The sequence below is a fragment of the Oerskovia sp. NPDC057915 genome (assembly GCF_042887685.1).
In the GTDB taxonomy this organism is placed as follows: Bacteria; Actinomycetota; Actinomycetes; order Actinomycetales; family Cellulomonadaceae; genus Oerskovia.
On record NZ_JBHVOS010000021.1, the window covers coordinates 1 to 57,671 of the forward strand.

Genomic DNA, 57,671 nt, shown 5'->3' on the forward strand with positions numbered 1-57,671 from the left:
CCCGGGCGGGGGCGCCGGGGCCCCCCGCCGGGGGGGCCCCCCGGCCCCGGGGGGGGGGCCCCCCGCACCTCCCCGTCCGGGTGGGCGAGTTCTAGCGGTCGTCGCAACACCCAAGCGATGGGCATGCGATGGGCTTCGAGATTCGTCAGGAGCGGCAGAGTGCTGGGCGGAGGCTACTTGCGCCGTCCAAGCACTGCCGCCGATTTGCGTCGATCGTTGACCTGGGACCAGGGAAACGAGATGGCCACTCACCAGCTCTTCGCTGCCGCTTCGGGCATGCCCGTCTACTTCTGCGACCCTGCTAATCCCTGGCAGCGGGGCACGAATGAGAAGACGAACGGGCTCCTGCGTCAGTACTTCCCCAAGGGCACCGACCTTCGCCGATTCACATCCGCCGACCTCATCGCCGTCGCCGCCGAACTCAACACCCGGCCCCGCAAGACGCTGGGCTGGCAGACACCAGCCCAGCGTCTCCGCGAACTCATCACATCACCGAGGTGATGCCCCCTCACATCAGACTAGGCATCGATGCCATAGCCAGGTTTAGCCACCGCCACTTTCACCGCTCGAGCGAAGACGGGTACCGAGATCTGGCCACCGTCATCGGCAGGCGCGTCCTCAAGTTCGCCAGCCAACCTCTGGAAGAACGCCTCTGCGGCGAAGGCGCTCCATACCTCAGGTGTGTCGTAGGCCGAGTCACGCAGGTCCCACAAGGCACCCACAAGCTCGTCCTTCGTGCGGGCCGCATCGAGCCTCTGCAGCGCAATCGAGAGTCCGTCCATGCGCCGATCGTAGAGCTGAGCGTCGGTCACGTGGCCTTCGATGCCTACCCCTACGATCGTGATGGGATACTGCGCTACACACACACCGTGTTGCGACGACCGCTAGAACTCGCCGTGCACCTCGGGGCGCCGCTGAGGCCGGACCGGTGCCTACCTCTTGCGACCGAACCAGCCGCGACGCTCGGGCTGCTCGGGCGCGGGCGGCGGCGCAGGCACGGGATCGGGCACGGCCGCGAGCGACGCGGACAGGTCCCGCAGGCGACCGCGCTCGTCGAACGACACGGTCACGTGGCCATCGCTCGCCCCCACGAGTGCGGTCTGCTCGTCCTGCCAACGGATGTCGAGCCCGCGCAGGACCGCGTAGGCGCGCACGGCCCGGCGGTGGTCGGCCACGGCCGTGCTGCCGATCCCCTCAGGGACCACCCGCGCGACCCGCGCGACCGTCGCGGGCGGCAGCTCGAACCGCGGGTGCGTCACGAGGAACCACGCGCACGTGCCGCCGCCCGTCGGACCCGCGAAGTGCGTGAAGTGCCCCGTCACGGCCTTGGCCGCGAGCGCGAGCCGGTACGGGACGGCGTCCGTCAGGAGGATCTCCGGCGTGCTCAGCTCGAAGATGCCCCCCGTGACCCCGCGCTGGTGCACGTGCTCGGCCGCCGCGACGACGCCCTCGGGGAAGTGGTTCACGTTGTGCCAGCCCCACAACCAGCTCTGCGTCGCCGGCGCCGCAGTGCCCAGGAAGTGCGCCCCGCACACGAGCGGGATCTCGCTGTGGAACGTGAGCGTGCCCGCCTCCAGGTCCGCGTCCCACGCCGACTCGCCGCCCAGGTCGGCGAAGTGCGCCTGGTGCTCGGCGGACAGGATCACGGCGCGGTCGACGAGGTCCTGGAGGGTGGGCGCCGGGTTCGTCTGCGACATCCTGACAGCACACCACCGACAGGCTCGCGGCGCGCGGCGAAACGGACAGATCGCCGCAGCTCGCGGAGGGATTCACCCAGGGCGGAACCGGGGTGCGCGGACCGATCAGGCCGCGAGCAGCAGGACCGTCATCGTGGGCGTGCCGCCGGTCACGGAGCGGGACGGCCGAGCGGACCGGGGTGACGCGGCGAGCACGTGGAGCTCGCGCACGCCCCGCGGCTGCGACGTGAGGCTGCGGCGCTCTGCGCCCGCCCGACGGGCCGCCTCGGCGTCGAACTCGTCCTGGCTCCGGGCCAGCAGGTCCACCACACGCAGGCCCAGGGCCCGGCAGATCGCGGCCAGGACCTCGGAGGACGCCTCCTTGCGACCGCGCTCGACCTCCGAGAGGTACGCCGTCGAGACCTGCGCCGTGAGCGCGACATCGAGCAGCGTGCGCGCCTGCTCGGTGCGCTCGGCCCGCAGGATCCCGCCCACGACGTGGCGCAGCAACGGCTCGGACGTCCGGCGCTCGAAGAGCACCACCTGGCCTGCGGCTGCCATCGCGTGCTCCCTCGTCGCGGGTCGTGGGGCGCGGGCTGCGCCGTCCCCTCAACCTAGCGCCGCGACCCGTGGCCGACGCCTGCAGAAGTGGCTCGTCTGCTGCTGGCGTAACGTGGGAACGGCTCCGAGGAGACCTTCGCGAGAGGCGGCCCACCGATGTTCCGCACGCTCTTCCCCATCCTCACCACGACCGACCTCGACCGGTCGCTCGTCTTCTACCGCGACCTCCTGCGCGGCACCGTGACGTACCAGTTCCCCGACGACGGACCACCCGTCTACGTCTCGGTCGCCGTGGGCGACGCGTCGCTGGGGATCGGGGTCGACCGCGAGAGCCCCGACGCCGGGCACGCGCACCTGTGGGTCACGGTCGACGACTGCGACCAGGCCATCTCGCACCTGGCCGCGGCCGGGGTCGTCGTGGTGTCGCCGCCCGAGGACCAGCCGTGGGGCGAACGCGTCGCCCGCGTGCTGGACCCCGACGGGAACCGGGTGTCGATCGGGCAGGAGGCCGCCGAGGGAGCTGAGCCGGACGGGCCGACCGGGTTGTCGTAGTGCCCCCACTGGGACTCGAACCCAGACTGCGCCGATTTTAAGTCGGATGCCTCTGCCGATTGGGCTATGGGGGCCGGGGGTGAGGATATCCCGGCAGAGGTCGGGCCGACAGGCGGGACCAGGACGCCGGTCACGGTCCTCGCCGCCCGGGGGCAGTGCCCCCGGGCCGCTACCGCGACCCCGCCAACGCCCAGCGGATCGCCTTCGTGACCGTCCGGCCGCCGGCCCGCACCAGCACCGACTCCCCCCGCATCGGCCACCGCACCGGGATCATGTGCCGCGACCACGGTGGCAGCGACGCGACCGACGCCGCCCCCAGCGCCGCGTACGGGCCCCGGGCGAGGAACGGGAGAGGCGGCTCGGACAGCAGGAAGCGAGCGACGTCGTCGGACTCGGTGGTCCTCGCGAGCTGCGGGCGGAACTCCTCGAACGCCCTCGCCAGCTCGGCGCGCGAGCGCGGCGGGTCCACGGCCCCGAGCCGGTCGGCGACCGTCGCGGCCTGGGCCAGGTACTCGTCGCAGCCCGCGGCGTCGAGCGGGCGCTCGCCGTAGCGCTGATGCGCGGCGAGGAAGCTGTCGGCCTCGGCGACGTGGACCCAGCGCAGCAGCCACGGGTCGTCGGCCGCGTACGGGCGCCCGTCGGAGGCCGTGCCGCGGACCCGGACGTGCACCGAGCGGACGACGTCGATCGCCTGCTGCGCGTGCTCGACCGTCCCGAAGGTCGTGACCGCGAGGAACGTGCTCGTGCGGGCCAGGCGCCCCCACGGGTCGCCCCGGTACCCCGAGTGCGCCGCGACCGCGGCCATCGCGAGCGGGTGCAACGACTGGAGCAGCAGCGCGCGCAGGCCGCCCACGAACATCGACGCGTCGCCGTGCACGCGCGCGATCGCCGAGTCGGGCGGGAACCAGCGCGGTCCCGGGGTGTCATGGATGCGGGAGCGCTCGGCCGGGCCGTCCGGTCCTGCGACGCGCTCGAACAGGGCTCGGCCCGCCCGGGACCGCAGGTCGTCGACCACACGAGTGCTCACCCGTCCATTGTGCGCCGCGGAGGATTCACGTGAAACGGGTGGTCCTGTCCGAGGTGCTCAGCCCGCAGGCCCCGGCCGCGCAGCGGAACGCCGTGAGGGCGGCCCCACCAGGGACCGCCCTCACGGCGTGTGCAGAGCTGCGAGCAGGCTCAGGCCTTGGTCGCGGCCTTCTTGGTCGTCTTCTTCGCGGGACCGTGGCCCTCACCGGCAGCGGCACTCTCGGCCGGAGCCGCAGCCTCCGCCGGGGCGGCCTTGGCGGAACCGGCCTCGGCGCCACCGTTCTCGGCCTCGGCTGCCGAGGACACGGCCTCCTGCTTGACCTTCTCGCCCGCCGCTGCCGGCGGCACGGACGCCTGGCGGAACTCCGCGCGCGGGTCGTGCAGCGAACCGAGCGAGATGATCTCGCGGCCCATGAGGAACTGACCCATCCAGCCGATCGCGATGCGGATCTTGCGGTTGCCCGTGGGCATCGCCATCACGTGGTAGCTGCGGTGCATGGCCCAGGCCAGGAAGCCCTTGAGCTTGAAGATGCCGAACAGCTCCGCGACACCCTTGTACAGGCCGAGCGAGGCGACCGTACCGACGCTCTTGTGCTTGTACTCGACGGGCTCGTCGCTGTGCAGGATCGCGACGAGGTTGTCGGCGAGGCGCGTGGCCTCACGGATCGCGTGCTGCGCGTTCGGCGGGCAGAACTTGCCGGGGTTCAGCAGGTCCGGGACGGCGGCGCAGTCGCCCGCGGCCCAGGCGTCGGGGACGACGTTGCCGTCCTCGTCCGCGACCTGGAGCGTCGGGAGCACGATCACGCGACCGAGCTTGTCGACGGGCAGGTCCGAGTTCTCCTTGAGCACCGGGTTCGCCTTGACGCCCGCGGTCCACACGATGGTGTCGGTGTCGAACTCGACGCCCGTCGAGGTCACGACGTGGCCGTCGACGCACGACGACAGGAACGTGTTGAGGTGGAACTCGATGCCGCGCTTCTTGAGCTCCTCGAGCGCGTACTGGCCCATGGGCTCGGAGACCTCGGGCAGGATGCGCCCGGAGCCCTCGATCATCACGAAGCGCAGGTCCTCGGGCTCGATCGTCGGGTAGTTGCGGGCCGCGTAGCGCGCCATGTCCTCGATCTCGGCGATCGCCTCCATGCCGGCGAAGCCGCCACCGATGAACGCGAACGTGAGCATGCGCTTGCGCAGGTCCTGGTCCCAGGTGGACGACGCGACGTCCATCCGGTTGATGACGTGGTTGCGGACCGCGATGGCCTCTTCGACGTTCTTGAAGCCGATCGCGTTCTCCGCGAGGCCCGGGATGGGCAGCGTGCGCGAGACCGAGCCGAGGCCGACGATCAGGTGGTCGTAGGAGACCGAGTAGTCGTCACCCTCCTCGGGGTGGATCGTGATGCTGCGGCCGGCGTGGTTGATCTCCACGACCTTGCCCTGCAGCACGTCGACACCCTTGAGGGCGCGGCGGTGAGGGGCGACGACGTCGCGAGCGTCGATCGAGCCCGCGGCGGCTTCCGGCAGGAAGGGCGCGTACGTCATGTACGGGCGCGGGTCGACGACCACGATGGCGGCCTCGCGCTTGCCGAGCTTCTTGCGCAGGCGGCGAGCCGAGTAGAGACCGACAGAGCCGCCACCCAGGACGATGATGCGGGGAACCTTGCGGGGACGCGGGGACGCAGCGCTGTCCGCGTTCTGGGCAGGGGCGACCGAGGTCTGGTCATTCAGAGGCATGAAACCAGAGTATTACCGTCTTCAACTTCTTGGTGAACTTCTGTCCGATTGGTGAGCGTGACAACCTTCACAAGCGCTCGCACGAGCGCCATTTTGGGGTGATGCTGCGGTTTGCGAGGTGCTGAGACCCGAGGGGGCCAGGCCTGCTGACCACCCTCGGGTCCGGCGGAGCAGGTCACGCGATCGACAGCGCGATCCCGTCGAGGATGTCGTGCTCGCTCGTCACGACCGACGTGAGCTCGCCGCCCGCGGCCGCGACGTCGTCGCGCACCCGGCGCACGACCTCGGCCCACACGAGCGCGCCCGCACCGATCACGTCGATCCGGCCAGGGTGCATGAATCCCAGCGCCTCGCGCTCGGCGCGCGTGCGGCCCAGCAGGTCCTCGCACGCGGCCAACGTCTCCTCGACCGACAGCACCGCGCCGTCGATCCGGTCGCGGTCGTACCGCTCGAGGCCCAGGGCATGCGCGGTCACGGTCGTCACGGAGCCCGCGAGCCCCACGAGCGTCGCGGCCTTGCCCAGCGGGACGGTGAGCGAGGCCGTGTCGAGCGTGGCCCGCACGTCGGCGCGCGCCGCCTCGATCTCCTCCGCCGTCGGCGGGTCCGAGCGCAGGTGGCGCTCGGTCAGGCGCACGCAGCCCACGTCCATGGACCACGCCGCTTCCGGGGCTTGCGTCCCGAGCACCAGCTCGGTCGACCCTCCCCCGAGGTCCACGACCACGAACGGGCCGGGGTGGTTCGCCGCGACCACACCCGTCGCGCCACGGAACGACAGCTCGGCCTCCTCCGTCCCCGACACGACCTCGGGCTCGACGCCTAGGCGGGCCAGGACGCCCTCGACGAACTCCCCGCGGTTCGCCGCGTCACGCGTGGCCGACGTCGCCACGAACCGGGTGCGCGTCGCACCGAGCTCCTCGATCACCCGGGCGTACTCGGCCGCCTGGTCGAGCGTGCGCGCGAGCGCCTCCGGGGCCAGCAGGCCCGTCCGGTCGACGCCCTGGCCGAGGCGCACGACCTCCATCCGGCGGTCGAGCTCGGTGAGAGCGCCCGTCGCGGGGTCGACGTCGGCGACGAGGAGTCGGATCGAGTTGGTGCCGCAGTCGATCGCGGCGACGCGAGAAGAAGTCATGACACCAAGGGTGCCACCCGTCGCGGGGGCTGCGGGGGGACGAACCGCCCGTGGACGGTCCGCGTCGCGAGCGTCACACCGCACCGGCCGCGAGCCCGCCGGCAGATCGACGGCTCAGCAGGTGCAGCGGTCCGCGCGCCACGATCCCGAGATCATCACGAGCGCCTCGTCACCCAACGGGTTCACGCCCGGCCCGGCCGCGAGCGCGTGGCCCACGAGCACGTGCAGGCACTTCACGCGCACGGGCATGCCGCCCGCCGAGATGCCCGCGATCTCCTCGACGTGCCCGAGGGACTCGCGCGCCGCGAGGTAGTGCTCGTGCGCACGGGCGTAGCCGGCGGCGAGCTCCTCGTCCTGCGTCAGGCGCTCCGACATCTCCTTCATCACGCCGTTCGCCTCGAGCGTCGAGGCGCCCGCGACCGCCCCGGGGCTCGTCAGGTAGTACGTCGTGGGGAACGGGGTCCCGTCGGGCAGGCGCGGCGCGGTGTGCACCACGAGCGGGCGCCCGCACACGCAGCGCGCCGCGATCCCGACGACGCCGCGCGCCGGACGGCCGAGCTGCTCCTGCAGGACCTCGAGATCCTCCGGGGTGACCTCGGGGCGCGAGCGGTCCGCCTCCGGGACGGCCGGTGCGTCGGCGCTGCGCACGGGTCCACGGTCGGTCGCCGGGGCCGCGTCACGGGCTGCGGCGTCGGCTCCGTGGTCCGCGGTGTCCGGGGCGGAGGAGGTCGAGTCGTTCACGAGGGTTTCCGTTCTGCGGCGTGCGGTGCTGGTCCGGCGCCGGGAGCCGACGCCCACCCATTGTCCCCGGTCGAGCGGTCGGATCGGGAATCGGTGCCCTGACGAGGCGCTCGACGGCCTCGTCGAGGACGTCGAGCGGATCGCTCGCCGACCGGTGCGGCGCGAGGCCTAGGGCGTCGGGGCGTCCGTGGCGGGGGGCGTGTCGCCGCCCTGGTCGACCGGCTCGTCGCCGGGGGCAGGCTGCTCCCCCGCGAGCTGTACAGAACGCCAGATCGAGGTGTACCAAGGAGCGCCGTCGTTCCCCTCGACGCCGACCGGCCCGTCCGTGACCTTCCGGCCCGTCTCGGGGTCGAGGTCGTCGACGACGACCTCCGGGTCGATGACCCGCCAGGCGCGTTCGCCCGGCATCACGTAGCTCAACCGGTCGCGCGCCTGCGCGATCACGTACGCGTCGTCGTCCCAGCGGCCGAGCTGGACCTGGAGGTCGTCACGCTCGGCCTCGGCGGCCGCGACCTCGGCGCGCAGCGCGCGCAGCTCGCCCGTCTGGTTCACGTAGGCGCGCAGGGTCGGCAGGAGCAGGATGACCGCCAGGAGCACGACGACGGCGATCACCAGCGAACGGACCGTCACGACCTCGGGCAGCAGGAGACCGTTGCGGCTGCGTCGGCGGTCCGCGAGCGCCGGGGCCCGCGTCGAGGTGGTCGGCCGCGGGGTCCGTGGTGTCCTAGCCGACGAGGACGTCTTGGAGGTCGAGGCAGTGGAGCGCCCGCCCGTGCCCGACCCCGCCGCCGTCGTCGACGGCTTGCGCGGGGCCGCCGGCTTGCGCCCCGCACCGGTCGCGGGTCCCGGCGCCTTGGCCGCGCTCGCGTCCTTCGCCGCCCCCTTCGCGGGGCCGGCCTTCGACGCTCCCGAGCCCGCCCCGGACCTGCCGGACGTGCCTGCGTCGGAGCGCGACGTCGTCGGGCCCGAGGTACCCCGTGCGCGGCCGGTCGACGAACGACCGTCCCCGCGCGCGCCTCCCCCGCTGCGACCGCCCCCGGGGCGCGGCGAGGCGCCAGGCGTGGACGGGCGACGGTTCGTGGGCATGGAGCCGATTGTGCCGCCCCGCGCGGCCGCTCGGGCGCAGGGTCCACGGCGTGCCGGGGCAACGTGGCCGGATCCACACCAAGCGTTCACAACCCCGCGCGTGTCGGGGTGCCGACGCCGGACGCACGGACGCCCGGTGGTTCCGAGGAACCACCGGGCGTCCGGGTGCTGCGCCGACCTGACCGGGGTCAGGCCGTGCTCAGCGGGAGAGCGTCAGCTCACGCCTTCCAGCGCGGGAACGCCGAGGCACCGGCGTAGCGGGCCGCGTCGTCCAGGGCCTCCTCGATGCGCAGGAGCTGGTTGTACTTGTTGATGCGCTCGCCACGGGCGGGAGCACCCGTCTTGATCTGGCCGGCGTTGACCGCGACGGACAGGTCCGCGATCGTCGTGTCCTCGGTCTCGCCCGAACGGTGCGAGACCATCGCGGTGAAGCCGTTGCGCTGGGCGAGCTCGACGGCGTCGAGCGTCTCCGTGAGCGTGCCGATCTGGTTGAGCTTCACGAGCAGCGAGTTCGCCGACTTGAGCTCGATGCCCTTGGCGAGACGCTCCGGGTTGGTGACGAACAGGTCGTCACCGACGATCTGCACCTTGTCGCCGACCTCGGCCACGAGCTGCGACCAGGCGCTCCACTCGTCCTCGGACAGCGGGTCCTCGATCGAGACCAGCGGGTAGTCCGCCACGAGCTGCTTGTAGTAGGCGATGATGTCGTCCGAGCTCGTCGCCTTGCCCTCGAACTGGTACGCGCCGTCCTTGAAGAACTCGGTCGCGGCGACGTCGAGCGCGAGGCCCACGTCCTTGCCCGGCGTGAAGCCGGCCTGCTCGATCGCGACGAGGATCAGGTCGAGCGCGTCACGGTTGCTCGGCAGGTTGGGGGCGAAGCCGCCCTCGTCGCCGAGGCCCGTCGCGAGGCCCTTGCTCTTGAGCACGGACTTCAGGGAGTGGTAGACCTCTGCACCGGTGCGCAGCGCCTCACGGAAGGACGTGGCGCCGATCGGGGCGACCATGAACTCCTGGATGTCGACGTTGGAGTCGGCGTGCGACCCACCGTTGAGGATGTTCATCATCGGGACGGGCAGGACGTGCGCGTTCGGGCCACCGACGTAGCGGTACAGGTCCAGGCCCGAGCTCTTCGCGGCAGCCTTCGCGACCGCGAGCGAGACACCGAGGATGGCGTTCGCGCCGAGCTTGCCCTTGTTCGGCGTGCCGTCGAGCTCGATCAGCGCCTGGTCGATGAGGCGCTGGTCCTCGGCCTCGAAGCCGAGCAGCTCGGGGGCGATCTCGTCGATGACGGCGTTGACCGCACCCTCGACACCCTTGCCCAGGTAGCGGGACTTGTCGCCGTCACGACGCTCGACGGCCTCGAAAGCGCCGGTCGAGGCGCCCGAGGGGACGCCTGCGCGGGCAAAGGTACCGTCGTCGAGCACGACCTCGACCTCGACGGTGGGGTTTCCGCGCGAGTCGAGAATCTCGCGTGCTCCAACGGCTTCGATGCTTGCCACGGTTGCTCCTTCAGCTGCTTCCAGGTCCGGAGCGCAGGGCAGGCGACGATGGCGGTCGGGCGCGTCCGGGGTTGTCGCAACCCAGCCTAGTGGTCGGGAACACATAGTGCTTCGGGCGTCGCCTCGTGGACACGATCGCCCGCATGTCGGCCGTGGGTGGGCGCCGGGCGCGCCGAGGGCGACGTGCTGGGGCGCCGAGGGTGACGCGCTGGGGCGCCGACGGTGACGCCCACGTCGCCGTCGGCGGGCGAGTCAGTCACCCTCGGCGCACGCGGACGTCACCCTCGGCGGGCGAGTCGGTCACCCTCAGCGCACGCGGACGTCACCCTCGGCGGGGGTTCCCGTCACCCTCGGCGCACGCCGGCGTCACCCTCGGCAGGGGTTCCCGTCACCCTCGGCGGGCGAGTCTGTCACCCTCGGCGGTCACGATCGCCTGCTCGACCTCGCGCAGCGCGACCCGCAGCGCCGTCTCGGCGTCGACCCCGTCGGCCTGGGCCCGGCGCACGACGTCGAGCAGCTCGTGCCCGTACGCACGTTCCGCCTCGTCCGGCGTGCCCGACGGCGCCGCTCCCCTCCCGTCCCTCGCCTCACCGGGGGCGACGGGAGGGACCGACGCGACGACCGCCGTCGGGCCTGCGACGACCTCCCCCAGCCCTGCGCGCTGCGCGCGGGACAGGACCTTCTGGGCCCGGGCGAGCGCGCCCTGCGCGAGCGGGATCCCCTCGAGGACCGACTCGCGCTGCTTCTCCTGCTGCTTGATCTCGTCCCACTGCGTGTACAGGGCCGCGTGGCCGTCGCCCGTGGTGACCGCGGTGTCGGCGAACACGTGCGGGTGACGCCTGACGAGCTTGGCGACGAGGTCGGCCGCGACGTCGTCGACCGTGAACGGGTCCTCCTCGTCCTCGCTCGCGATGCGCGCGTGGAACAGGACCTGGAGCAGCAGGTCGCCCAGCTCCTCGCGCATTCCCGCGCGGTCGCCCGTCTCGATGGCCTCGGCGAGCTCGTGCGCCTCCTCGAGCAGGTAGCGGACGAGGGTCTCGTGCGTCTGCTCGCGGTCCCACGGGCACCCGCCGGGCGAGTAGAGCCGGTCCATGACGGCGACGGACTCGCGCAGGGGGTCGACGGGACCGGGATGGTTCGGCGCGCTCGTGGTCATGCGCCCATCGTAGGGAGACGGACCGGAGGACCCCCGCACGGGGGCCCTCCGGTCCGCTTCCTGGCGGTGCCGGGAGCCGGCTACCTCCAGGTGTCGGTGAGCGTCACGGCCCCGTTCGCCCCGACCGTCGCGGTGCGGTTGGCGCCGCTCTCCCAGACCACGTTGCCCGCACCGTCCTTCTTGACGTACTTGTACTCGAAGGTGGTGCCGGCGGGCAGGTCGAGCACGACCTTCCACACGGGGTACGTCGCGGAGGACAGGGGCTTGGCCGCGGCGGGCGCCCACGAGCCGAGGGCGGGGATGCTGCCCACGACGTAGACGTTCTGCCCCAGGACGGTGGTGGCGGTGACGGAGAAGGTGGCGTCGCCGTCGGTCTCCCCACCGGTACCCCCGCCGTTCCCCGCGCACGGGTTGCCCGCGGTCACGACGCCTCCGGACACCTGGGCATGTTGCCCGGTCAGGGCGTAGTCCTTGCCGCCGTTGTTGTCCCAGGTGCCCGAGCCGTTGGTGAACGCGGCGGTGACGGCCGCCCCGTTCGCGGGGATCTCGCGCGAGACCCAGCCCGTGCAGGCCGCGGTCATGTCGACCCCGGGGGCCGTGGTCCAGGCACCCGCACCGACCTTGTAGTGGATCTTGTACGCGTTCCATCCCTTCGTGGTCGAGTAGTAGACCGTGGTGGACGAGGTGGTCGGGCAGTCGACCGTGCACGGGGTGCCGCCCGTCTTCCCGACGTGCAGCGCGAGCGCCCCGTAGGCCGGGACGGTCGCGGTGAACGTCCCGGAGGCGCTCACGGTCCGCGTCACGGAGCAGTCCTTGGCGGCCACGACGTCGCAGTACGTGCCTGCGGGCAGCGAGGACTGGTAGGTGCGCGTCACGGCGGAGGCCGTGTTGTTGATCGCCACGTAGCCCTTGGCCCCGCGGCCGAACGCGATGTTGTTGCTGCCGTCGTCCCACCAGTTGGTGACGGACGTTCCTTCGACGGTGTTGTGGAAGCCGACCATGCCGGCGATCTCGGTCCAGCGCTGCGTGCAGGTCCAGGCGCTGTTCGCGCAGCTCGCGTCGGGGACGGACGTGGTGGTGGCGCCGGGGGCGCCCGCGTCCTTGTCGGTCCACGTGTAGCCGGTGTAGACCGACGGCGAGCCGTAGGGCCACGAGAGCATGAACGCGTTGGCGAGCTTGTACTTGGCGCCCCACTTGTAGTTCATGGTCTCGCCGTTGCGCTCGGTGTCGTGGTTGTCGACGAAGACCCCGGCGCGGTCGGACGTGAGCAGCCCGTTGCCGATCTCGTCGAGGCTCGCGATGCTGCCGTCGAAGCGGCTCTTGAGGGTGCGTGCGTAGTTGAACTCGTGCGAGTCCCCGCTGCCCAGGTACTCGGAGGGCTGGACGGGCTCTCCGCCGGCCCCGATGACCTCGTGGACCCAGTAGACGTTCGGGTTGGTCAGCTTCGCCTTGATGGCCTCGAGGTCGGCGGCCGGGATGTGCTTGGCCGCGTCGATGCGGAAGCCGGCGACACCCAGGCCGAGCAGGTCGTTCATGTAGCCCGCGATCTTGCCGCGCACGTAGTCGGAGCCGGTGCGCAGGTCCTGGAGCGAGACGAGGCGGCAGTTCTGGACGTTGTACCGGTCGCCGTAGTTGGTGATGTTGGCGCGACAGTCGTTGAAGTCGTCGTACCCGTAGGGCACGCCGGGGAAGCTGTCGACCGAGTAGCCGGTCCCGCCCGTGCCCGTGCCCGACCCGGTGTCGGCTCCTGCCATGTGGTTGACGACCGCGTCGACCACGATGCCGACGCCGGCGGTCCGACACGTGCTGACCATGTTCTGGAACTCGGCACGGTTGCCGAGCTTGGACTCGATCTTGTAGCTCACGGGCTGGTAGGAGGTCCACCACGCGGTGCCCTGGATGTGCTCCTGGGGCGGGGAGACCTGGACGTAGCCGAACCCGGCGGGCCCGATCGTGCTGGTGCACTCGGCGGCGACCGCGTCCCACGTCCACTGGAACATGTTGAGGACGACGTTGCCGCGACCGTTGTCGGACGCGACCACGGGCGAGGGGGTCGGTGCCTTGGCCGAGGCGGGCACCGCGCCGGCGACGACTCCCGACGTGACCACGGCGAGCGCCGTGAGCCCGGCGAGGAGTCTGTGGCGTGCTGTCCTGCGGGCGCTTCCTCTGGTTGTTCGGCTGAGCGTCATCGCTGCGTTCTCCGTTCGGTGCTGCGCACAGCCCCGCGTCGGCGCGTGGCTGCCCGTCCCGCGCCCCGGCATCGGTGCCGGAGCGTTACCGCGTCCCTGCTCCCCCTGTCCGGCCCGTTCGACCGGCGAACCCACCGCTGCCACCTTGCAGAATGTTGCGGGTTCTTGCTGAAAGATTACACAGACACAGCGGGCGTGTCAGCCTTTCCGGACACGCAAGAAAGTTGCAGGTCACCCCGGGACGTCCCGCGCGCCGCCCCAGCGTGGGGACACGACCACGGCCCGACGGCGGAGCGCGCCCAGGCGGGCAGGGTGCGGCTCAGGGAAGCGTCGGCACCGCCGCGAGCAGCTCGCGCGTGTACACAGCCGTGGGCCGGGTCAGCACCTCGCGCGTGGGACCGGACTCGACGACCTCTCCCCCGCGCAGCACCACGGTCTCCTCGCACAGCTGCCCGACGATCGCCATGTCGTGGCTGACCAGGACGAGCGTGAGCCCCAGCTCGCTCTGGAGCCGCCGCAGCAGGTCCATGACCTGCTCGCGCACCGACACGTCGAGCGCGCTCACGGGCTCGTCGCCCACCAGGACCGACGGCGAGGGCGCGAGGGCCCGGGCGATCGCGATGCGCTGGCGCTGGCCGCCCGAGAACTGGGCCGGGTACTTGGTCCGCGCGTCGGGGTCGAGCCCGACCCAGCCGAGTACCTCGTCCACGCGCGCCGAGACGTCGCCGCCGATCTTGAGCGAGCGCAGCGGCTCGGCGACGATCCGTGCGACCGTCATGCGCGGGTCGAGCGACGTGCGCGGGTCCTGGAGCACGACCTGGACCTCGCGGCGATACCGCCGCATGAGCGCTCGGTCCCGGCGGTCCAGGGGAGCGCCGCGGTAGGAGACGGTGCCGCGGGTGGGGCTGTCGAGGCCCAGCAGCAGGCGCAGGAGCGTCGACTTCCCCGCGCCCGACTCCCCCACGATCCCCAGGCTGCGCCCCGCGCGGACCGCGAGGTCGACACCCGCGAGCGCCGCCGTCGGGGGCGTGCGGCGGGATCCGCCGAACTCGCGCCACACCCCGTCGAGCGCGACGAACGGTGGGGCGTCACCGTCGGCGATGTTCGGGTCACCCTCGGCGGGCAGGGCGTCACCCTCGGCGATGTTCCGGTCACCCTCGGCACACAGGGCGTCACCCTCGGCGGGGTGCCGGTCGCCCTCGGCGCGCAGGGCGTCACCCTCGGCAGGCTGGTCGCTCATCGGTCCTCCAGGGTGGTCGGGTGCAGCGTGGTCGGGTGCGGGGTGGGCGAGCTCGGGTGCAGCGTCGGCAGGTGGGTCACGGCGCGCGCGGCGGCGAGCAGCGACCGGGTGTACGGGTCCTCGGGCGCCGTGAGCGCACGGTCGACGCTCGTGGCCTCGACGACCTTCCCGTGCCGCATGACCACGAGGTCGCGCGTGACGCGGGCGACGACCGGCAGGTCGTGCGACACGAACACCAGCGCGGTCCCGGTGCGCTCGATGAGGTCGTCGAGCAGGTCGAGGATCTCGGCCTGGACGGTCACGTCGAGGGCGGTGGTGGGCTCGTCGGCGATGAGCACGTCGGGCTCGCACGCGAGCGCCATGGCGAGGCACGCGCGCTGGCGCTGCCCGCCCGAGAGCTGCCAGGGGTAGGACCCGAGGATGCGGTCGGTGTCGTCGAGGCGCACGAGGCGGCACAGGTCTGCGGCGAGCTCGGCGGCCCGCGCGCGCGAGACCTTGCGGTGCAGCCGCAGCGGTCCGGCGATCTGCCGGCCGATCGTCATGAGCGGGTCGAGCGCGGTGAGGGGCTCCTGGAAGACCATCGCGATGCGCGCCCCTCGCACGCGGCGCAGCGCGCGCTCGCCGAGCGTGAGCAGGTCCGTCCCGTCGAGCAGGACCTGCCCGGTCGCGGTCATGCCGTCGGGCAGCAGCCCGAGGATCGCGGCCGCGGTGAGCGACTTGCCCGAGCCGGACTCGCCGATCACGCCCAGGCGCTCGCCGGGCGCGACGTGCCAGCTCACGTGGTCGAGCAGCACCCGGCCCGACGACGTCCGCACCGTCAGGTCGCGCACCTCGAGCCCGGTGGTGGTCGTCGTGGGGGTCGCGGTCATCGGATCCCTCGCGGTCATCGGTCGCCTCGCAGGCTCGGGTCGGTCCGTTCACGGATGCCGTCGCCCAGGAGGTTCAGGCCGAGCACGGTCCAGGCGATGAGCAGCCCGGGCAGGATCGCACCGAGCGGCTGGACAGCGACGGACTTCTGGGCGGCGCTGAGCAGCCGGCCCCACGACAGGGCGGTCGGCGAGCCGAGCCCCAGGTAGGACAGCGACGCCTCGGCGAGGATGGCGCCACCTGCGAGCAGCATGAGCTGGACCAGCAGGGTGGGGGCCACGTTGGGCAGGACGTGGCGCAGGATCGTCCCCCACCATCCCGTGCCCGACGCCGTCGCGGCCGTCACGTAGTCCTCGCGCAGCACGCGCGCGGCGTTGACCCGCGTGACGCGCGCGACGACCGCCGCACCGGAGATGCCGATCGCGACGATCGCCGAGGTCAGCGACGCACCGCGGACGGTCACGATGAGCATGGCCAGCAGCAGGGTCGGGAACGCGATCATCAGGTCGATCACGTTGAGGAGCGCGACGTCGGCCCACCGCGTGGTGGCCGCGGCGACGACACCGACCGTGATGCCCAGGACTCCCGCGATGACGACCGAGGAGATCGCCACGGTCATCGCGACCGTGGCCCCGCCCATGAGCTGGCTCAGCAGGTCGCGCCCCAGGCGGTCGGTGCCGGCCCAGAACTCGGCGCTCGGTCCCTCGAGCCGCCCGCCCGTGCCGGCCGCGCCCGCGCTCACGTCGTAGGGCGTCCAGAAGATCGCGACGACACCGACGAGCGCGACCAGCCCGACCATGACCAGACCGGCGACGAAGGACGGGCTGACGCTCCGCCGTCGGGCACGAGGGGCCTCCCCCGCGGGCGACGGTGCGAGCACGCCCTCCTCGCGCGCCGGGACGAGCCGCCCAGATCCTTCGGCGACGGGGATCTCCCCGCCCAGGTCGATGCTCATCGTGCGCCTCCGAGGGCAGAACCGGCACGCAGCCGGGGGTCGATGCCGCGCTGGGCGAGGTCGACCAGGAAGTTCGTGACGAGGACCAGGGCCGTCAGACCCAGGACGAGGGCCTGCACGACGGGCAGGTCGCGCCCCGCGACCGACGACACCAGGAGCGTGCCGAGGCCGGGCAGCGCGAAGACGTTCTCGACGACCACGGCCCCCAGGAGCGACGTCGCGAGCTCGATGCCGAGGATCGCGACGACCGGGACCGCGCCGTTGCGCAGCCCGTGGCGCGCCAGGGCGTGCCACCGGCCGTAGCCGAGCGAGCGGGCCGTGCGGACGTAGTCCTGGTCCAGGACGTCGAGCGTCGCCGACCGCACGTAGCGGACCATCACCGACGACATGGCGATGGCCACGGTCGCGACGGGCAGGACGAGCGACCGGACGGCCGCCGCCGGGTCCTCCCAGCCCTGGCGCGGGAACCCGCCCGGAGGCAGGACACCCGCCTCGAGCGCGAACACCCACACCAGGATCACGCCGACCCAGAAGACCGGCACCGCGACGCCGAGCTGGGACACGGCCGAGACCGTGACCCCCACGACGCCGCGGCGCCGGACGGCCGCGACCACGCCGAGCGGCACCGACACGAGCACCGAGACCGCGAACGCCGCGAGGCTCAGCGGCAGCGTGATCGGCAGCTTGCTCGCGATCAGCTCCCCCACGGGCAGGCGCGAGACGAACGACGTCCCCGCGCTGCCCGAGAACAGTCCCGCTACCCACTGCCCGTACTGCGTCCACAGGGGCTGGTCGGTGCCGAGGTCGGCACGCAGCTGGTCGAGCTGGTCGCTCGTGGTGCCCACGCCGAGCGACGTGCCCGCGCTGTCGCCCGGAAGGAACCGGAGGACGGCGAAGACCACGACGCTCGCGAGGACCAACGACAGCAGCAGCGTGCCGACGCGCGTCAGGAGGTAGCGGGACATAGGTGCTCGGTCAGCCTTCCCGCACGATGTCGGCGACGTAGAAGCTCTCCGTCACCTGGTTGACCGGGAAGCCCGTGATCTCGGCGCGCGCGACCCGGATCTGCGGGTCGAGGTACAGCCAGGCGCTCGCCGCCTCCTGCCCGATCGTCTCGTTGACCCGGGTCAGCAGGGCCGTCTGCTCGTCGGTCGTGGCCGCCTGGTCGGCGTCCGCGACCCACTGCTGGACGTCCTTGTTGTCGTAGCCCCAGTAGAAGTCCGGGTTGGCGTACCAGACGACGTCGCGCGGGTTCACGTGCCCCATGAGCGTGGTCTGGAAGTCGTGGTCGGTGTAGATCTTCTGGTACCAGGTCGCGTCGTCGATCGGGTTGAGCGTGAGCGTGACGCCCACGGCCTTCAGGTCCGCCTGGAGGAGCTGGGCGATGGTCTCGGACGGGTCGCCCGCGACGTAGTCGACCGCGATGCTCAGGTCGCTCACGCCGGCCTGCGCGAGCAGGTCCTTCGCGGCCTGCGGGTCGTAGGAGTGGACGTCGGCCTGGTCGACGAACCACGGGTCGGTCGGCGGGACCATCGAGCCGATGACCTGGCCGCGCCCGTCCCAGACGGCGTCGAGCACCTTCTCGCGGTCGATCGCCTTGTAGAGCGCCTGACGGACGCGGACGTCGTCGAACGGCGCGACGCGGTCGTTGAAGGCCCAGATCTGCTTGGTCGTCGAGGTGCCCTCGGTGATGGTGAACTCGTCGTTCCCCTCGAACTGCAGGAGCTGGTCCGGGGAGTCCTCGGCGATGACCAGGTCGAGGTCACCGGTCAGGAGCGCGTTGTTGAGCGCGGTCGTGTCCTGGAAGAAGCGGAACGTGACCCCCGAGTTCTTGGCGGGCTCGCCCCAGTAGTCGTCGTTGCGCTCGATCGTGAGGTGGTCGCCCTGCGTCCACTCGACGAAGCGGTACGGGCCGGTGCCGTTGTCGCTCGAGAGCTCGGTGTCGCCGTCCCGCACGATCGTGACCGACGCGAGGTAGAACGGCAGCGACTGGCTGCGGCGCGACAGGTCGAGCTGCACCGTGGCGTCGTCGGGGGCCGTGATCGCGGAGATGACCGACAGGTCGTTCTTGCGTGCGCTCTTGGACTCGGGTGCGATGGTCTGCGAGATGCTCCAGACGACGTCCTGCGCGCTCAGCGGGGAACCGTCGTGGAACTGGACGCCCGGCTGCAGGTGGAACGTGTAGACGAGGCCGTCCTCGGAGACGTCCCAGTCCTTCGCGAGCGTCGGGATCACCTCGCCGTCGACGTCCACCGAGGTCAGGCCCTCGAACACGTTGCGCGTCATGGTCTGCGAGACGCCCGAGCTGCCGCCGACGTTGCGGACCAGGCCGGTGGGCTCGTTGGTCGAGCCGATGACGATCTCGGCGTCCGCGCCTGCCGCGGCGCTGCTGCTCGCGCTGCCGGACCCGCCCGAGCCGCACGCGGCGAGCAGGAGGGTCGTCGCCAGGACCGCGGCGGCTGCCTTGAGGGTTCTCATGGGGGTTCTTCCGTTCCAGAAGGTGCAGCGGGGCTGCACGGGGACCACCCCGCTCCCGCGACCTGGGTCGCGGGACGAGGTGGTGAGGGGTTCGTGGAGCGCGGTCGTCCGACGGGTGGCGGGGGCCGGGTGGCGGAGACCGGGAGGGGCTCGGGCGTCACGAGCGCGGCCGACGGTGCGGGGCGCTGCGATCCGTGCAGGGCACGACGACGCGTGCGACGGGAGAGCCGGGGGATCAGACCTGTGCGTCAGGGGCGGTCACGTCGGGGAGCACCCGCGACGGACGCCGCCTGTCAGCGGCTGTTCAGAGACAGCGACAACAGCGGGCGGCGCTCGTCGAGCCGTGCCGTCCGGTGCTGGGGGTGCGCGTGGAAGCGCTCAGGTCGAGAAACATGATGCGACAACTATCTCACCGACCAGGCGGTATGGATGCGCACCTCCGGTGTGGCGATGGTCACGTCTCCGGCTCCGCTGCTAGGGTCGGCCAGCCGAGCCTGAGCTCGCCCGGGTCGTCGATGGAGCACTCATGCTGCGTGTCACCGTGCCTGTCAGGGTCCTCGTCCGCCGCCTCGCGCTGGCGATCGCCGTCCTGGCCGTCCTGCACCTCCTCGCCAACTTCCTCGAGAAGGGCGCGGACCTCCACGGCGGCGTGATCGAGCCGCTCGTCCACTACTTCGGCATGGACGAGGAGGTCAACGTCCCCACCTGGTTCACCGTGGTCCTGCTGGCCTCGACGGGCCTCGTCACGGGCGACCTGCTCCACGTCGAGCCCGCCCCCGCTCGACGCTGGGCCTGGGGGCTCGTCGCGTTCGTGCTCCTCTACCTGTCGATCGACGAGATGACGAGCTTCCACGAGCACCTGGGCACCTCGCTCGAGGAGCACTTCCGGAGCATCGCGGACCTGCCGTTCAACGGCTGGATCGCGTTCTACGGCCCGCTCGCGCTCGTCGTGGCCGCGATCGTCGTCCCGCTCCTGTGGGGGCTGCCGAGGAGGTTCCTGCGCCCCATGGCCCTCGCCGGGGTCCTCTACGTGGCCGGCGCCGTCGGCTTCGAGGCGATCGCGGGACTGCTCGAGGACCAGGGCTTCGACCGGGCGACGTTCGTCGGGCAGCTCGCGGTGCTCGGCGAGGAGAGCCTCGAGATGGTCGCGGTGCTCGTGTTCCTCGTGGCCGTGGTGCGCTACCGGGACTTCCTCGACGGAGGCGCCCTGGCCGTCGAGGCGCCCTCGGCCTCGGCCGGGACGCCCGACGACGGGACCACACTTCATCCTTGACCCTCGTGCGCCGGGGCGCTCACGATGCAAGAGCGGCCTCTCGACGGGGCCGCGCACCAGCGGGCAGGGGACCTCGATGACGACTCCGGCGGAGACGGGCACGGCCCGGCGCCAGCTCCCCTCGCTCACGGCCGTCCGTGCGATCGCGGCTGCGGCCGTCCTGGTGTTCCACCTGGACTACTGGCAGGTGCTCGACATCCCCGGGGCCTACTACGGCAGCACCGGGGTCGCGCTGTTCTTCGTCCTCTCGGGCTTCATCCTGACGTGGACGGCCAACCCCGCGCTCCCTCGCAGCGGCTTCTACCTGCGGCGCGTCGCGCGCATCTACCCGGACCACCTCGTGACGCTCGTCGTCGCGCTGGTCGTCGCCCTGGTCGTGGGGAGCCAGCCCGTCACGGTCCGCATCGTCGGCGCCAACGTCCTGCTGCTCCAGGCCTGGTCCCTGGACCCGACGGTCGTGTACGGGCTCAACGGCGTCGCGTGGTCGCTGTCGTGCGAGCTCGCGTTCTACCTCGCCTTCCCGTTCCTCCTGCCCCTGCTGCGGCGCTGGTCGCCGCGCACCCGGCTCGTCGTGACGCTCGTGGCGCTCGCGATCCCGCTCGTCGCGACGATCGTCGCCCCCACGACCTACCAGGTGCTGTACCACTTCCCCCTCGCCCGGTTCCCCGAGTTCGTGCTGGGCGTCGTCGCCGGGCTCGCGTTCGTCGAGGGCCACCGGTCACGGATCCCGTGGGCGGGGGTGCTCGGGATCTTCGCCGTGGTGCTCGTCGTGGCCGAGCTCACGCACGCGACCGAGGCCGTGGCCCGGGTCGCGCTCGTCCTGCCGTTCGCGCTGTTCCTCATGCTCTGCGCCGATCGGGACCTGCGTGGCCGGCGGTCCGTGCTGACGCGTCGCGCCCTGATCGTCGCGGGCTCGGCCTCGTACGCGTTCTACCTGGTGCACGAGCTCGTGATCCGTCGCGTGCTCGACACCCCCCTGACGGGGGCGGCCGCCGCGGTCGTGATCACGGTCTGCGCCGCGCTCCTGGCCTACGCGCTCTACCGGTTCGTCGAGGAGCCAGCGCGTCACCTGATCGTGAACCGCTGGGCCGGGCAGCGCTCACGACGACGGGCGGCGGCTGAACCGATGGGCGCCGCCCCAGATTCCCGCTGAGTGCGGAGTAGTTGCACCGGATTCCGCCCTTGTGGTGCAAGTACTCCGCACTCAGCGGCGGGTGAAGGGGGGGTGATCGGTCAGCGGCCGGTCGTCCCGACCTTCGCCGCCGCGCTGACGTCGCCCGTGATGACCGCGTCGATGAGCTGGCGCGCCCAGGCGAGCACCTCCATGCCCCGCAGCGGACGGCCCCCGATGCGCGCCGTCGTCGGGAAGGGGACGAGGAACGCGCGGATCGCGGGCTTCAGCATGGTGCCCGGGTAGAGGCGCTTGAGGCGCAGCTCGGCGGACTCCGGGAGGTCGACGGGCGCGAAGCGCACGAACTTGCCCTGGGCCGTGACGTCCGCGAGCCCTGCGCGGCGCGCGTGGTTGCGGAAGTCCGCGACGGCGAACAGGGCCTCGACGACCTCGGGCAGCGCGCCGTAGCGGTCGACGAGCTCGGCCCGCACCTCGGCGAGCGCGGGCTCGTCCTGGGCCGCCGCGATCTTGCGGTACGCCTCGAGGCGCAGTCGCTCGTGCGCGATGTAGTCGTGCGGGATGTGGGCGTCCACGGGCAGCTCGATCGAGACCTCGGGGGCTTCCTCCTCGACCTCGCCCTTGAACGACGCCACGGCCTCCCCGACCATGCGCACGTACAGGTCGAACCCGACGCCCGCGATGTGCCCCGACTGCTCGCCGCCCAGCAGGTTGCCCGCGCCGCGGATCTCGAGGTCCTTCATGGCGATCTGCATGCCCGCACCGAGGTCGGTGTTGGCGGCCATGGTCGCGAGGCGGTCGTGCGCGGTGTCGGTCAGCGGGCGCTCGGGCGGGTACAGGAAGTACGCGTACGCGCGCTCGCGCCCACGGCCCACGCGGCCACGGAGCTGGTGGAGCTGGGACAGGCCGAGCATGTCGGCGCGCTCCAGGATGAGCGTGTTGGCGTTCGAGATGTCGAGGCCGGTCTCGATGATCGTGGTGCAGACCAGGACGTCGAGCTCCTTCTCCCAGAACGCCGTGATCGTCTGGTCGAGCTGGGCCTCGCTCATCTTGCCGTGCGCGACGCCGATGCGGGCCTCGGGGACGAGCTCGCGCAGGCGCTGGGCCGTGCGGTCGATCGTCTCGACCTTGTTGTGCACGTAGAACACCTGGCCCTCGCGCAGCAGCTCGCGGCGGATCGACGCCGAGATCTGCTTCTCCTCGTACGCGCCCACGTACGTCAGCACGGGGTGGCGCTCCTCGGGCGGGGTCGCGAGCGTCGACATCTCGCGAATGCCCGTGACGGCCATCTCGAGCGTGCGCGGGATGGGGGTCGCGCTCATCGCGAGCACGTCGACGTTGGTGCGGAGCTGCTTGAGCGTCTCCTTGTGCTCGACGCCGAACCGCTGCTCCTCGTCGATGATGACCAGGCCCAGGTCCTTGAACTTGACGGCCCCGGAGATGATGCGGTGCGTGCCGATCACGACGTCGACCGAGCCGTCCTTGAGCCCCTCGACGGTCTCCTTGGACTCGGCCTCGGTCTGGAAGCGCGAGAGCGCCTTGACCGTCACGGGGAACGCCGAGTAGCGGTCCGCGAACGTCTGGAAGTGCTGCTGGACCAGGAGCGTCGTGGGCACGAGGACCGCTACCTGCTTGCCGTCCTGCACGGCCTTGAACGCCGCGCGGACCGCGATCTCGGTCTTGCCGTACCCGACGTCGCCGCACACGAGCCGGTCCATGGGGACGGCCTTCTCCATGTCGGCCTTGACCTCGTCGATCGTGACGAGCTGGTCGGGCGTCTCGACGTACGCGAACGCGTCCTCGAGCTCGCGCTGCCACGGGGTGTCGGGGCCGAACGCGTGCCCCTGCGTGGCCATGCGCGCGCTGTAGAGGCGGATGAGCTCGCCCGCGATCTCCTTGACGTGCTTGCGCGCCTGGCTCTTGGTCTTGGCCCAGTCCGAGCCGCCCATCTTGTTCAGGCTCGGCGACTCGCCGCCCGTGTACTTGGTGACCTGGTCGAGCTGGTCCGACGGGACGAACAGGCGGTCACCCGGCTGGCCGCGCTTGCTGCTCGCGTACTCGATGACGAGGTACTCGCGCGTCGCGGCGTTGCCGCCCGTGCCGAGCGTGCGCTGCACGAGCTCGACAAACTTCCCCACGCCGTGCTGCTCGTGCACCACGTAGTCGCCCGCGCGCAGCGCGAGGGGGTCGACGACGTTGCGCCGCCGCGAGGGCATCTTGCGCATGTCGCGCGTGCTCGACCCCTGGCGTCCCGTGAGGTCCGACTCGCTGAACACCGCGAGCTTGAGCTCTGGTGCGACGAAGCCCGGCCCCACGGGCGCGGGCGTCACGAGCACGACGCCGCCCTCGGGCTCGGTGTCGATCGACGCGACCGAGCGGGCCGCGGTGTCGACCGCGGAGAGCTGCTCGGTCATGCGCCGTGCGGGGCCGTGTCCCTCGGTCGTCAGGACCAGGCGCCAGCCCGCGTGCTGGAGCGAGCGCAGGTCGTCGAGCGCGCGCTCGACGTCCCCGCGGTAGGACTCGACGTTGCGCGCCGGCACGGTGAAGGTGGTCACGCCGTCCGTGCCCATGCCCGACGTCGGGCCCTCGCCTCCCGGGAGCGCCTCGCCCGGGTGGGCCTCGCCGTCGGGGGTGGCGCCCTCGTCGAGGCCGAACGGGCTGAGCGTCCACCACCCGAGGCCGCGACGCTCGGCGACGTCGTGGACGTCGGCGAACGTCTCGAACGACGCGGCCGACAGGTTGATCGGGGTCGAGCCACCCGCGGCGGCGCCGGTCCAGGCCGCCGCGAGGAACTCCTCGGTCGTCGCGACGAGGTCGTGCGCGCGGCGGCGCACGCGCTCGGGGTCGTTGATGATCAGCAGGGCGTCGTCGGGGACGAGCTCCAGGACGGGCAGCATGCGGTCCACGAGGACCGGCGCGAGGGACTCCATGCCCTCGACGGCGATGCCGGCCGCGAGCTTGTCGAGCATGTCGGTCGCGCCGGGCAGCGTCTCGATCAGCTCCGCCGCGCGGGCGCGGACGGCGTCCGTCAGGAGGATCTCGCGGCACGGCGGCGCCCACACGCCGTGGTCCGCGATCTCCAGGCTGCGCTGGTCCGCGACCGCGAACCAGCGGATCTCGGTGACCTCGTCGCCCCAGAACTCGACGCGCAGCGGGTGGTCCTCAGTCGGCGGGAACACGTCGAGGATGCCGCCGCGCACCGCGAACTCGCCGCGGCGCTCGACCATGTCCACGCGCTGGTAGGCGGCAGCGCTCAGGCGCTCGGCGACGTCCGTGAGGTCGGCCGTCTCGCCCGTGCTCAGCTCGACCGGCTCGAGGTCGCCCAGACCCTCGACCACCGGCTGGAGCAGCGCGCGCACCGGCATGACCAGTACGCGCACAGGACCGGACTGGCTGACCTCGCTGGTCGGGTGCGCGAGGCGCCGGAACACCGCGAGACGCTTGGCGACCGTGTCGCTGCGCGGCGACAGACGCTCGTGCGGCAGCGTCTCCCACGCGGGCAGGACCGCGACCAGGTCACCCAGCTCGTCGGGCAGGTAGGCGCGCACGCTCGCGGCGAGCTCGTCGGCCTCACGACCCGTCGCGGTCACCACGACGAGGGGGCGGGAGCCCTGGGCCGGGGCGCCCTTCTCGGCCCCGGTGGCGGCTCCGGTCGCGGTCGCCCCCGCCATCGCGGCCAGCAACGGCGGACGCACGCCCACCGGCCCGACGACGTCGACCGCGCCCCGCAGGCGCACGTGCTCGACGACCGCGCGCGCGGTCGGGTCGGCCAGGAGGGCGGGCAGGATTCCGGTGAGGTTCATGAGTTCCTTCGAGTCACCGATCGGCAGGCGGGCGTCCACGGGCGCAGGCCCGGGCAGGTGTGGACGTCGTTCGACGCGACCCCGCAGCGAGGCACGGGCGCGCCGGAACAGCACGAGCGGCCCGGACCGAGGTCAAGACGGTCCGGGCTGAGGGTGCGAGCACCAGGTTACGCCGAAGGGGTGACAAGGGGCGCGACGGCGCGACCGCTCGTTTCAGCCCACCTCCCGGGCTCGCGAAAAGTTCGTTCCGCCAACGACCGCTCCGTGTCCCCGAATCCCGTAGCAGAACATGCACCAAAGAATCTCCTCGCCAATTGTTGAGGAGACGCATTCGCCAATAGCACCGGGAGAACCAGGTGCAAGAATGCCCTCGCAACAGATCAGGAAAATCGCCTCACGCCATGGATGATCGGCCCCTGCGGACGCGAATACCCCTTCTTTCCTCCGATCACACTCGAAGCAAGGCCCGACACCAAGAGCGCATGATAGAAAACAATTTCACCACCATCACCATTCACACACTTGGAGACACTCCGACCACGAAACCAGGTCACAGCATTGCCCCCAACCCTCATACCATAACGGTCGCCGCAGAGGTCGAATCTAGCATTAGCGCTTTGTGGCACGAGTTCATCAAGGAGGGCAATACTCATGCTCGAGGGAGGACTAGAGCTGGAGTCAACGAATCCCAGGCCCCTCCCCAATGAGATCCGCCACGAGTTCTATCACGTCTAGCCGCCAAATCAGATCCACATTCCCAATGCAGATTAGCAGATTTGGAATCGAGACCTCATCAAGACCCGCGCCTATGAGAAAGCCGAACGGAAGCTCTTGCCCTTCTAGCCCAAAGGGAACCGAAGGGAGGTTTTCAATCTCTTCAAAGACGTCGTCTTGTATACCATCCAGCCCGTCTTCCAGGATCTGGACTTCACCCTCTTCCAACCCTTCGATCCAGTTGAGAACTGCCGCATCAACCCGGTCTCTACCATCTTCGATCGCAATTGTGTGCGAGACCCTCTCTGCGTCTACCCACATGCCTAGTTCACCTCCCAGTAGTAGTGCCGCACATGGATCTTTCGTCCGTTTCTGTCCATCTTATCAACATGCACATGATCACCCGACTTGCACTCTTTTCTAAAAGTGCAGGTGTGTGGATTCTTCTTAGCATAGGCCTTCGCGGCCTGCACTGCCGCATCTCGTGACGAGTAGAATCTTCCACTCTTTCTCATACCTCGCGCACCTGGGGCAGTCGTCCCCTTCGCATTGAAGCCCAGACTACGGGAGCCAGTCGTCCCCATCGAACTATAGGAGGGCACTCGCGTCACAAAGGGCGCGCTCCGTCGCCCCGCACTCATGCTCGGAATGTCAAGGCCGCCCTTCCTGCCCGCCTTAGCCGCGACAGAGGCAACCTTGAATCCTGCACGCACTCCCGCACCGGCGCCCACCATCTGCGCCGCCGCGCTGACGGCCATCTCGAGAGCTTTGCCCCTGTTACCCGACGCGGCGTAGGCGACGGCTGAGATGCCACCAGCGGCCGCACCGATCGGGCCGGGAATCCAGGACGCGACTTCGCCGACCTTCGCGATGCCCTTGACGAGGCCCTTTCAGGTGAAGGTCCCGCCGAGGTCGGTGCAGTTGACGGGGTCGGCGTTGCAGTAGTCGTAGTTGTTGGCGGAACCGCCCGCGACGGGGTCGAGGGACAGGAATCGGCCGGTGGCGGGGTGGTAGAGGCGGACGCCCATGAGGATGACGCCGGCGGGGGTGTCGGCGTTGCGTTGTGCGGCGCCGAGCCATCCGTAGCGGGCTGGTGGGGCGTTGCTCGTCGCCCCGCTGGTCATGGGCTGGGGGATGCCGAACTCGTCGAAGGACGTGAACCGCAGCTCGGTGAACGTTGCCGTGGTGGCACCGTCAGCGATGGGCAGGGTGGCAGTGATGTCGCCGTGGAGGTCCACGAGCTGGAGGACGCGCTCCCCTGTCTTGCCTGTCTGGACGGCCAGCGCACCGTCCATGCCCTCGACGTATCGGGTGAGATTGTGAGGCAGGGTCGCGTCGTTGACGATCCACGAGGGCTCGTCGCCGTCACCGTCGTAGTGATTGACGGTCTCGATGGAGTTGGCCCAGGCGTTGTTGACCCACTCGAACGTGTCCTGAGTGTCGAAGCGCATCAGGGGGTCCAGGCCCCACTGGGTGCGCTTGGTCCCGGGCACTTCCTGCGTCGCGACGAGGTCGTTGACGAAGTAGGACGTCGTGGCGGTCTTGGTGCCGTTCTCGGTCGGCATCGAGGTGATGCGTCCGAGCTGGTCGTACGCCCACGTGTTCCCGCCAGGCTCTGTCGTGGAGACGAGGCGGTCGGCGGTGTCATAGGTCGAGGTGACCGTCGTCGCCCCGGTAATGCCCGGGCACGAGCCCGCCGCCGCTCCAGTCGCCGTCGTGAACGACGTGCGGTTGGTGTGGTTGTCGAACCCATAGGTGCGGGTCGTGCACTGGTTGGTCGCACCGGACGTGTCGTTGACCGAGGTCAGACGCCCGAGGCGGTCATACGAGTAGTCGCGCACGTTGGCAGGGGTGGTGTGCCGGATCCACTGGCCACGGTGGTTCTCGACCACTGAGTCCGCTGCGATCACCGTTCCGTCGCTGGTCCGCGTGTAGCTGCGGGCGACCGGGACGCGGGCGGTGTCGTAGGTCATCGTGAGGGTGACCCCACCGGGCAGGGTCTGGGACTCGAGCTGACCGTCGGCTCCCCACGTCGGGATGATCGTTCCCGCGACGGAGTCGGCGAGCTTGGTGACGTACCCGCGCGGGTCAGCGGCCCGGTCGTACTCGTAGGACCGTGTGGTGCCGATCGAGTCGGTGACCTTCGTCGGTTGCCCGTACCGGTCGTACTCGGACTTCGTCCAGCCTCCGTTCGCATCGGTGTACTTGATGAGGCGACCAAGACGGTCGTACTCCTTGACCACGCTCGCGGTCTCAGCCCCCGAGGCGTTGACCGAGGCGTTCTTGACGATGTCGCCCGTCGGACCGTCGTACGTCGTCGTGGTCTTCGCGATGGAAGCACCCGCAGCCGCGGAGCTGCCCGCGATCTGCACGCCCGTGACACGGTCAGCCGCGTCGTAGGTCGTGGTCGTGGTCCGCGTGACCAGGCTCGCGCCGGTACCCACACTCTCGCTGATCACCGTCGGGGAGCCGAAGGCGTTGTACGCCTCGGTGCGCTTGACCGTCAGGTCGCTGCTCATCCGGGCCGGGTCGTGCCCGATGACCGCTCCCCCGGCGAACGTCAGGCACGGTTGCCCCGCCCACTCGGGCTTGTTCTGGCAGCGAGCATCCGAAGCCTCGGTGCCTGCAGAGTAGAAGACCGACTTCACCGTCGCCGCGTCGTTGCCCGTCGAGCCGGGCTTGCGGGACTCGACCGCGCGTCCACGAGCGTCGTAGAGGACGACCGAGGACAGGGCCGTGGGTTGTCCGGCGTCGACCGTGATCCTGGTGGCCTGCTTGTGCACCCACCCCGACGTCGGGTCCAGCGCAGGCTTGCCGTCGACCGGCGTGTACTCGTTCGTGGTCACGATCGGGTCGATCAGCAGATCGGCAAGCGGATCGGCCCCAGCGGCGAACGGGTCGATGCCCGCACTCGTGCTCCTGGTGAGCAGGTGCGCGGCAGCACCTTCCGGGTTACCCCCGTCGTAGACGTTGACGGTGCGGGGGCGCAGCAGACGCACGTCGTTCGGATCGTTCGCGACCGCGAGCCGCTGGACCGGTCCCGTCTCGGTGAGGACGTCGAGCCCGTCAGGGCTGTAGGTCGAGCGGGAGTCCAGCAGGACCGACACCTCCGGTCCCGTCTTGTTGTCCAGACCCCAGTCCGTGAGCATCGTCGCCGCGTTCGGGAGCTTGCGCAGCGCCAGGAGGCGGTTGGTCGCGTCGAGCGTGCGCACGGTGTTGCCGAAGCGGTCGTACTCGGCCGTGTCGATGAAGCCCTCGACCGGCGCGTCCTTGCCCGCAGGGCTCGCCGTGTTGACCTCGCGCCCTGAGGAGTTCAGGTAGTGCACCGTCGCGGGCTTCTACCCGTCCTTGCCCGGCACGGTCTCCGTCGCGGTCGTGACGGCCGGGACGTCCTGCGGGCCGAAGATCACGCGAAGGGGCAGCTCGTCGAGGCACGCGACCCGCGCATCGAAGCGGCGGGCGCCCCGGCGCTGATCACCAGGTACGCCTACGACGTCGCCGGTCGCCTGACGACGGTCACGGCACCGGGTGAGGAACCGTACTCGTTCGCCTACGGGCCGGGTGGTGCGTCCCGGACGGGCTCCGGCGACCTCATCGACGCCGGTCATGGCCGGCTGGCATGGGCGTCCACGGGTGCAGACCCGGGCAGGTGTGGACGTCGTTGGAGGCGACCGCAGCGAGACGCAAGCGCACCGGAACTGCACGAGCGGCCCGGACCGAGGGGAAGACGGTCCGGGCAAAAGGTGGCGAGCACCAGGTTGCGCTGAGGGGGTGACAGGGGGCGCGGTGGTTGGTGGGTGCCCGTGCCGGTCGTGAAGCAGAAGCCCTGCTACGCAGGAAGCGCAGCGTGGCGTGCCAACCCGATCGACAGTGCTAGATCCTGGAGATCTGCTCCCGAGCGATGTCGAGCAGCCCGGGCGCGGCCATCTCGCACCACTGATCCACGTGGTCGAGGTCGGGAAGCGGAAAGAAGGCGTCACGGTTCGTCAGTCGCCACTCCAGATACCTGGAGTCGTCGAGGTACGGATCCTCTGAACGGTTCGCCAGCGGCAGGACGACACGAGCCGCACTCTCCCGCATCAGCTCGCGGTCAGGCGCGGAGAGAACATCGAGCAGCATCGTAGTCTTGTAGACGGTCGTCGCGATGTTGTACATCTCCCATCCCACCGGCCCGTAGCCCCCCTCGGCACCGACGCAGGCCATCTTTCTCATCTCGCCACCATCGATCAACGAGAACATCCGACCAACGGTCTCAAATCTCAGCCACACGGCGGCACCCCTGCCCTGGTCGTTCGACCTCACCCAACCCGAAGGCGCGCCGCTCAACCTCTTCATCCCGAGTGCCTTGAACTGACCGTCGAGGCGACGCATGACCGCAGTTCGCGCCGCCGCGCGACTGAGCAGCTGTGACCCCATCACTCCCTCACCAAGACCCTCTGCATGCCTTCTCCGCCCTGACGAGCCCCTACGGATCCTGCTCCGCTGCGTGATCCCGTCGCAATTCGGCACAAGCTGGCTGCACCACGACGATGACCCGCCACGCTCTCTTGCCTCAGCCCCGCCCCTCCCGCACCCGCCTGCGCACGCGCCCCGCCGCCACGATCGCCGACAGCAGCACCCGCGACGGCCAGCTCCCCACGGCGCACGTGACCGAGACGAGGTCCACGCGGTCGGGGTAGAGCATCGTCTCGTCCGGGTACCGGCGCGGGTCGATGCAGCTGTCGACCAGCACCGTCCCGGGCATCTCGGCGAGCAGGCGCATCCCGAGCAGCCGCCCCCACGCCCCGGGCGAGTGAGCCGACCGCGCCGGGTCGTAGGCGTCGGAGATCGAGAACACCACGCCGTCGCGCCGGACGCGCACCGCGAGGTACACCGGCTCCGCCGCCGGGCCGACCCGCAGCACGTGGGCCTCGCCGCGCTCGCGGTACGACTCGATCAGCCCCGCGAACCACTCCGCCGCACCGGGCACCACCCGCCGGGCCTCGCCTCCCTTGGCCCGGTCGCCCTTCCAGCCCGCGGCCTCCAGGTCGAGGAACTGCTCGACGACGTCCGGCTCGTCCGTCGCGTCGACGATCCGCAGCTCGTGCCCGAGCTCTTCGACGAGGTGTCGCCGCCCGCGGCGCAGGTTCTTGCGCCGCGAGGCGGACAGCTGCGGACCGAGCACGTCGCCCGCCTCCTGGCCCGCCCCTTGCCCCGGCGCCGGCGCCGACGTCGACGCCGGCCCCGGCACCCGACCCGGCACGAACGCCCCGCGCGAGATGCGGTCCCACTCGCGCACCGGCATGCCCGCGCGGGCGAAGGCCTCCAGCAGCAGCGTCGTCGTCTCCCCCGACGACCTCAGCAACGGCAGGTCGACCGCCTGGCCGAGCGCTCGCCGTCGGGCACGGAGGGCCGCGACCAGCGACTCGACCGCGAGCCGCGGGCGGGCCGCGTCCACGAGCGGCGCGCGCAGCGCCGCGAAGCGCTCGACGAACGGCCCGTCGAGGCTCGCGTGCCGCGCGGGCCACAGGCGGTTCCGGCCCACCGTCTCGAACGGCAGGAACGCGAGCCAGCCCGAGCCGTCGGCCACGACGATCGCCATGACCGCGCGTCCGCCTCCCATGCCGCGTGCTGCCGCCCCCAGGACGGCGGGCTCGAAGTACAGGTTGGGTTCGAGCGAGGAGTCCGCGAGGCGCTGCCAGGCAGCGAGGTCCTCGCCGCCCAGGTCGGCCACGCGCACGATCCTGCTCGTGACGCCCCCCGCCGCCCGGGCCCGGCCCGTGACCTCCGCACGCGTCGTCACCGGAAGCGCCGCGCCACGCGTGCGACGCCGCGCATGACCCGCATGGTCAGCCGCGCCGCGAGCGTCCCCGTCACGACGGTCGACGAGACCATCGTGAGCCGGTCGGGGAACAGGTCCGTCGCGTCCTTGTAGAGCGAGGGGTTCATCGAGCTGTCGAACACCTCGACGTCGGAGTTCTCGTCGAGCCACGACAACGCCATCATGCGCCCGATCGCGCCCGGCCCGTAGCGCGCCCACTCCTCGCTGTACACGTCGAAGTAGCCGAACGCCGTGGACCCCGTGCACACGATGACCGCCATGTGCAGCAGGACCCCACCGGCCACGAGCGCGAACACGTGAGCGCGCCCCGTCTCGGCGAAGCCCGCGAGCATCTGCGTGAACCACTCCTGCCCGCCACGGCGGCTCCGGAACCCCATGCCGCCGCGCGCCGCGTCGCCCTTCCACCCCTGCTGCTCGAAGTCGAGGAACGCCTTCGCGATCTCCGGGTCGTCGCCCCTGTCCTCGAGGACCAGGGTCTCGCCCACCGCCCGCTCGAGGCGCCGGCGACCGCGCGCGAGCGACTTCCCGCGAGGCATCCGCTCGGCCCAGCTCCCGGGCTCCCCCTCGTCGAACCGGACCGCACCCCGAGGGTCGCCGCCCCACGTGTGCACCGGGATGCCGCGCTCCCGGCACACCTCTCCGAGCCGCCGGCCGACCCGGCCGTCACGGGACAGCAGGTGCAGGTCGATCGCCTGCCCGAGCTCACGACGTCGTTCGTGGAACGCGTCGACCAGCGCCTCGACGGCCTCGTCGACGCGCTCACCGTCGACGAGCGGCGTGCCCAGCGGGCAGTACAGCGCCAGGAAGTCCGACCCGGTCGAGGCGTGCCGCCACGGCCAGCGCTTGTCGCCAGGGACCATCTCGAACGGGAGCGCGGCCCACCACCCGCCGGGCTCCGCCTCTCCGGGCGCGGTCCCGCCCGGGTCGTCGACGACCAGCAGCCGCAGCTCCGAGCCGCCGCTGAGCTCGCGCACCGCGGGCACCAGCATCTCGGGCTCGAAGTACGGGTTGGGCTCGGCGGAGCGGGCTGCGAGCGCCCTCCACTCCTCGATCTCCTGATCCGTCAGGTCGATGATGCTCAGCACACGGCTCCGTGCCATGAAGGACCTTCTGTCGTCCGGCGATCGCTTTCCCTGGACCTCGCGAGACCGGTGCCCGGGGCATCTGCAGTACGACGGTAGACACCGAACGACGTCGGGGCCACAGTGGGAGCACTGATTTCACCCGACCGGACTCCCCACGCCGCGCCGTCGTCGTCCGACAGTGCTCGCAGCTGCCCGCAGGTGCCCCCCAGGGGCTGCCCGACGTACTCCCAGGAAGGCTGCCCGTGACCACGGACGAGCTGCACGACGTCGGCACCCGCCTCGGGCGGTCGGCCCGGGTCCCGCTCCTGCTCGCGGGGGCGCTCGTGCTCGGCGCGATCTTCGCCGTGACGTACGTCGTGACCGTCCGCACGCTCGCGGGGCAGCAGCTCGACAACGGCGCGTTCGTCTCGTGGCAGCAGCTCAACCCGTTCCTCGGGTCGTTCGCGCAGGTCCTGCGACCGGCCCTGCCCGTGGCGCTCGGGGTCGTGTGCGCGGTCCTCGGGGTGCTCGCGCTGAGGGCCCGCCGGTGGCGAGCGGTCGTGCGGGCGGTGGCCGTCGTGGTGGTCACGATCCCGCTCGCTCGCTGGCTCCGCGACGGGGCGCTCGACCGGCCGGACCTCGCCGACCTCGCCTACCCCCAGAACACCCTGCCCTCGGGGCACGTCGCGGTGACGGCCGCGCTGTGCGTCGCGGTCCTGTTCCTCTGGCCGCGCCGCTCGGGGGCCCTCGTGGCGTGGGCCGTGGTCGTGAGTCTCGTCGCGTGCGTCGCCTCGCTGCTCGAGCACGCGCACCGCCCGAGCGACGTCGTCGCGTCCCTCGCGCTCGTGGGGGCGCTCACGTGCCTGGTGCTGGCGTGCACGCAGCGTCGGGACCCCCTCACGAGGTAGAACGTCCTGCGTCGAGGTAGTACCCGCAGGGGTCTACCTCGTGCAGCAGGTCCTACCTCGGCGCACGGGCTCGCCGGGCGGACCGGGATCTCAGGACGCGCTCGTAGACGTCGTCGTACCGGTCCACGACGGCCTCCCACGTGTAGCGCTCGACCTCGCGACGCCCCGCGGCCCCGAGCGCAGCCGCGACGTCCGGCGCGTCCAGCAGCGACCCGATCACCCCCGCGAGCGCCTCGGCGTCCCGGGGGTCGACGAGCAGGCCGTCGACGCCGTCGGTGAGGAGCGTGCGGGGCCCTCCGAGCACGGTGCCCACCACGGGGCGCCCGGCCCGCCAGGCCTCGAGCACGACGATCGACGCGGCCTCCTTGCGGCTCGGCACGACCACGACCGTGGCCGCCGCGAGCGCCTCGGCGACGGCGTCCGGCCCCAGCATCCCGGGGAAGGACACGCGGTCCTCGACGCCGAGCGTCCGGGCCCGGCGCCGCAGCTCCGAGAGCTCCGACCCGTCGCCCACGATCACGAGCCCGGCCCGGTCGGCGAGGCTCGACGACGCGAAGGCTTCGAGCAGCAGGTCGAAGCCCTTGACGTGCTCGACGCGGCCGACCGCGAGCAGCACGGGACGCCCGACGGCGTCGGGCGGGTCCGCGGGTCGGGCCGGGTCCACGCGGGGCGCCGGAGGACCTGCCGGGCCTGTGGCCTGCGCCGGGAGCTCGACCCCGTTGGGCACGACGACGGCCCCCGGGTACCCGAAGCGCTCGGCCAGGTCCTCGGTGACGATCGTGGAGCAGCCCGTCACGGCGTCCGCGCGGGCGAGCGCCGCACCGAACCAGGTGCGCATCCACCAGGACGTGCCGAGCGCGTCGTGGTCGTCGGCGAACGTCTCGCCGTGCGAGCTGACGACGAGCGGCGTGCGGGTCAGGCGCCCCAGGGCCGTGGCGTAGACGCCGTTGGGGCCGAAGCACTGCACGTGCAGGACGTCGGGGCGCAGCGAGCGGTACGCGCGGGTCCAGCGCCACGCGGCGGCGGGCCAGCGCACCGCGAAGGACAGGACGCCGCGGGCGCCGCGCGAGGGCTGGGGGGTCGGGAGGTAGCGGACCGTGACGCCGTCGAGCACGCGGGTCCCGAGGTGCTCGCCCTGGTCGACGGCCCACACCTCGACCGTCTCCCCGCGCGCGGCGAGCACGCGCGCGACGTGCTGGACGTGGGTCTCGACGCCGCCCGTGCGGGGTGCGTAGGAGCTGGTGACGAGCGCGGTGCGGGGACTCATTTCGCCCCCTGGAGACCGTGGTCGGGGCGCTGCGCGCCGCTAGAGTGGGGCACTTCCCGTGCCGCGAGAGAACGGACTCCCCGCATGCCGCAGCTGGTGATCGCGACCGTCGCGGTTGAGGTGCCCATGGGCGCGCAAGTTTATCAGGAGGAGGTCGCCACACGGGCGGCCGGAGCCCTCTCCGCATCGTCCTCGGGCGCCGTTTCACCCACCGCGGCGCAGGCACCCGAAGGGGGCGAGGACTGGACCGTGCGTCGCACCGTCGCCCGTTCCCTGCGCTCACCCCTGCCGGGCACGCTCCGGCTCCCGCTCTCCCGCCTCGGCTCCGCCTCGCCCGCGCTCCGCCGGGCCGCGGGCCGGGTCGTCTACCCGCGCGGCGCCGTCGTGCACCGGGTGGGGCTCGAGCTGCCCCCGCACCCGACGCGCGACGTCGTGACCATCCAGGACGTGGTGTCCTGGCGGTTCGACGACGAGTCCCGGCCGGTGCGAGCGGCCGCCGAGGAGGCCCGCCGCGCGGCGGCCGTCGTCACCGTCTCCGAGTTCAGCGCCGACGAGATCGCCGAGCTGCTGGGCGTCGAGCGCCCGCACGTCGCCTACAACGGGGTCGACGAACGCTACTTCCGCACCGCGCCGCTCGACGTCGCGGCCCTCGACGCGCTGGGCGTCACGGGCCCGTACGTGCTGCACGCGGGCGGCGCGTCGCGCCGCAAGAACCTCGAGAGCCTCGCCGCGGCGTGGCCGCTGATCCACAGCGCACGCCCGGACCTCACGCTCGTCATGAGCGGGCCGCGCAACGCGCGGCGCGACGCGCTGTTCGGTGCGCTCGCGGGCACGCGCCTCGTGGGCCGCCTGCCCGACGACGTCATGCCCGGTCTCGTCGCGGGTGCGGCCGTCGTCGTGGTCCCCTCGCACTACGAGGGCTTCGGCCTGCCCGCGCTCGAAGGGATGGCCGCGGGGGTGCCCGTGGTCGCGGCGCGCACGAGCTCGCTGCCCGAGGTCGTGGGCGACGGGGGGCTGCTCGTCGACCCGACGCCCGACGAGATCGCCCAGGCGACCCTGTTCGCGCTCTCGGACGACCCGGAGGTCGCGGCCATGGTCGAGCGCGGCCGGGTCCGCTCGGCCGACTTCACGTGGGAGCGCAGCGCGGCGCAGCACGCGGCCGTGTGGCGGAGCGTGGCCGCGCGCTGACGCGGGTCAGGCCCCGGGCCCCCAGGCCTGGAGCGCGCTCACGGTCGCGACGTACGCGCTCTCGGTGGTCAGCGGCAGGAAGGACGGGTGCAGCCCGCCCACCACGCCCGAGTAGTTCGCCGCGAGCACGGGGACGCCCCGCTCGGTCGTCATGGGCACCGAGACGCGCACCGCGGTGACCTCGACCGGGTCGATGTCGAACACGGCGACCCGGTCGGAGAACTGGTCCTTCTGCTGGACGACGTCCTGCCACGTGCCGTCGGGCAGCTGGACCGAGACCGTGTAGTCCCGCAGCCCCATGCTGCAGCACCGGATCCCGGCCGTCGCGACACCGATGCGGTCGATCGTCTGCGGCCCGTCGGTCGTCACGGTCACCGAGGGGTTCTCGTCGACGACGTCGTCTGCGAGACGACCGGAGCGCCACGGGTCGCGCACGTCGAACGTCCCGGACGTCACGACCTGGGTGTCGGCCTCCTCGTGGGTCGAGGTAGCGGTGACGGGGCGCCCGGCCAGGAGATCCGGGCCGAAGTGCTGGGCCGCCTCGACGGCGAGTGTCTGGCCCGGCGCACCGACGAGGAAGACCGGCGCACCCGTGACCGGGAGGTCGGCGCCGTCCGGGCCGACGTCGATGCTCGTCTCGGCCCCGTACTGGTCGACCATCCGCAGCGTGCCGGGTCCGCCGTCGGCCGTGACGCGCAGCGTGGTCGAGAGGTCGTCGCCCCAGACCGCGAGCAGCTGCTCGCCCGCCGGGCCCTCGGCCGAGGCCGCGAACGTCCCCGGTGCCCCCGTGTCGACGAACGTCGGTGCCTCGTAGGGCGCGAGCAGGGCCGAGGTCGCGGCGAACGCCGCACCGGACGGCTTGACGTAGCTGCCGTACTGGACGAGCGACCACGAGTTGCCCGACTCCCCGAAGCCGCCCTCGGAGAAGAAGTACGTCCACTCGTCGATCCCCTCGGCCCCGTACCAGAGGAGCTTGCGCGCGACGTCGGAGCCGCCCGCCCAGAAGTTCGCGACGCCGTCGGACCACCAGCCGGACTCGGTGTCCCAGACGGGCTTGGCACCGCACGGGGCGAGGGCCTCACGCAGCGCGTCGAGCTCGTCGCCCGGCTGGGAGAAGCCCTGCTCCTCCCACGAGCGGTTGAGACCCGTGTACGGGTGGATCCCGACCACGTCCATCGAGGCGCACCCCCCGGCCTCGACGAGCGCCGCCCACCAGTCGGGCACGATGCCCAGGGTGTTCCCGCCGACGATCCGGACGCCCGGGAACGCGGCGCGCGCCCCGGCCGCGAACGGCGCACCGATCTGCTTCTCGTACTGCGCGCCGTCGTCGAAGCCCGTGTTGTTGGGCTCGTTCCACGGCTGCCAGGCGACGATGCCCGGCGCCTTCGCCGAGACCGCCGCGACGATCTCGCGCGACCAGCCCTCCCAGGTGCCCGCGTCAACCGCGGCCCGCTCGGCCTCACCGCCGGACCCGAGCTGGAGGGTCAGCGTGACGCCGCTCGTCTCCGCGAGCGCCGCGGCGGCCTCGAGCTCGGCGAACGGGTCGGTCTCGACCCCGTCCTCGGGCTCGGGCATGCCGGCGCTCGGGAGCGAGTCCCAGACGAGCCCGTCGGCGCTCGGGGTGCCGGACGGGTCGGGCACGATCGCACCGAAGTCGAGCTGCCAGCGGAAGCTGCCCACGCCGAGCTGGTCGGCGAGCTGCACCCCGCGCAGGACGGACGCCCCGCCCCAGTCGGCGCCGTCAGCCAGACCGGCGAGGTCGAGCGGCGCGCCGGGCGCCCCCACCGTGTACCGCAGGCACGTCCCCGAGACCGGGTCGCCGCTCTCCCGGTCGACCAGCGCGGCGTCGACCTCGTAGACACCGGGCCGCGTGGCAGGCAGCGTCACGGGCACGTCCCCGCCGTCCGCCGGGATGTCCACGACCTGCTCGTCGCCCACGACGGGGTCGAACACCCGCGGGTCGCCCCGCACCTGGAAGCGCAGCTCGTACCGGTCGGCCCAGCGTCCCCACGAGTCGTCGAGGCTCAGCCTGACCGCGGGCTCCTCGCCCGGCGGGAAGTAGTTGTAGACCTCGTCGGTCACGAGGCCGGCCCCCACGCCCATGACCGAGAGGAAGCCGTCGTTGATCGCGTTGTACTTCACGGGTGCTCCGAGCTGGTACGCCATGCGGTCGGCCGTGACGGCGGTGAGCGCCACGGCGCCCTCGCTCGTCGTGAGGGCGTAGTACGTGCCGTCGTCGAGCACGAGGGGCGAGCCGTCGAGGAGCGTGAAGTCCGCGTCGAGGTCGGCGCGCGCGTCGGGCCACACGCCGCGGCGGACGCCGTCGGCACCGAAGTGCTCGAACCCGAGCCCATCCTCGATCACCACGAGCCCGTCGCCGTCGGGGGCCGGTGCGACGCCGACCACGGAGTCGAGCCAGTGCTGCGAGGGCTTGGCGAACGCCCACCTGCCGTTGGCCGTGGCTCCGAGGTGCAGCTCCTCGGCCCCGTCCTGGTCGAGGACCGTCAGGTCGTCCGTGGCCCCCGCGTCCGACTTCCCCGACGACTCGAGCACGAGCCCGCCGTCCGGGAGCTGCCCCAGCACCTGGCCCGGGAAGTCGTCCCGCGTGCCGAGGATCTTCCCGTCCGTCCCCACGAGGTGCATGGTGCGCTCGGTCTCGTGCACCCCGATCACGGGCCGCCCGTCGAGGTCGTCCCACATCGCCATGCCGTACAGGTCGAGGACCCCGCCCTCGGTCTGGTCGCCCTCGGGCAGGTGCGTCGTCCAGGACCGGGTGCCGTCGGGCTCGAACCGGACCAGGTCCCGGCGCTGCATGAGCGTGTCGAGGAAGTAGATGCCGCCGTCCGCGTCGACCTCGAACTGCTCGGGGCTGAACGCCTCGTTGCCCTCGTCGAGCTGCAGCTCGAAGTCCGTCGTGCCCTTCGCCTCGCCCGTCACGACGTCGTAGCGGGTCACGCGGTAGGCGCTCGACCGGTCCCACTCCAGGACGTACGCGATGTCGTCCTGGACCCGCATCGAGAGCACCGTGCCGTCGTCCAGGGTCGCGACGTCGTCGACGACGTCCCGCCTCCCGCCGAGGTCCGCCGGGTCGACGCCGTCGTGCGTGATCTTGTCGACGACCGGGAACCCGCACACCGGCGCAGCGCCCGGCTCGCTCGCGCTGACGACCGTGGGCATGGGCGGACCGGACGCCCCGGGGTCGGCGGCCGCTCCGTCGCCGACCGCACGGACGACGAGCACCGCCGCCGTGGCGACCACGACCGTCCCCGCGACACCGACCACCCAGGCCCGGCGTCGTCGGTACCAGGGCGTGGGGCGCTCGCTCGGCGCTGGCGGGTCGGTCACGTCGGTGCTCCCGTCGGGCCCGGAAGGGTGGGCCAAGGGTCGATCGTACGTCCGGCACCCCCGCCGGGTGGGGCGACCGGCCGAGGATTTCACCCTCACGGCGGGGCCGTCCGGGCAGGGGGCCATCCCCTACGCTGACCGCATGGACACGGACCCGCCCGACGCCGCCCGTGCCCGGGGCTCGGTCCTGTGGCTCAGCAACGAGACCCCCGACCGTGACGGTCAGGGCGGCCAACGACGCCAGTACTTCCAGATCCGTGCCCTGGTCCGCGCGGGATGGTCGGTCCACGTCATGACGCTCGCCGGGGACCAGGACGACACGAACCTGCGGGAGATCGCGACCGTCGAGCGCTTCGCGCCCTTCCTCCACAAGCGACTCCCCCACCCGACCCGCTACTTCCTGGCCCGCCGTCGCGCCCGCTCGGGCCGGTACGACCACGTGATCGTGGCCCACCTCGAGTCCTGGGCGCTGCTGCGCGGAGCAGGGCGCCGGCTCGGTGTCCCCGTCCTGGTCGACGTCCACAACGTCATGAGCCCCTGGCTGTCCCGGTACGGCAGGACGCGTGAGGCCGCCACGTTCCGCCGGATCGAGGACCGCGTCCTGCGCGACGCCTCGGCCGTCTCGGTCTGCTCGCCCGCCGAGCTCGACCGCCTGCCGGACGGGGGGTCGGCGCAACGGATCGTCGCCCCGCACGGGATCGACGAGTCCGAGTGGCCTCCGCCCCCCGCCGCCGCCCCGCCGCCCGTCGTCGGCATGTTCGGCAACTGGTCCTGGACCCCCAACACCGCCGGGATCGCGTGGTTCGCCAAGGACGTGTGGCCCCGCGTGCGCGACGCCGTGCCCGACGCCGAGTGGCACGTCGCGGGGAGCGGCACCCCCGCGCGGTTCACCGACATCGAGGGCTTCCGCGGGCTCGGGCGCGTCCCAGCGCTCTCCGACCTCACGGCGGTCTCGCGCGTGGTCGGCGTGCCGGTGCGCGCCGGGGTCGGCGCCCCGGTCAAGTTCGGCGAGGCGCTCGCGACCGGGTGCCCGGTCATCGCCACGACCGACGGGGCCAGCGCCCACCCGGGCTCGCCCGCCCGGGTCACCAACGACGCCGACGAGTGGGTCGAGTGGCTCGTCGAGCGGCTGGGTCCCGATGCGGCGCTCGCCGAGGACGAGGGTCGACGGACCTACCGCTGGGCGATGGACGAGCTGCCGTGGGAACGCACGACCGCGCCGATCGCCGACTGGCTGTCCGAGAATTCCACCCGCTCCAGGCCCTGATACGGCGCCCGCCCGCTGATAGTGTGCCCGTGTCGCTGGAGGCCCGGTTCTCACCGGTCGAGACTCCACCGACCACCACACGATCCGCAGTCGCGCGGACACCATGCCGAAGGGGACACCGTGGCGGATCCCGCTGTTGCCGTGAAGGGCCTTGGCAAGTCCTACCGCATCGCGAAGAGCGGCTTCCGGCCGACGACCGCCGCCGAGGCGATGATCAACCGGGTCAAGCACCCGCTCCACAAGCCCGAGTACGAGGACTTCGAGGCGCTCAAGGACGTCGACTTCGAGGTCCCGTGGGGCGAGGCGCTGGGCATCATCGGTCGCAACGGTGCGGGCAAGAGCACGCTCCTCAAGCTCCTGACCCGGATCACCGCGCCGTCGGCGGGCCGCATCGAGCTGGGCGGCCGCGTGGGCAGCCTGCTCGAGGTCGGCACCGGCTTCCACCCCGAGCTCACGGGACGCGAGAACGTCTACCTCAACGGCACGCTCCTGGGCATGCGCCGCAAGGAGATCCAGCGCCGGTTCGACGAGATCGTGGACTTCTCGGGGGTCGAGAAGTTCCTCGAGACCCCGGTCAAGCGCTACTCGTCGGGCATGTACGTGCGCCTCGCGTTCGCCGTGGCCGCGCACCTCGAGACCGAGATCCTCGCGATCGACGAGGTCCTCGCGGTCGGTGACGCCGAGTTCCAGGCCAAGTCGCTCGCCAAGATGCGTGACGTCGCGCGCGACGGTCGCACGGTGCTGTACGTGAGCCACCAGGCACAGACCGTTTCCGCGCTGTGCACCCGTGCGATCTACCTCGACCAGGGCAGGCTCACCTACGCGGGCAACGTCGAGGACGCGCTCGCCGAGTACCGCAACAGCTTCACGAGCTTCCACGTCGCCCAGCAGGACGCGTCCAGGCGGGCCGGCACCGGCGAGCTCCGCTTCACCGAGGCGACGATCGCCGAGGAGACCATGGAGCCCACCGAGGACAAGGTCATCGAGTTCGCCGTCAACGCCAACCCGGACCTCGTCGGCAGCTACTTCGTCTCGTGCCACGTCAACGACATGAACGGCAACATCGTCGTCCAGTGCGACTCGCGCCTCGTCGGTCTGTGGCTCGACCCGACCGTCCCGCAGCGCGGCGCGCTGACCATCAAGGACCTGTGGCTCAAGCCGGGCAAGTACACGTACGACCTGTACGTCTGCAAGACCGGCATCCTCGACGCCTGGGAGGGGGCCGGGGCCTTCGAGGTCCTGCCCAACCCGCCATACCCCGAGGTCACGTCCGACGAGGCCCTGACCCACGGCATGGTCCTGGCCGACTTCCAGTACGAGAGGTGGTGACGATGAGCAAGACCGTGATCACCCCGCCCGGGCGGTGGGACCTGCCGTCGGTCAAGGAGCTGTGGGAGGCCCGCGAGGTCCTCGTCAGCTTCGGTCGACGCGACGTCCTGCTGCGCTACCGGCAGACCGTGATCGGTGTCGCCTGGGTCGTGCTGCAGCCGCTCGCCGCGGCAGGGATCTTCGCGATCGTGTTCGGTCAGGTCGCGGACCTGCCCAGCAACGGCGTCCCGTACTTCATCTTCGCCTTCGCGGGCCAGCTCGCGTGGAACGTGTTCAGCGGCGTCGCGAGCCGTTCGTCGTCCTCGCTCGTGGCGAACCAGTCGCTCGTGTCGAAGGTCTTCTTCCCGCGCATGCTCGTGCCGCTCTCGACGATCCTCGCGGTGCTGGTCGACTACGCCGTCGCGTTCGGGCTGTTCGTGATCCTGCTGTTCGTCTACGGGATCAACCCCGGCTGGCCCATCCTGCTCCTGCCGTTCTGGACGCTCCTGGCCGTGCTGCTCGGTGCCGCGATCGGCGTCGCGAGCTCGGCCGTCATGGTCAAGTACCGCGACGTCGGGTACGCGCTGCCCTGGTTCATCCAGATCCTCATGTACGCGACCCCCGTCGCGTACTCGTTGGAGGCCGTCCCGGCGAACCTGCTGTGGATCTTCAACATCAACCCGCTCACGTGGCTGCTCGAGGGCTTCCGCTGGTCGCTGCTCGGGCAGGCGCCCCCCGAGGCGTGGCAGGTCGTCGCCCTGGTCGTGGTGTCGGGGCTCGCCTTCACGGGTGGCGCGCTGATCTTCCAGAAGCTCGAGCGTGGCTTCGCCGACGTGATCTGACCCGGTCAGGAGGGGTCCCGATGAAGCGGTCCGACCAGGCGCTGCCCGCACGCGAGCACGTCCACGTCCTGACGCCCGGCGACCACTACTCCCCGCGGACGGGGAGCGCGGTGCCCACGGTCGTGGACGGCCTGGTGCGGGGTGCGTCCGCCGGTTCCGCGCCGTCGTCGGTCGTCGTGGCCCGCGGCACCTACCCGGACCGCTACGACGGTGCGCAGCTCATCGAGTACCCGCAGGCGTCGGCACGGCCCTGGGAGCGCTACACGGACGCGGCCGCGTCGCGCGTGGGTCTGCCTCGCCACGGGGCCCGTCGCGCGTTCGCGGCGACCGTCCGCGACCAGGCCGCGTGGACGCCGTCGTACGTCTTCGCCCACAACGCCCCCCAGCTCGTCCCGCTCGTCGACGCCGACCGGCACCTGCCCGTGCTGTACGCGCACAACCAGCTCCTGCGCACGTACGGCCACCGCGAGCTGGCCCGCACGCTCGGGCCGGTGCACCGCATCGTGTGCGTGAGCGCGTTCCTGGCCGACGAGACGACGGCGCTGCTCCCACCCGGTCTCCGTGACCGCGTGGTCGTGGTCCACAACGGGGTCGCCGCTCCGTCGGCGAGCGACGCCGGCCCCCCGGTGGGCCGCTCGGCGCGCGGCGACGCCCTGCACGTGGTGTTCGTCGGTCGCGCCATCCCGGACAAGGGAGTGGACGTCGTCGTCGACGCGGTCCGGCGCCTCGCGCGCGCCGACGTGCGGCTCACCGTCGTCGGAGCCGCGGGCTTCGACGCCGCGGACCCCCTGACGTCGTACGAGCGCGACCTGCGCCGACGCGCCGCGGGCACGACGGTCCCGACGACCTTCACGGGCTTCCTCCCCCGTGGCGAGGTGCGTGACGTCCTGCGCACGGCCGACGTCGTCGTGGTCCCCTCGCGCTGGGCCGAGCCCTTCGCCCTGACGGCGCTCGAGGGCATGGCCGCGGGAGCCGCCGTCGTCGCGTCGGACGTCGGCGGCATCCCCGAGGCCGTCGGGGACGCCGGGATCCTCGTGCCACCCGACGACGTCGCGGCCCTCGCCGCGGCCCTCGCCGCGCTCGCGGACGACGAGGCTCTGCTCGGCCGCACCCAGGAGGCTGGGCGAGCGCACGCTGCCGACATGGACTGGTCCCACGCCCGCGCCCGGCTCGACCAGGTCCTCGGCGAGGCGTGGGCGCACAGCCCCGGGGGGACGGCATGAGCCCGGCGGGCGTCGTGAGCGCCCGGACGCTGCGCCTGGGCGACGTGACGGCCCACGAGGCCGAGCGCTGGGCCGACCTCGTGGACCGCGCGCTCGAACCCAACCCGTTCCTCTCCCCCGCCTACCTGCTCTCGGCATCGCGACGGCTCGCACGGACCGCCGGGATCGTGCTGCTCGTCGTCGAGCGCGACGACCGGATGATCGCGCTCCTCCCCCTGAGCCGCGACGAGCGGTTCCACGGCACGCCGCTGCGGTACGCGACGACCGCCGGCGCCTTCCTCAAGGACGACGCCCCGCTCTGCGCCCCCCTCGTCGACACGGAGCACGCGGCGACCGCGCTCGACCACCTGCTCGCCTTCCTCGCGGACCGGCGCAACGGGTTCCCGCCCCTCGTCGAGCTCACCCTGCTGCCCGGCGAGGGCGCGCTGAGCGAGGCCCTCCACGACGCGTGCCACCGCGCCCACGTCCCGATGCTCGAACGGTCCCGGTTCGAGCGTGCGTTCCTCGACCGGGCGAGCGACGCGCCCGCCCCGCGGGAGGCGCTCAGCCGCTCCAAGCGCAAGCAGGTCGAGCGTCTGGCCCGTCGCCTCGAGGAGTCGACCGGTCGTCCTCTCGTCATGGAGGACCGAGGGGCGGACCCGCGGGCCTTCGAGGACTTCGTCGCGCTCGAGGCCTCGGGCTGGAAGGGGGACGTCGACCAGGACGGCGGCGCGCTCGGCGTGACACCGGGAGCCGTCGAGTGGTTCACGGACGTGACCGACGGCCTGCGCGACCGCAAGAACCTCCACCTGCTCACGCTCGTCGCGGGCGACGACGTGGTGTACATGTCGATGCTCCTGGGCGCCGGCGGGACGCTGTACTCGCTCATGGACACGTACGACGAACGCTTCGCGAAGTTCAGCCCCGGCGTGATCGGGCGCGTCATGGAGCAGGAGTTCGTCCTCGGGAGCACGACCGCGGACCGGTTCGACCCGTGCCTGCACCCCAAGAACGTCGGTCCGAGCGGCCTCTACCGGGACCGCCGGACGCTGGTCGGAGTCGTGCTCGCGACGCGCGGCGTCCTCCCGCGCCTCTTCGTGCGGTCGGTGCCGACCCTGCGTCGCCTGCGCGACCGCTTCGTGGGCACGCCGCGCGAGTCGCTCGAGGACGCGTCATGATCGGGACGACACCCGGCGGAGGACGAGCGATGGCATGGAACGACCGCGGCATCCTCGCCGCGACGCTCGGGCACACGGGCCGGGCATGGACCGACGCGTCCTCCGACCCGGCGCCCGCTGCCCCCGTGTACCTCCGTCGCACGGCCTACCGTGGCCCCGAGCTCGGCCTCCTGCACCCCGGTGAGGGCCCGCCGTCGGGCCTCCCGACGGTTCGCTGACACCTCCTCTCCTCCCTCTCCGGGTCGATCGAGGATCTTCTCTCGCCCCCGCCGCTCCCCCCGCGCTGCCCGCAAGGGCTCGCTCCGCCGTGCGGCCCTTCGTGCCGCCTCCCCTCGAACGGGAACCCATGACTTCGAACGACTCGCCCCGCCTGTCCGTCCGCCTCGTCGCGGTCTCCACCCTCGGCCCCGACGACGTCTCCCGCTGGAGGGACCTCGCCGACCACGCCGCCGAGCCCAACGTGTTCTACGGGCCCGACTTCCTGGTCCCGACGGCCGCGCACTTCGACCACGACCGCACCCTGCGCCTGGTGGTCGTCGAGTCGGACGGCACGTGGCTCGCGCTCATGCCCTACGAGATGGTCCCGGCGAACCGTCGGTGGCCGCACCGGCACGCGTCGAACGACGGGCCGATCCTCAACCAGTTCACGTCGCTCGGCGTCCCGCTCCTGCGCGAGGACGACACCCGGCGCGCCGCGACCGGCCTCGTGCGGGCGTTCCGACGGTTCTCGCACGAGCTCGGCGGGAGCATCGAGATGGCGTTCGTCTCGGGCGACGGGGCGGGCGGTGCCGCCCTCCAGCGGGCGTTCGCCGACGAGGGCTCGACGCTCCACGTCTGGGGCGGGGACGCACGGGCCGCGGTGCGCTTCGGCGAGGTCGAGGAACCGGGGAGCTTCGGCTACCTCCCGAGGTCGCGCGCCAAGGCCGTCCGTCGTCGGGCCCGCCGCCTCACCGAGGCCGCGGGCGTCCCGGCCGAGCTCGACACGCTGACGCTCGACGTCGTCGAGGACCCCGCCGAGTTCCTCCGGTTCGAGCTCGAGACCTGGAAGGCCGACCCCGACCGCAACGGGGTCGGCTTCTCCCGGCTGCGCGAGGGGCCCGAGTGGTTCGTCGACGTCTTCCAGGCGCACGCCGCCGCGGGCAGGGCGACCCTCCTGGCCCTGCGCCCCGCGGGCGAGACCCTCTACATGGCCGCGTTCCTGCGGTCCGGAGGCACGCTGTTCGCCTGGTACGACGAGTACGCCGAGAAGTGGGCGCAGCACGCGCCCGGCGTCCTGGGCCGCCTGCTGACCGTCAAGAGGTTCGCCGCCCAGGGCGACCTCGACCTGCTCGACTCGTGCATGCACCCGTCGCTGTACCCCGACCAGAACGAGCTGTACCCCTCGCGGCTGCGCACGGTGTCCTTCACGGCCGCGCTGGGACGCTGGCCGAGCCAGCTGCTGCTCAGAGAGATCGTCGCGCTCGGCCACGGCCGTCGCGTGCTCGCTCGGCGGGTCCGAGCGGCCCGCGCCGAGCGCCACGCGCGGGGCGACCGGCCGCCGCCCCGGGACGTCAGGCCGGCGGTGGCGTCTGCGTCCTGAGCATGGCGACCTCGGCTGCGCTCAGCGCGCGGTCGTAGAGCCGCACGCCGTCGACGGCACCCTTGAGCGGGAGCGTGCCGCCGGGTTGCCCGCCCAGCAGGAGCGGGAGCGTGTTGACCCCGACCGACGCGGGGCCCGCGACGTTCCCCTGCTCGACCCCGTCGACGTACAGGCGCATCCGCTGGCCGTCGTAGGTGCCCACGAGGTGCACCCACGTGCTGCCGTCGGACGGGTAGGTCGACGTGGCGTTGACGCGGAACGTGTCGCCCGACGTCGCCTGGTTGAGTCGCAGGAACGCCTTGCCGGCGCTCGAGAGGCCGAGCTCGAACCCGTCGGTCGCGCTCGGCGCGGCCTTCTTGACGACGTACTGCGTCGCGACCTGCTCGGGCCGCACCCAGGCGGCGACCGTCAGTGCGGTCGAGACGTCGAGGGCGTTCGCGTCGGGGATCGTGACCTTGCCCGTCGCCCCGTCGAACCGCAGCGCGGACCGGCCACCGGCCGTGACCCAGGTGGTCCCGCCGGAGAGGACGCCGGCGTTGCCCCAGCCCGACGAGTCGGCCGCGGCGAGGCCGGTGCCCTCGTCGAGGTCCCAGGCGCCGCGGAGGCCGCCTGCGGGCGCGACCTGGACGGTCGCCGTCGCGACGTTCGACCAGAGCCCGTTCGCGCCCACGCGGAACGTGAAGCTCGTCGTCCCGACGAAGCCCGCGGCGGGCGTGTAGGTGAACGCCCCCGTGGCGGGGTTCGTCACCGCCACCGTGCCCGACGACGGAGCCGCCACGACCTCGAACGTCAGGGCCCCGCCGCTCGGCGAGCTGCCCGTGAGCGTGCCCGTGACGGGTGTCCCGCTCACGGTCGACGCGGCGACGTCCTGCGCGACGGGCGGTGCGGCCGGCGGCTGGACGGCCTGGTGGAGCGCCGCGACCTCCGCCGCGGACAGCGCCCGGTCGTACAGCCTGGCCTGGTCGACCGCGCCCTGGAAGGGGTACAGGCCGTCGGGCTGCGCACCGATCGTCAGCGGCAGCGTGTTCACGCCCACCGAAGCAGGCCCCGCGACGTTCCCCTGCTCGACCCCGTCGACGTAGATCCGCAGCCGCTGACCGTCGTACGTCCCCGCCAGGTGCACCCACGTGGTCCCGTTCGTCGGCAGCACCGACGTCGCGTTCACACGGAACGTGTCGCCCGACGTCTTCTGGTTGACCCGCAGGAACGGCTTCCCAGCACTCGAGATACCCAGCTCGTAACCGTCCGCAGACCCCGACACCGCCTTCTTCACCACGTATTGCGTCGCCGACCGCTCCGGACGCACCCACGCCGACACCGTCAACGCCGACGACACGTCCAACCCGTCCGCATCCGGCACCGACACCCGGCCCGTCGACCCGTCAAGACGCACGGCCTTGCCGTCGATCCCGGTCACCCAGGTGGTGCCGCCCGACAGCGTCCCGGCCTGGCCCCAGCCCGACGAGTCGGCGGTCGTGGTCCCGGTCCCCTCGTCGAGGCCCCACAGGCCCCGGATCCCCGCAGCCGAGGTCACGCGCACGGTCTGCGTCGCGACGTTCGACCACGTCGTCCCCGCCTTGACGCGGAACGTGAAGCTCGTCGTCCCGACGAAGCCCGCGGCGGGCGTGTACGTGAACGCCCCCGTGGCGGGGTTCGTCACCGCCACCGTGCCCGACGACGGAGCCGCGACCACCTCGAACGTCAGCGCACCGCCGCTCGGCGAGCTGCCTGTGAGCGTGCCCGTGACCGCCGTACCCGTCGTGGTGGTGGAGGCCCCGTCGGTCGCGACCGGGGTCGTGGGCACGGGACCGCTGCCCTGGACGAGCTCGGCGACCTGGGCCGCGGTGAGCGCCCGGTCGGACAGGCGCACCGAGTCGACCGCGCCCTGGAAGGGGTACAGGCCGTCGGGCTGCGCACCGATCGTCAGCGGCAGCGTGTTCACGCCCACCGAAGCAGGCCCCGCGACGTTCCCCTGCTCGACCCCGTCGACGTAGATCCGCAACCGCTGACCGTCGTACGTCCCCGCCAGATGCACCCACGTGCTCCCGTTCGTCGGCAGCACCGACGTCGCGTTCACACGGAACGTATCGCCCGACGTCTTCTGGTTGACCCGCAGGAACGGCTTCCCAGCACTCGAGATACCCAGCTCGTAACCGTCCGCAGACCCCGACACCGCCTTCTTCACCACGTACTGCGTCGCCGACCGCTCCGGACGCACCCACGCCGACACCGTCAACGCCGACGACACGTCCAACCCGTCCGCATCCGGCACCGACACCCGGCCCGTCGACCCGTCCAGACGCACGGCCTTGCCCGCCTTGCCCGTGACCCAGCTCGTGCCCCCGGTCAGCGTGCCCTGGAAGCCCCAGCCCGAGGAGTCGACCGCGAGCACGCCCGCGCCCTCGTCGAGCTCCCACGTGCCCCGGGCCCCGGCCACCGCCGTGACCCGCACGCTCTGGGTCGCGACGTTCGACCACGTCGTCCCCGCCTTGACGCGGAACGTGAAGCTCGTGGCCCCCACGAAGCCCGCAGCGGGCGTGTACGTGAACGCCCCCGTGGCGGGGTTCGTGACCGTCACCGTGCCCGACGACGGAGCCGCGACGACCTCGAACGTCAGCGCACCGCCCACCGGCGACGACCCCTTGAGGGTCCCGGTCGCGGCGACCCCGACGGACGTCGCCGTGAGGCCGGCCGTGGCGACCGGACCGCGCGGGTCGATCCACGGCAGCCGGGCCGTGCCCGCGGTCGAGCTCGAGGCCGCCATGACGAGCGTCGCACCCGGCACGTTCTGCTTGGCGCCCGTGACGTTGTTGTACGTCCCGTCGAGCACGGTCGTGGCGTTCTGGGAGAAGCTGATCGACGCGAGCGGCGTCACCTTCTCGATGATGTCGTCGAGGACCTCGCTGTGCGTGTAGACGACGCGCAGGAGTCCCGTGACCTCGTCGATCTCGACGATCGGGCGCGTGCCCAACCGGTCGACCTCGTAGATCGGGTCCCAGGCGCCGTTCGGGCGACGGACCAGGAGTCCGATCACCGTGGCCCCCGGGGAGTCGTACGACGTCTTGACCGCGGCGTAGAGGGTCCCGTCCGCCGCGACCGCGACGTTCATGTGGTCGTCGGCCATGCCGTCGCCGAGGTTCAGGGCCGACGACTGCGCAGGCTTCTCGTCGGCCGTCCACGTCCCGGGCGCGGCGCCGTCGACGTGCGTGCGGAAGCCGAAACGCTCGGTGCTCTGGTTGGACCAGAGCACCCCGATCTTCCCGCCCGGCAGAGCCGTGACCATGCCGATGTCGTCGTCCAGGACGCCCGAGGCCACCGTGACGGGAGCGGAGAACGAGGAGTACGGGGAATCCGCGTAGCGCGCCTGGATGCTCGTGCTCGTGTCCGAGACCAGCCACAGCCGACCCGTCGAGTCGACGTCGATCGTGCCCGTCTCGCTGCCCGGCAGGGACACCGTGGTCGCGGTCTGGCGCTGCGACCACGGCTGGTAGGAGTTCGAGGAGGCGACGTACTCGACCGAGACGAGCGACGTCGTCGGGCCGTGGAGAAGGACGTGTGCGACGTCGCCCACGACCTTGACGTCCGCGCGCACGTCGGTGCGGTCCGAGATGCGTACGACGTTGGTCCAGGTCCCGGCGGTCTGGTCGTAGCGCCAGACCCAGGTCCCCGCGGGGGTCGTGCTCGTCGACGCGAGCGCGGCCCACCAGGTGTCGTGCGCGAACCACAGCTTGGACTGCGGCTTCTCGCCCGTGTTGCCGCTCAGCGGGACCGCCGTCGTGGTCAGGGCGGTCTCGGCGGCCAGGGCGCTCGGCCCGCTCGGGGCGGCGTCGAGCGACGGTGCGGGCTCCTGCCACGCCAGGGTCACGAGGCCCGGCTCGCCGGCCTTGGTGCCGACCTCGACGAGGTACTCCTCGCCCTCGACCGCGTCGAACGTGACCCGCGAGGTCGAGACGTCACCGTCGTCGTCGTTGGTCGCGACCACGGTCTTCGGTGCCGACGCCCGGCGCACCGCGACCGTCGTGTCGAGCTCGCTGCCGCTGGTCGAGAAGCTGATGGGCCCCGACGCCGGAGCCGTCCACCGCCACCACAGCGACTTCGCGACCGTCGACGGCGTCTCCGGCCCGGCACCGTCCGCCGAGAAGTTGGGGGCGACGTCCTGCCCGACCGTGCCGCCGATCGCACGGCTCTCCGACCGGCTGTCGCCCTGGACCGCGGTGACGGGGACCGGCGAGGGTGAAGACGCCGAGGTCGGCCCCACGTCCCCCGTCACGACCGATCCGGCCGTGGCGAGGACGAGCCCGGCGACCACGAGGGGCGCCACGGCGCGCGCGATCCTGCGGCGGGCGGTCGTCGTTCGACGGGGCGGTCCGTCGGGGCGTGCCGTCATGATCGATCCTGTCCGGAGTCACTGGTGGTGGTTCCGTACGCGACGAGCGACGGCTCGCGACGTACCCCCGGAGCGGCCACCATGTCCCATGGAACCATCGGCGCGGAATCCTGCGGAAGGTCGACGGCCAAACTTCACCCGGGCGAGAGCCCGCTCCCAGCGCGTCGCAGCCCCGCGCGACGCACGAGGTGTGCGTTACTGTCGCGCCATGAACCGTCCCGGCAGCGACCTCGACCCTGCGCGGACCGAGCCCCCTGCCCGGACGCCCGTCACCTCGTACGACCCCGCGCACCTGACCTACCGGTGGTCACCCGCGATCGGCGCCTTCGCCCACCAGTACGACCGCGACCTCCAGCTCCTCGTCGTGTGGTCCGGGGGGCGGGCGCACGAGGCAGAGATCCTCGAGCGCGTCGCGGCCGACTTCATGGTCCTCGCACGGATCGAGGTCCGGTGGAGCCCCGAGAAGATGGTCAACGACTTCGAGCGGCTCTACGGGCAGACCCTGTGGGGCACCTCGCCCAAGCACGAGGAGGTGGGCGACGGGCCGTTCCTCCTGCTGATCCTGGAGGACCACGCCCCGGCCTACTCCTACCGGCAGAACGTCACGGGCTACGTCGAGCTCACCAACGTCAACGTCGCACGCGTCAAGGCCGCGGCCCGGGCGCTCACGGGTGGGTACCGCATCCACTCGAGCAACAACATCCGCGAGTTCTTCCGCGACGCGACGCTCGTCCTGGGTCCCGAGCGCCTGCACGAGATCATCGCGCAGGACGGTCCGGCCGACGGCACGTCGGTGCTCGCGGAGGACGTCGTGGGCAGCCACGGCTGGGACAGCCTCGACCAGGTGTTCCGCACCCTGCGCTGGACGTCCCGCTACGTCGTCCTGCGCAACTTCGACGACCTCCCGGGAAGCCTCGAGGACGACCACGAGATCGACGTGCTGTGCGACGACCAGACGGACCTCGCGGCCGTCCTCAACGCGACCGAGGTGTACCCCGGCCCCGAGGGCGCGCAGTTCCGGACCCTGGTCGGGGGCGAGGAGGTCTTCTTCGACACCCGGTACGTGGGCGACGGCTACCTCGACACCGAGTGGCAGCGCGAGATCCTCGCGCGCCGCGAGTGGCGCGACGGCCAGGTCGCGGTGCCCCGGCACGACGACCACCTCTTCTCCTTGCTCTACCACGCCAAGGTGCAGAAGCCGGCCGTCAAGCCCGCCTACGTCGGGCGGCTCACGCAGCTCGCCCTCGACGTCGGGCTGCCCGAGCAGGTCGCGCGCACCCTGACGCAGGACGAGGTCGCGGCCTCCCAGCTCGACGGGTACCTCGCGGGGCACGGGTTCACGGTGCCGCTGCCCGTCGACCCCGCGGTGCACCGCAACGCCGAGTTCCTCACGCTCTTCCGCCTGACGCCGCTCGCCGACCCGCCGCTCAAGGTCGCGACGGCCGAGCTGTGGCAGTCCGCGAAGCGCAGCCCCGTGGCCCGGGCACTGGGCAGGTCCCGCGTCGTGCGGGGTGCGTACCACCGGCTGCGCTCGGCCGTCCACGCGCTCAAGGACCGCCGGGCCTGACGGACACGGCGGCCGCCGTCGGCGGGCGCCCGCGGCGGGCCTCGCGCACACCCGCTGGACGGAGCTGTCGACGACCGCGCAGCCCTCGCGCGTGCCGATTTCGCCCGCTCTCGCGGTGTCCTGCCATGGACCGGCCGCAGGGCTCACCGCTACCGTTGCCGGATCGATCGTGGGGGTCCGCGACCGCACACCACCAGTCGAGGAGTCGTCATGAGCATGCCTGCCGTCCAGGCGGAGGGGCCGCCCCGCTCGCTGGTCCGCAGGGTCGTGGACCGGGCGCGGATGGTCTACATCTTCGGCAGCCCCGTCGGCGCGACCTTCGTCAAGGCCACCGACCGCTCGGTGACGGTCTACACCACGACCCACGGGCGACCCACGGTCTCGAAGTACTTCGCCCGCACCCGCGTCGGCAAGGACGCGTTCCTCGCGGAGAAGGCCACGGGCGACCTCTTCGGCGACCGGCCGTGGCGCATGCCCGTGGTGCGGTGGCACCGCCGCGGGTTCACGGTCCCGCGCCTGCCCGACGAGTCCCGCCTCGACGTCGCCGGGCAGCAGCTCTCGCGCGACGACCGCGTCGACATGGGGGCGTGGACGCTGGAGGTCCTGCTCGAGATCTACCTCACGGGCAACCTGCACGGCGACCTGCAGCCGCACAACATCTGGATGCTCGACGGCAGGCCCGTCGTGACCGACTTCGAGACGTTCGGGCCGCGGACCCCGGGCATCCCGTTCCTCGACTCGGGCGACATCACGGGCAACGACCCGCGTCCTCGCGACCGGAGCCTCGACCCGGCGTTCGACCCCGAGGACGACTGGTCGTTCCACCACATGCTCGGCGTGAGCCTCCAGGACGCGGTCGACGCCCTCCGGCCCCGGCTCGTCGCCGCGAGCGCCCAGGACCCTGCGGCCCTCGCAAGGCTCGAGGCGCTCGACGGGGTCCGCACCTAGGCCGGACGTCCGTACCTCGGCCGGACGCGCACGCGCCCGTCCCGCCTCACCCGTAGCATCTGCACCACCCCGCCCGGCCCGTCCGGTGCGGTCCCCGTCCCGGACGACCAGAGAGGGTCAGCCGATGTCCGAGTCCCTGCCCGGCGGATCCCGCACCGCAGCCCGTCGCTCTCGCCGCGGGATCGTGGTCCGTCGCCGCGACATCGAGAGCAGGCCCGCGCCAGTGGGCGGCGGGTTCGCGGAGGTCGCGTACACGCGCCTCCCGCTCCCCCGCGCCCTGACGCGCGCGCTGGGGACGTTCTGCGTCAACACGTCGGACCGGGTCGTGTCGATCACGTACGACGACGGCCCGCACCCCGAGCACACGCCCCGCCTGCTCGACCTGCTCGCCGCGCGCGGCGAGACCGCGACCTTCTTCGCGCTCGCCCGGCAGGTCCGGGCGCACCCGGAGATCGCCCGCCGCATCCTCGCCGAGGGTCACGAGCTCGCGCTCCACGGGCAGGACCACCGGTCCCTGCTGACGATGGGGGACGCCGAGGCGGTCAGGTACGTGCGGGACGCCAAGGACGAGGTCGAGTCGATCGTCTCGGCGCCCCTCGTCTCGTTCCGGCCCCCGTACGGCGCGCACACGGTCCGTCAGGCGCACGGCATCGCCGGGCTCGGCATGGACGTGCTCATCTGGTCGGGCGACGCGTTCGACTGGGTCGACGACGAGGAGGAACGGATCGCCGAGCGCGCCCTGTCGACGATCTTCCCCGGGAGCATGCTCCTGCTCCACGACGACCGGGGCGACCCCGAGACGCTCGCGCCCGACGAGGTGTTCCCGGCCTTCGACCGCGCCCGGGTCCTGGACCTGCTGCTCGACCGCCTCGCGGCCGACGGCTACCGGACCGTGACCGCCCACGACCTCGTGACGACGTACCAGCCCGTCATGAGCATGGCCCGCGAGAGGATGCGTCAGACATGAGCACACCCACGGGGGCGCAGGCCCGCCCCGAGCTCTCGGTGGTCATCCCCGCGTACGACGCCGAGGCGACCCTCGGGGTCCAGCTCGGCGCGCTGCTCGCGCAGCGTCCCTCGTGGCCCTGGGAGGTGATCGTGAGCGACAACGGGTCGAGCGACGGGACCCGTCGGCTCGTCCAGGAGTGGACCGTTCGGATGCCCGAGCTCCGGCTCGTCGACGCCTCGGCGCGTCGCGGGCCCAGCGCGGCCCGCAACATCGCGGTCACGCAGGCGCGGTCGGAGGCCCTAGCGTTCTGCGACGCCGACGACATGGTGGCCGACGGCTGGGTCGAGGCGATGCACCGCGCGCTGGCCGAGCACGAGTTCGTCGCGGGCCCGTTCGAGGGGGCCCGGCTCAACGCCGACCTGACGTCGTCGGTCACGTGGACGGCCCAGACGGACCGGTTGACGGTCAAGCCCGGGCTGGAGCAGTTCGTCACGGCGGGCTCGGGCAACATGGGTGTGCGCACCGCGGTCTTCGACGAGGTCGGTGGCTTCTACGAGGGGGCCCGCACCGCGGAGGACGACGACTTCTGCATCCGGGTCCAGCTCGCGGGGCACGACCTGGTGTTCGACCCGGACATCGTGCTGCACGTCCGACGCCGTGACGGTCTGCGGAACATCGCCCGGCAGTCCTTCGCGTACGGCGCGGGCGAGCGCTGGCTGAGCCACCGGTACGCGCTGCTGTACGCGCAGGCGCCGCGTACCGCAGGCGACGACGAGCCGGTGGGTGACGACGAGCCGGTGGGTGACGACGCACGAACGGACTCGGCGCCGGCCCGGAGCACGCCTCCCGCGGGCCGCTTCTCGGGGCTCGCCCGGCGTGGCCGGGCGATCGCCGTCCGCGGGGCCTCGTTCGTCCGCAAGGCGTTCCGCAAGGCGTCCACGATCCGGCGCCCGGGGGACCTCTCCGACCTGGTGTGGCGGCTGAGCTGGAGCGCCGGCTGGAAGTTCGGGCGCGTCCCGGAGGCTCCGCCGATCGTCCCGCCACCGACCTGGCGACAGGACCCGTCCTAGCCCTTCGTCGTCCCGGCCCCCGGGCCCGTGCCCGGGCCTGTGGCGCCCGTCGGCCTGTCTGTCGCCCCGCCGTCTGCCCTGTCCTTCGCCCCGTCACGCGACCCGCCGACGACGCGCCGCACCCGCTCCCGGGCCCAGTCGAGGGGCACGAGCGGCGCGAACCGCGCCGCCCAGGCGACGTGGCCGAGCGCGGCGCCGACCCGGCGCTCGGAGAGGTCGGCCCGCGCGGCCCGGACGGCGCTCCACGCGGCGAAACGGTCGTTGGCGCGCAGCCGGTCGCGGTAGGCGGCGTCAAGGCCGGCAGAGCCGGCAGAACCGCCAGAGCCGGCAGAGCCGCCCTTCCCGGCGCGAGCGGCCGCGCGGGCCTGCGAGCGCCTCTCGCGCAGGATCACCCGGATGCCCGCCGCGAGGTCGCGGTAGGCCCGTGTGGTGTTGCCCGGGTGGTACCGGTAGTCGACGAGGACCTCGTCGACGAAGACAAACGGCCCGAGCGTCGCGGCCGCGAGGACCAGGTCGAGGTCCTCCCCCTGCCGGTACGCGGGGTCGAACCCGCCCACGGCGTCGAAGGCGTCACGGCGGACCACGAGGTTGGGCAGCATGATCCCGGTCCGGCCGCGGACCACGTCGCGTGCGTCGTGGGCCGGGCGCTGGTCGGCGGCCACGAGCTGCACGCCGGCTGGGTCGACCGTGCGCATCGCGCAGTAGGAGATCACGGCGTCGGGTCGGGCGGACAGCGCGTCGACCGCGAGGCGCAGCCGGTCGGGGTGCCACCGGTCGTCGTCGTCGAGGAACGCGAGCAGCTCGCCCCGGGTGTGCCGGACGCCCGTGTTGCGCGCGGTCGAGACGCCCGACGGGTCGAGACGCAGGACCGTCCCGACGCCCGCCTCCTCGACGAGGCCGCGGATCACGGCCGGTTCGGGCGAGCCGTCGTCGACGACCACGAGCTCGACGTGCGGGTACGTCTGCGCCGCCACGGAGGCCAACGCCTCGGCCAGGAACGGCCCGCCCCGGTTGGTGGCGACGACGACGCTCACGAGCGGTTCGGCGACGGCAGCGTCCGCGGCGTCGGGACGTCGGTCGGGCACGGCGCTCCTCGGTTCGGTCGGGGTGAATTCGGTGAGATCGCAGGGGCCGGGACCCCTCGCTGGTGGACAATCTCCCACATGAGGATCCTCCGCGTCTCGCACAGCGCCGTCGTCGACGCGTGGCGAGAGCGGGAGCGCGGGCTGCGGGCGGCCGGGCTCGAGGTCGAGCTCCTGTCGGCGCGGGCGTGGGACGAGGGCGGCACGACGGTCCCGCTGACGCCCCGCCCGGGCGAGCCCGTCGAGGGCGTCCGGACGTTCGGGTCGCACCCCGCGCTGTTCGTCTACGCCCCCGGCCCGCTCTGGCGCGCCCTCGGTCAGGAGTGGGACGTCCTGGACCTGCACGAGGAGCCGTTCGCCCTCGCGACGGCGGAGATCCTGGCGCTGCGCCGGCTCCGCGCCCTCCTCCCGGGTCGTGCCCGACGTCCTGCGCCGCCCTACGTGCTGTACTCGGCGCAGAACATCCCCAAGCGCTACCCCTGGCCGTTCCGCGCCTTCGAGGCAGCGGCCCTGCGCGGCGCGGCCGCGGTGTCGGTCTGCAACGAGGCCGCAGCGGGCATCGTCCGGACGAAGGGCGCGCGAGGAGCCGTCGAGGTGGTCCCGCTGGGCGTGGACCTGTCGGTCTTCTCGCCGGGTGAGGCCGTCGCTCCCGGCCCGTCCTCCCTGCTGCCCGACGGCGTCGCGTCCGCCCCCGGTCCGGGTCGCCCGGGGACGGGGCCGCCGGCCGGGGGGCCGGTGCACGTCGGCTACGCGGGGCGCCTCGCCCCGCACAAGGGCGTGGACGTCCTGCTCGCGGCGGCCCGGGACGACGACCGCCTGCACGTGACGCTCGCGGGCGACGGCCCGTCGGCCCGCGCGCTCCGCGACCGGGCGCGGGCGCTGGGCGACCGGGTCCGG

At 72.3% G+C, this 57,671-nt stretch carries 44 protein-coding genes, 1 tRNA gene and 1 pseudogene (1 of these 46 running past the window's edge); 19 read left to right on the forward strand and 27 right to left on the reverse strand.

Features of this window, described 5'->3' with window-relative positions; all coding sequences use genetic code 11:
• Window positions 1-201: 201 nt before the first annotated feature.
• Window positions 202-501 (forward strand): annotated as a pseudogene (locus ACFVQ3_RS14380) (IS30 family transposase); the annotation flags it as partial.
• 17 nt (window positions 502-518) lie between these two features.
• Here the strand turns inward: ACFVQ3_RS14380 and ACFVQ3_RS14385 are convergent.
• The 3 genes from ACFVQ3_RS14385 to ACFVQ3_RS14395 all read right to left on the reverse strand — a co-directional run bounded on the left by ACFVQ3_RS14385 (window position 519) and on the right by ACFVQ3_RS14395 (window position 2,237).
• On the reverse strand, window positions 519-782 hold the full coding sequence (locus ACFVQ3_RS14385) for a hypothetical protein (protein WP_336708736.1): 264 nt from the start codon (window positions 780-782) through the stop codon (window positions 519-521).
• Between the two features lie 150 nt (window positions 783-932).
• On the reverse strand, window positions 933-1,697 hold the full coding sequence (locus ACFVQ3_RS14390) for a DUF6882 domain-containing protein (protein ID WP_387640241.1): 765 nt from the start codon (window positions 1,695-1,697) through the stop codon (window positions 933-935).
• 105 nt (window positions 1,698-1,802) lie between these two features.
• Window positions 1,803-2,237 carry a helix-turn-helix domain-containing protein gene (locus tag ACFVQ3_RS14395; protein ID WP_387640243.1) on the reverse strand — a complete coding sequence of 145 codons (435 nt, stop codon included), beginning with the start codon at window positions 2,235-2,237 and terminating at the stop codon, window positions 1,803-1,805.
• A 156-nt stretch (window positions 2,238-2,393) separates the two neighbouring features.
• On the opposite strand from ACFVQ3_RS14395, the gene ACFVQ3_RS14400 reads away from it, so the two are divergent.
• A complete protein-coding gene (locus tag ACFVQ3_RS14400; RefSeq protein ID WP_387640246.1) occupies window positions 2,394-2,789 on the forward strand; it encodes a VOC family protein in 396 nt (131 codons plus the stop codon).
• Here ACFVQ3_RS14400 and ACFVQ3_RS14405 read toward each other — a convergent pair.
• The 14 genes from ACFVQ3_RS14405 to ACFVQ3_RS14470 form a co-directional block, all read right to left on the reverse strand.
• Window positions 2,790-2,863 (reverse strand) — tRNA-Leu (locus ACFVQ3_RS14405).
• Window positions 2,864-2,958: 95 nt separating this feature from the next.
• Complete coding sequence (locus tag ACFVQ3_RS14410) at window positions 2,959-3,816, reverse strand: oxygenase MpaB family protein (protein ID WP_387640248.1); 858 nt, start codon at window positions 3,814-3,816, stop codon at window positions 2,959-2,961.
• A gap of 149 nt (window positions 3,817-3,965) precedes the next feature.
• Window positions 3,966-5,543: an NAD(P)/FAD-dependent oxidoreductase gene (locus tag ACFVQ3_RS14415; protein ID WP_387640250.1), complete on the reverse strand. Its 1,578-nt coding sequence runs from the start codon at window positions 5,541-5,543 to the stop codon at window positions 3,966-3,968.
• Window positions 5,544-5,718: 175 nt separating this feature from the next.
• Window positions 5,719-6,672: an exopolyphosphatase gene (locus ACFVQ3_RS14420; RefSeq protein WP_387640253.1), complete on the reverse strand. Its 954-nt coding sequence runs from the start codon at window positions 6,670-6,672 to the stop codon at window positions 5,719-5,721.
• 114 nt (window positions 6,673-6,786) lie between these two features.
• On the reverse strand, window positions 6,787-7,320 hold the full coding sequence (locus tag ACFVQ3_RS14425) for a DUF501 domain-containing protein (protein ID WP_387640404.1): 534 nt from the start codon (window positions 7,318-7,320) through the stop codon (window positions 6,787-6,789).
• A gap of 261 nt (window positions 7,321-7,581) precedes the next feature.
• On the reverse strand, window positions 7,582-8,499 hold the full coding sequence (locus ACFVQ3_RS14430) for a septum formation initiator family protein (protein ID WP_387640256.1): 918 nt from the start codon (window positions 8,497-8,499) through the stop codon (window positions 7,582-7,584).
• Window positions 8,500-8,717: 218 nt separating this feature from the next.
• Window positions 8,718-9,998, reverse strand: coding sequence for a phosphopyruvate hydratase (gene eno, locus ACFVQ3_RS14435; protein ID WP_377674649.1), 1,281 nt, complete (start codon window positions 9,996-9,998; stop codon window positions 8,718-8,720).
• A gap of 388 nt (window positions 9,999-10,386) precedes the next feature.
• Entirely contained in the window at window positions 10,387-11,154 is a 768-nt protein-coding gene (locus ACFVQ3_RS14440) for a MazG family protein (RefSeq protein ID WP_387640259.1), read from the reverse strand.
• A gap of 80 nt (window positions 11,155-11,234) precedes the next feature.
• Window positions 11,235-13,343, reverse strand: coding sequence for a carbohydrate-binding module family 20 domain-containing protein (locus tag ACFVQ3_RS14445; protein ID WP_387640262.1), 2,109 nt, complete (start codon window positions 13,341-13,343; stop codon window positions 11,235-11,237).
• A gap of 319 nt (window positions 13,344-13,662) precedes the next feature.
• Entirely contained in the window at window positions 13,663-14,583 is a 921-nt protein-coding gene (locus tag ACFVQ3_RS14450) for an ATP-binding cassette domain-containing protein (RefSeq protein ID WP_387640264.1), read from the reverse strand.
• On the reverse strand, window positions 14,580-15,452 hold the full coding sequence (locus tag ACFVQ3_RS14455) for an ATP-binding cassette domain-containing protein (protein ID WP_387640267.1): 873 nt from the start codon (window positions 15,450-15,452) through the stop codon (window positions 14,580-14,582). The genes ACFVQ3_RS14450 and ACFVQ3_RS14455 overlap by 4 nt, the downstream gene beginning before the upstream one ends.
• 14 nt (window positions 15,453-15,466) lie before the next feature.
• Entirely contained in the window at window positions 15,467-16,405 is a 939-nt protein-coding gene (locus ACFVQ3_RS14460) for an ABC transporter permease (protein ID WP_387640270.1), read from the reverse strand.
• Window positions 16,402-17,370, reverse strand: a complete 969-nt coding sequence (locus ACFVQ3_RS14465) for an ABC transporter permease (RefSeq protein WP_387640272.1) — start codon at window positions 17,368-17,370, stop codon at window positions 16,402-16,404. Before ACFVQ3_RS14465 ends, ACFVQ3_RS14460 begins: the two co-directional genes overlap by 4 nt.
• A gap of 10 nt (window positions 17,371-17,380) precedes the next feature.
• On the reverse strand, window positions 17,381-18,883 hold the full coding sequence (locus tag ACFVQ3_RS14470; protein WP_387640274.1) for an ABC transporter substrate-binding protein: 1,503 nt from the start codon (window positions 18,881-18,883) through the stop codon (window positions 17,381-17,383).
• A 526-nt stretch (window positions 18,884-19,409) separates the two neighbouring features.
• Here ACFVQ3_RS14470 and ACFVQ3_RS14475 point away from each other — a divergent pair.
• Window positions 19,410-20,156 (forward strand): hypothetical protein, encoded by a 747-nt coding sequence (locus ACFVQ3_RS14475; RefSeq protein ID WP_387640275.1) that lies wholly within the window; start codon window positions 19,410-19,412, stop codon window positions 20,154-20,156.
• Window positions 20,157-20,232: 76 nt separating this feature from the next.
• Complete coding sequence (locus tag ACFVQ3_RS14480) at window positions 20,233-21,309, forward strand: acyltransferase family protein (RefSeq protein ID WP_387640278.1); 1,077 nt, start codon at window positions 20,233-20,235, stop codon at window positions 21,307-21,309.
• Between the two features lie 80 nt (window positions 21,310-21,389).
• Here ACFVQ3_RS14480 and mfd read toward each other — a convergent pair whose 3' ends face one another.
• The 3 genes from mfd to ACFVQ3_RS14495 all read right to left on the reverse strand — a co-directional run bounded on the left by mfd (window position 21,390) and on the right by ACFVQ3_RS14495 (window position 29,128).
• Complete coding sequence (mfd, locus tag ACFVQ3_RS14485; RefSeq protein WP_387640280.1) at window positions 21,390-25,088, reverse strand: transcription-repair coupling factor; 3,699 nt, start codon at window positions 25,086-25,088, stop codon at window positions 21,390-21,392.
• Window positions 25,089-25,766: 678 nt separating this feature from the next.
• Entirely contained in the window at window positions 25,767-26,123 is a 357-nt protein-coding gene (locus ACFVQ3_RS14490; protein WP_387640283.1) for a hypothetical protein, read from the reverse strand.
• A gap of 569 nt (window positions 26,124-26,692) precedes the next feature.
• Window positions 26,693-29,128, reverse strand: coding sequence for an RHS repeat-associated core domain-containing protein (locus tag ACFVQ3_RS14495; protein WP_387640285.1), 2,436 nt, complete (start codon window positions 29,126-29,128; stop codon window positions 26,693-26,695).
• Here ACFVQ3_RS14495 and ACFVQ3_RS14500 point away from each other — a divergent pair.
• Entirely contained in the window at window positions 29,123-29,569 is a 447-nt protein-coding gene (locus ACFVQ3_RS14500; RefSeq protein ID WP_387640288.1) for a hypothetical protein, read from the forward strand. The genes ACFVQ3_RS14495 and ACFVQ3_RS14500 overlap by 6 nt on opposite strands.
• Before the next feature lie 106 nt (window positions 29,570-29,675).
• Here the strand turns inward: ACFVQ3_RS14500 and ACFVQ3_RS14505 are convergent, their stop codons facing one another.
• From ACFVQ3_RS14505 to ACFVQ3_RS14515, 3 genes are all read right to left on the reverse strand, one after another.
• Window positions 29,676-30,173: a hypothetical protein gene (locus ACFVQ3_RS14505; protein WP_387640290.1), complete on the reverse strand. Its 498-nt coding sequence runs from the start codon at window positions 30,171-30,173 to the stop codon at window positions 29,676-29,678.
• A 181-nt stretch (window positions 30,174-30,354) separates the two neighbouring features.
• Complete coding sequence (locus tag ACFVQ3_RS14510; RefSeq protein ID WP_387640292.1) at window positions 30,355-31,584, reverse strand: GNAT family N-acetyltransferase; 1,230 nt, start codon at window positions 31,582-31,584, stop codon at window positions 30,355-30,357.
• Window positions 31,581-32,723 carry a GNAT family N-acetyltransferase gene (locus tag ACFVQ3_RS14515; protein ID WP_387640294.1) on the reverse strand — a complete coding sequence of 381 codons (1,143 nt, stop codon included), beginning with the start codon at window positions 32,721-32,723 and terminating at the stop codon, window positions 31,581-31,583. Before ACFVQ3_RS14515 ends, ACFVQ3_RS14510 begins: the two co-directional genes overlap by 4 nt.
• 227 nt (window positions 32,724-32,950) lie before the next feature.
• On the opposite strand from ACFVQ3_RS14515, the gene ACFVQ3_RS14520 reads away from it, so the two are divergent.
• On the forward strand, window positions 32,951-33,595 hold the full coding sequence (locus tag ACFVQ3_RS14520; protein WP_387640297.1) for a phosphatase PAP2 family protein: 645 nt from the start codon (window positions 32,951-32,953) through the stop codon (window positions 33,593-33,595).
• Window positions 33,596-33,647: 52 nt separating this feature from the next.
• On the opposite strand, the gene ACFVQ3_RS14525 is transcribed toward ACFVQ3_RS14520, so the two are convergent.
• Complete coding sequence (locus ACFVQ3_RS14525; RefSeq protein WP_387640300.1) at window positions 33,648-34,862, reverse strand: glycosyltransferase family 4 protein; 1,215 nt, start codon at window positions 34,860-34,862, stop codon at window positions 33,648-33,650.
• Window positions 34,863-34,946: 84 nt separating this feature from the next.
• On the opposite strand from ACFVQ3_RS14525, the gene ACFVQ3_RS14530 reads away from it, so the two are divergent.
• On the forward strand, window positions 34,947-36,050 hold the full coding sequence (locus ACFVQ3_RS14530) for a glycosyltransferase family 4 protein (RefSeq protein ID WP_387640303.1): 1,104 nt from the start codon (window positions 34,947-34,949) through the stop codon (window positions 36,048-36,050).
• Between the two features lie 6 nt (window positions 36,051-36,056).
• Here ACFVQ3_RS14530 and ACFVQ3_RS14535 read toward each other — a convergent pair whose 3' ends face one another.
• Window positions 36,057-39,431 carry a hypothetical protein gene (locus ACFVQ3_RS14535; RefSeq protein WP_387640306.1) on the reverse strand — a complete coding sequence of 1,125 codons (3,375 nt, stop codon included), beginning with the start codon at window positions 39,429-39,431 and terminating at the stop codon, window positions 36,057-36,059.
• A gap of 106 nt (window positions 39,432-39,537) precedes the next feature.
• Here ACFVQ3_RS14535 and ACFVQ3_RS14540 point away from each other — a divergent pair, with 106 nt between their 5' ends.
• The 7 genes from ACFVQ3_RS14540 (at window position 39,538) to ACFVQ3_RS14570 (ending at window position 46,771) form a co-directional block, all read left to right on the forward strand.
• Complete coding sequence (locus ACFVQ3_RS14540) at window positions 39,538-40,662, forward strand: glycosyltransferase family 4 protein (protein WP_387640309.1); 1,125 nt, start codon at window positions 39,538-39,540, stop codon at window positions 40,660-40,662.
• A gap of 141 nt (window positions 40,663-40,803) precedes the next feature.
• The gene (locus ACFVQ3_RS14545) at window positions 40,804-41,991 is read left to right on the forward strand and encodes a polysaccharide ABC transporter ATP-binding protein (protein WP_387640312.1); all 1,188 of its coding nucleotides are present in this window, start codon (window positions 40,804-40,806) and stop codon (window positions 41,989-41,991) included.
• A gap of 2 nt (window positions 41,992-41,993) precedes the next feature.
• Window positions 41,994-42,812 (forward strand): ABC transporter permease, encoded by an 819-nt coding sequence (locus ACFVQ3_RS14550; protein WP_387640314.1) that lies wholly within the window; start codon window positions 41,994-41,996, stop codon window positions 42,810-42,812.
• 20 nt (window positions 42,813-42,832) lie between these two features.
• A complete protein-coding gene (locus ACFVQ3_RS14555; protein ID WP_387640316.1) occupies window positions 42,833-44,035 on the forward strand; it encodes a glycosyltransferase family 4 protein in 1,203 nt (400 codons plus the stop codon).
• Window positions 44,032-45,192 (forward strand): GNAT family N-acetyltransferase, encoded by a 1,161-nt coding sequence (locus ACFVQ3_RS14560; RefSeq protein ID WP_387640319.1) that lies wholly within the window; start codon window positions 44,032-44,034, stop codon window positions 45,190-45,192. The genes ACFVQ3_RS14555 and ACFVQ3_RS14560 overlap by 4 nt, the downstream gene beginning before the upstream one ends.
• A gap of 29 nt (window positions 45,193-45,221) precedes the next feature.
• Complete coding sequence (locus ACFVQ3_RS14565) at window positions 45,222-45,410, forward strand: hypothetical protein (protein WP_138823125.1); 189 nt, start codon at window positions 45,222-45,224, stop codon at window positions 45,408-45,410.
• Window positions 45,411-45,538: 128 nt separating this feature from the next.
• A complete protein-coding gene (locus tag ACFVQ3_RS14570) occupies window positions 45,539-46,771 on the forward strand; it encodes a GNAT family N-acetyltransferase (protein ID WP_387640322.1) in 1,233 nt (410 codons plus the stop codon).
• Here the strand turns inward: ACFVQ3_RS14570 and ACFVQ3_RS14575 are convergent.
• A complete protein-coding gene (locus tag ACFVQ3_RS14575; RefSeq protein WP_387640325.1) occupies window positions 46,743-51,158 on the reverse strand; it encodes a LamG-like jellyroll fold domain-containing protein in 4,416 nt (1,471 codons plus the stop codon). The two genes, ACFVQ3_RS14570 and ACFVQ3_RS14575, sit on opposite strands and share 29 nt — an antisense overlap.
• A 208-nt stretch (window positions 51,159-51,366) precedes the next feature.
• Between ACFVQ3_RS14575 and ACFVQ3_RS14580 the strand changes: the two genes are divergently transcribed.
• The 4 genes from ACFVQ3_RS14580 to ACFVQ3_RS14595 all read left to right on the forward strand — a co-directional run bounded on the left by ACFVQ3_RS14580 (window position 51,367) and on the right by ACFVQ3_RS14595 (window position 55,692).
• Window positions 51,367-52,725 carry a hypothetical protein gene (locus ACFVQ3_RS14580; protein ID WP_387640328.1) on the forward strand — a complete coding sequence of 453 codons (1,359 nt, stop codon included), beginning with the start codon at window positions 51,367-51,369 and terminating at the stop codon, window positions 52,723-52,725.
• Between the two features lie 210 nt (window positions 52,726-52,935).
• Window positions 52,936-53,673 (forward strand): hypothetical protein, encoded by a 738-nt coding sequence (locus tag ACFVQ3_RS14585; RefSeq protein ID WP_387640331.1) that lies wholly within the window; start codon window positions 52,936-52,938, stop codon window positions 53,671-53,673.
• 124 nt (window positions 53,674-53,797) lie between these two features.
• Window positions 53,798-54,640 carry a polysaccharide deacetylase family protein gene (locus ACFVQ3_RS14590; protein ID WP_387640333.1) on the forward strand — a complete coding sequence of 281 codons (843 nt, stop codon included), beginning with the start codon at window positions 53,798-53,800 and terminating at the stop codon, window positions 54,638-54,640.
• Window positions 54,637-55,692, forward strand: coding sequence for a glycosyltransferase (locus ACFVQ3_RS14595; protein WP_387640335.1), 1,056 nt, complete (start codon window positions 54,637-54,639; stop codon window positions 55,690-55,692). The genes ACFVQ3_RS14590 and ACFVQ3_RS14595 overlap by 4 nt, the downstream gene beginning before the upstream one ends.
• Here the strand turns inward: ACFVQ3_RS14595 and ACFVQ3_RS14600 are convergent.
• Window positions 55,689-56,777, reverse strand: coding sequence for a glycosyltransferase family 2 protein (locus ACFVQ3_RS14600; protein ID WP_387640338.1), 1,089 nt, complete (start codon window positions 56,775-56,777; stop codon window positions 55,689-55,691). The two genes, ACFVQ3_RS14595 and ACFVQ3_RS14600, sit on opposite strands and share 4 nt — an antisense overlap.
• A 78-nt stretch (window positions 56,778-56,855) precedes the next feature.
• Between ACFVQ3_RS14600 and ACFVQ3_RS14605 the strand changes: the two genes are divergently transcribed.
• Window positions 56,856-57,671, forward strand: partial view of a glycosyltransferase gene (locus ACFVQ3_RS14605; RefSeq protein WP_387640340.1) — the 5' portion only. It continues 1,341 nt past the right edge of the window; only the first 816 of its 2,157 coding nucleotides appear in the window; the start codon lies at window positions 56,856-56,858; its stop codon lies beyond the right edge, outside the window.

What these genes read in the sequence shown, in the direction of transcription:
- ACFVQ3_RS14385 (WP_336708736.1), bottom strand. Translation starts at nt 782, where the DNA reads ATGGACGGACTCTCGATTGCGCTGCAGAGGCTCGATGCGGCCCGCACG.
- ACFVQ3_RS14390 (WP_387640241.1), bottom strand. Translation starts at nt 1,697, where the DNA reads ATGTCGCAGACGAACCCGGCGCCCACCCTCCAGGACCTCGTCGACCGC.
- ACFVQ3_RS14395 (WP_387640243.1), bottom strand. Translation starts at nt 2,237, where the DNA reads ATGGCAGCCGCAGGCCAGGTGGTGCTCTTCGAGCGCCGGACGTCCGAG.
- ACFVQ3_RS14400 (WP_387640246.1), top strand. Translation starts at nt 2,394, where the DNA reads ATGTTCCGCACGCTCTTCCCCATCCTCACCACGACCGACCTCGACCGG.
- ACFVQ3_RS14415 (WP_387640250.1), bottom strand. Translation starts at nt 5,543, where the DNA reads ATGCCTCTGAATGACCAGACCTCGGTCGCCCCTGCCCAGAACGCGGAC.
- ACFVQ3_RS14420 (WP_387640253.1), bottom strand. Translation starts at nt 6,672, where the DNA reads ATGACTTCTTCTCGCGTCGCCGCGATCGACTGCGGCACCAACTCGATC.
- ACFVQ3_RS14430 (WP_387640256.1), bottom strand. Translation starts at nt 8,499, where the DNA reads ATGCCCACGAACCGTCGCCCGTCCACGCCTGGCGCCTCGCCGCGCCCC.
- ACFVQ3_RS14440 (WP_387640259.1), bottom strand. Translation starts at nt 11,154, where the DNA reads ATGACCACGAGCGCGCCGAACCATCCCGGTCCCGTCGACCCCCTGCGC.
- ACFVQ3_RS14445 (WP_387640262.1), bottom strand. Translation starts at nt 13,343, where the DNA reads ATGACGCTCAGCCGAACAACCAGAGGAAGCGCCCGCAGGACAGCACGC.
- ACFVQ3_RS14450 (WP_387640264.1), bottom strand. Translation starts at nt 14,583, where the DNA reads ATGAGCGACCAGCCTGCCGAGGGTGACGCCCTGCGCGCCGAGGGCGAC.
- ACFVQ3_RS14455 (WP_387640267.1), bottom strand. Translation starts at nt 15,452, where the DNA reads ATGACCGCGACCCCCACGACGACCACCACCGGGCTCGAGGTGCGCGAC.
- ACFVQ3_RS14460 (WP_387640270.1), bottom strand. Translation starts at nt 16,405, where the DNA reads ATGAGCATCGACCTGGGCGGGGAGATCCCCGTCGCCGAAGGATCTGGG.
- ACFVQ3_RS14465 (WP_387640272.1), bottom strand. Translation starts at nt 17,370, where the DNA reads ATGTCCCGCTACCTCCTGACGCGCGTCGGCACGCTGCTGCTGTCGTTG.
- ACFVQ3_RS14470 (WP_387640274.1), bottom strand. Translation starts at nt 18,883, where the DNA reads ATGAGAACCCTCAAGGCAGCCGCCGCGGTCCTGGCGACGACCCTCCTG.
- ACFVQ3_RS14475 (WP_387640275.1), top strand. Translation starts at nt 19,410, where the DNA reads ATGCTGCGTGTCACCGTGCCTGTCAGGGTCCTCGTCCGCCGCCTCGCG.
- ACFVQ3_RS14480 (WP_387640278.1), top strand. Translation starts at nt 20,233, where the DNA reads ATGACGACTCCGGCGGAGACGGGCACGGCCCGGCGCCAGCTCCCCTCG.
- mfd (WP_387640280.1), bottom strand. Translation starts at nt 25,088, where the DNA reads ATGAACCTCACCGGAATCCTGCCCGCCCTCCTGGCCGACCCGACCGCG.
- ACFVQ3_RS14490 (WP_387640283.1), bottom strand. Translation starts at nt 26,123, where the DNA reads ATGTGGGTAGACGCAGAGAGGGTCTCGCACACAATTGCGATCGAAGAT.
- ACFVQ3_RS14505 (WP_387640290.1), bottom strand. Translation starts at nt 30,173, where the DNA reads ATGCGTCGCCTCGACGGTCAGTTCAAGGCACTCGGGATGAAGAGGTTG.
- ACFVQ3_RS14515 (WP_387640294.1), bottom strand. Translation starts at nt 32,723, where the DNA reads ATGGCACGGAGCCGTGTGCTGAGCATCATCGACCTGACGGATCAGGAG.
- ACFVQ3_RS14525 (WP_387640300.1), bottom strand. Translation starts at nt 34,862, where the DNA reads ATGAGTCCCCGCACCGCGCTCGTCACCAGCTCCTACGCACCCCGCACG.
- ACFVQ3_RS14530 (WP_387640303.1), top strand. Translation starts at nt 34,947, where the DNA reads ATGCCGCAGCTGGTGATCGCGACCGTCGCGGTTGAGGTGCCCATGGGC.
- ACFVQ3_RS14540 (WP_387640309.1), top strand. Translation starts at nt 39,538, where the DNA reads ATGGACACGGACCCGCCCGACGCCGCCCGTGCCCGGGGCTCGGTCCTG.
- ACFVQ3_RS14550 (WP_387640314.1), top strand. Translation starts at nt 41,994, where the DNA reads ATGAGCAAGACCGTGATCACCCCGCCCGGGCGGTGGGACCTGCCGTCG.
- ACFVQ3_RS14555 (WP_387640316.1), top strand. Translation starts at nt 42,833, where the DNA reads ATGAAGCGGTCCGACCAGGCGCTGCCCGCACGCGAGCACGTCCACGTC.
- ACFVQ3_RS14560 (WP_387640319.1), top strand. Translation starts at nt 44,032, where the DNA reads ATGAGCCCGGCGGGCGTCGTGAGCGCCCGGACGCTGCGCCTGGGCGAC.
- ACFVQ3_RS14565 (WP_138823125.1), top strand. Translation starts at nt 45,222, where the DNA reads ATGGCATGGAACGACCGCGGCATCCTCGCCGCGACGCTCGGGCACACG.
- ACFVQ3_RS14570 (WP_387640322.1), top strand. Translation starts at nt 45,539, where the DNA reads ATGACTTCGAACGACTCGCCCCGCCTGTCCGTCCGCCTCGTCGCGGTC.
- ACFVQ3_RS14575 (WP_387640325.1), bottom strand. Translation starts at nt 51,158, where the DNA reads ATGACGGCACGCCCCGACGGACCGCCCCGTCGAACGACGACCGCCCGC.
- ACFVQ3_RS14580 (WP_387640328.1), top strand. Translation starts at nt 51,367, where the DNA reads ATGAACCGTCCCGGCAGCGACCTCGACCCTGCGCGGACCGAGCCCCCT.
- ACFVQ3_RS14585 (WP_387640331.1), top strand. Translation starts at nt 52,936, where the DNA reads ATGAGCATGCCTGCCGTCCAGGCGGAGGGGCCGCCCCGCTCGCTGGTC.
- ACFVQ3_RS14590 (WP_387640333.1), top strand. Translation starts at nt 53,798, where the DNA reads ATGTCCGAGTCCCTGCCCGGCGGATCCCGCACCGCAGCCCGTCGCTCT.
- ACFVQ3_RS14595 (WP_387640335.1), top strand. Translation starts at nt 54,637, where the DNA reads ATGAGCACACCCACGGGGGCGCAGGCCCGCCCCGAGCTCTCGGTGGTC.